Genomic DNA, 57,542 nt, shown 5'->3' with positions numbered 1-57,542 from the left:
CGTTCCGCGAGCTGGCGCAAGTCGAACAGCGTCAGCAGCAGTTGCAGACCGCACAGACGTTGGCACAGCAGCAGGACGCCCCGAGCCACGGCGCACGCACGCTGTCCGGTTAGTGCTGGTGATCTGCGCCGATACGCGCAGCGCACCGACGTCCTGCAGTCCCCGTCAGCCGAGTGGATCGGCCCTGCAATCGTCCAGCCGCTGCGCGTGGATCTGGTCGACGACCACGCGCACCGCGCGTGCGGCATTGAAAATGTTCTCGCCCAGCACCGACAGACTGGTGGCATCCAATGGCTTGCCGCTGCACACCGCCACCATGTCGCTCTGCGCGGTGATCGTGCGCAGCAGCGTGTGGAACTGATCGATCTGCGCGACGGTGACGCCGAACGTAAAGGGCTCTTGCTGCGTCCGTAGCATGGCGGTTTTGCGGGTTTTCGAAGTCGTCATGGCATCCGTCCTCGACGTGAGCGGACAAGATGTCCGCATGCCAAATTTATCCCTTTTTCAGATATTTGAAAAGGGGATATAGCTTCAGTGCGGCCTATCAACGTTGCCGCCATGCCAATCAAGTCGATCCACAAAGACCATTACGACATTCTGCTACAGCAACTGCGCGAGCTGCGCCTCTCCGCTGGGTTGACGCAGGTTGCCTTGAGCACAGCACTTGAGCGTCCACAGTCGTATGTGAGTGACGTCGAGCGAGGCAGTCGCCGGATGGATCTTCTCCAGTTACGCGACTTCTGCAACGCCTGCGGAACCTCACTGACGAAGTTCGTTAGCGATTTCGAGAAGGAACTGAAATAACGCGTCGAACCAGCGCTTGTTGGGTCACTCATGACTGTTCGGCGCGACTGTCGCGGTGAAGTGCCTCGGCTCCCCCGTGAGCGGGTCATCGAATGCCAGCGTCTGCGCGAACAGTTGCAACGGCCGTTCTGGATCATCTGGCCGCTGGTCTTCCAGATCGGGATAGAAGCGGTCATGCAGGATCGGTGCGCCCAGCGCGGCCATATGCACGCGTAACTGATGCTTGCGCCCGGTGACAGGCTCCAACCGATAGGTCCACGCGTCTGCGCCGCGCGCAACCACATCGATCACCGTCTCGCTATTCGGTTCGCCCACGCACTCGCGCATGCGAAAGAACGGCTCGCCCGGCTCAAGCCGGCTGCGATGCACATACGGAAACGTCAGCCCCGGCAGCGGCGGTGCCACCGCCAGATAGTGCTTGCGAATGCGTCGCTCGCGAAACAACGCCTGGTAGATCCCGCGCGTGCCCGGGTTGGCCGAGAACAGCACCAGCCCGGCGGTATCGCGATCGATGCGGTGCAGCGGTACAAGCGCCGGGTTGTCCAGGCGCTGCACCAACCGGGTCAACAGCGTCTGACGCACGTACGCACCGGCCGGCACCACGGGCAGGAAGTGCGGCTTGCAGGCAACGACCACGTGTGCGTCGGCGTGCACCACTGTTTCCGTTGCCGTGATGATCGGCTCATCCGCGACTTCGCGAAAATAATAGATCTCCGCGCCAAGCCGATACGGCGTGGCGACATCCAATGCCTGCTGCTGGTCATCCAGCACGCGTCCACGCGCGAAGCGATCGCGCCACGTCTCAGCCGCCACGCCAGGAAAGCCCGCACATAGCGCCTCCAACACCGTGTGCCACGGGCCGGACGGCAGCTGGAACTGGCTGGCAGGAATGCCATCGAGGGTCGGACGGGGAGCGGACATAGCGATGGCGGCAGCGCACTCAAACAATTGAATGGGATCGTACCTTGCCGCACCGACTATCACTGCAACGTGCCTGCCTCACTGATCAGGGAATGCCCAAGCGATCTCCAAGCTGCGCGTTGGTGGACAACGCATCCCCTGGCGCCTGGCTTGCTGGCCTGCATGTGGCGCGCGCTCATCCCGACGCATGCATCGACACCATGCATGCGGCGCAGGCCCGTGCCTGCGCCGCATGCCGCTACAGCAGCCCGGTTCCTACGTCTGCCAGCACTGCGGCTGGCACCTCCGACGTCGGCAGCAGCGCATACGCATACGGCGGCTTCCAGCCGATCGCCGTGTTGAGTGTGCAGGCCATGGGCACGCCGTTGACCTGCGAACCATGATCGACATACCTGCCGCCACCGATGTCCTGCACCACATCCTTGCAGCCACTGGCGCCGCCCACCAGGAAGGTGTTGTTCTCCGACAAAATCGCCGACTGGATCGCCACACCATGCGCATAGTTGAACGGATAGTCCGGATCGGCCTTGTCGCCCAGGTGCAGATTGTTGAACAGGTGGATCTGGCCATAACGCCCACGCGGGCCGCGTGATGCCACCGCGTTGAACAGCGAATCGTGGATGGTGACCTTCAACTTGCCCACATCGCCACGGTCGGTCTTGTCGGTGGAGCCAATCAGCGTGTTCTTCTCGTGGTGATCGAAAAACGTGTGCGAGATGGTCACGTAGTTGGCGCCATTCTTGACGTCCAGCGCACCATCGTGATGTTGCACATGGCGGCCATTGGCGACTTCGTTGCGATCATCCAGCCGGCGTCCATCGGTGAACACCATATGGTCGATCCATACATTGCTGGCACCGTCGATGGTCAGGCCATCGAACTCTGAATTCCAGTTGCCCAGCTTGCCGTCGGTCGGATCCCACAGCGGCTCCGGATCCCAGGGGTTTTCGATGTTGAGGTTGCGCAGGATGACATCGTTGCTCTTGACCAGCAGATAGCCTTCGATGATCCAGGCATCGGCTCCCACCCCGATCAGCGTAGTTTTGGCAGGAATTTCCAAGCGCGCGCGCTGCTTCATTTCGGCCTTGGTGGCATAGGCCACACCGCCACTGACGTCGATGACGCCTTGCACATAGATCAGGCGTCCGCCCGCACCGACCGATGCGCGCAACGCCGTCCTGAGCGCATCGGCATCGGCGACCACGAACGTATCTGCCAGCGCCGCTGCGCTGCCGCCACGCGTCCCACCATTTTGCGTTGCCCACCCGGTGCTGGCCACCTCACGCGCAGGATCGGCTGACGCCGCCATGCTTGCCACACACAGGCACGCACCACAAACGGCGCGCAGCATCCCACTTCGCGCAAGAGTCTTGCTCGATTCGATCTTCATGTTGTCCCCATGACGCATGCAAGAGATTGCCTGCCGCACGCACGTCGCAAGACGAAGACGGCAGGCATGCTGGCCATCGGCAACACCGCTGTTATTGCAGGGTGCCGCGATGGCGGGCGAAATCTAGCAAAACAGACTCAACCGCAAACGAATATTCACTTATAAATTGCGCGTGTGTTGCGTTTTGCTGCGCAGCGAACCCATCGCGGGTGATGGCATGCACACAAATCCACAATGCGCCGACGCATGTCACCCGAGCCATTGGGACAACGTTGAAGACATTGCGCAAAACGCACAGCGCCTGCATCGCAACGCGCGCTGTTGGGACGTGTACGGCGTCAAAAAAAAGACACTTCGAAGACCGTCTGCTTACAACTTGCCGACGCTGGCTTTGGCCGTGGCGTCCACAGCCGCTTCATGCAATGGGATCGCGCTTTGCCGTGCCGATTCTCTCTGCAGGATGTCTCTCTCTCCGATCGCGGAGGAAGAGGTTCGAGCCATACCCATACGATGCGTTGGCAGACAACGCTCACACCAAGATCGACTGCACCGGATTGGTCGCATCCCATACCTGCACGCGCAAGAGCGCGGCCAGACGCATAAGCGAGCTCAAGCTCTTGGTGAACAATTTTGTATTTCTTCGACCGCGCGCATCGCGCAGATCGTTGATGGACCATTGTTCGCATCGGCAGGAGCGCTCTGCTGACAAAACACGTCTCAGCAGCTATGGTCGAACTTGGAACGGGGGTTCTTGCATGGGACGCAGAAAGAAACAGAGCGGATTTGAAGCGTTGGCCGCATTGCCGTGGCCAGCCGCCTTCGTTGCAGGAATCGCCGCGTATCTCGCAGTGCGCTACGGCATCGCCTGGTGGTTCTCTCAGCACGGCGGGATGCTGTCGCAAGGCATTGCCCAACAATCGAATGGCATGTTCGCGCCCTTGGCGTGGATGCTGCTCGGCATCTGCTGGCTCGCCGCGTTGTTCTCCTACCTCGGCACACGCAGCCGGCGACGCTTTCTGGAAACACGCACAACGCTGGAGAGCCTGGCGGCCGGCGGCTGGCGCCAGTTCGAACTATTGGTTGGCGAAGCCTTTCGCCGCCAGGGCTATAGCGTCGAAGAAACCGGCCTGGGCGGCCCCGACGGCGGCATCGACCTGATCCTGCGCAAGGACGGCCGCCGCACGCTGGTGCAATGCAAGCAATGGAAGCGCCAGCAGGTCGGCGTCAGCGTCGTACGCGAAATGTTCGGCCTGCTCGCCCATCACCAGGCTCACGCGGTCAAGATCGTCTGTATCGGCAGCTACACCAAGGATGCAGAGCACTTCGCCCAAGGCAAGCCGATTGAATTGATTGGCGGCGAGCTACTGTTGGAGATGATACGAGCGGTGCAACTACACGCTGCAGCGCAACCGACGCCACATGCAGCACGCGTCGAACCTATTTTCGCTTCCACTGATTCCACTGCCTCTACAACTATCGCCACACCAAGCTGCCCGCGCTGCGGCAGCGCGCTTGTGCAGAGAAGGAACCGGCGCACCAGCGAGAACTTTCTCGGATGCAGCCAGTTTCCGACGTGCAGAGGAACTGCTTGAGTGACCCTGACACCGTTTTTCCGCTGGTGGTCTAAACGTAGGGATACCTCAGAATCTGATTCCGTTTTACTTTAGACAGATCAATACACAATAACGTCGCCCAATACGGGTTTCGATCCATCGAAGACATATTTTTTTGAGATACCATGTTTGATTTGAAGACTGTTAATCCCGGGCTATATCAGAATTGGTTGCTCATCAAAAATGCAAACCCTGAGTTTCATCTATCACCGGACCCTGCTGCGGTTCAAGAGCTCGAAGCTCTGGCTGGCGGAACTCTACCTCTAGATTATAAAAGCTTTCTTTTAGAATATGGAGATGTCTCTGGATCGGTCAAGACTGGCGTCCGATACTTTCACTGCCAGTATCCCGGAAAGGAGATCATTGATGCCGATTTTGGCATGATTTCTAGCGCAAGACACACTATAGGGGCAACGAAAGTTTTATCGAAACCGCATCAAACACTTAACAATGTCGGGCCGCGCATCCCCGCACATATGATTGCGACAAATTACGATAATTATTGTACATTTCTAATAGATTTGAGACCAGAAAGCTTCGGCAGGATTTATTATATTTCGGATCTGAAGAAAAAGACATTTGGGAGCGCGGATTATGACTGGAATAATGTCGCCCTAGTCGGCGAAAATTTTACAGAATTTATGGCTGGCGTTGGAACACTAGAGGAACTGAAAGCGAGATATCCAAAGGTTACGGTGCGCTAGCTGTCATCTCTCAGTAGGTAGTTCATCCGGGGCCGATCAGGAAGATGGGAGTTACCCTATCAACTCAGTCTCAAGAGTCCGGATGAACTTAAATAAACATGCCCGCTTGACGCCGCGAGATCGAGCCCTGTTGGCCAAGCGTATTCTCGTGGAGGGTCTGCGTCCCGAAGATGCCGCCCGGGCAAGCGGCGTGAGCGTGCGCACAGCCAGTCAATGGCTGGCGCGCTACCGCCTCCTGTGAGAGACCGGCATGCATGGCCGCTCCTCTCGCTCTCAGCACCAGGAACGGATTCAGGTTGACTTGAAAATTGCACCTGACCACGTTCTTCCGGCGTTGGAGACGTCTGGCAGAGTGTCCAGACCTTGCTTAGTGGGTGTCCCTGACATAAGTACCGATCGCATTGGGAGTGAGAGAAATCAAGCGTCCGGCAGGAAATCTGGCAACGACATAGGTGTCTGGAGCATCGCTTTTGAACGCCTCATCAAAGGTCGACGCCAAAATTCGCGCCCATCCTTCCGGGTACGTCGTGCCACTGATATGGACAACATTGATCGAAGACCAATGCACGTGTTTTTTGGTCTCGGGATCTATCACGTCGGCCTGGCCAATCAAAACACGCCGTGATTGCAGAGGGCCGGTTTTCTTCTCTTCTGCAGACTGCAGTTTGAAACTATAGGTGCCGGTTTCCGGGTAACGCAACTCGACAATGGATGCCGGTGACGTCACGTTGATTTGAAATTCTTTTTCATACCCGGCGTTGTTTGACTTCACCCCCTCAAGCAGCCGCCACTCGTGCTCTGCCATCGGACGCGCCAAAACGATAACGGCGCCTCCTTTTTCCAGCATCGGCGCGTCGACCGTCACAATCAACCGGGATGACAACTTCGGCTGCTTTGCACAGCCGCTGGTGGCCATGAGCAAGAGCACAGAGAGAGAAACAGCGCACGCAAGCCGATATATGTTCATGTCACTTCCTCAACGCTATTGCGCAACCTGGCTGATCCATGAAGCCCGCGTCTTTAGAGCGGCTAAGAAAACGTCGCGAGCAGTCGTCAGGTGGATGTGGACGACTTACTCAGAACCGTAGTGTACGCGTGGTACATGAGTGTCAGTTTCGCTCCAGCCGGACGTTGCGGCGTTGGACATCCTGCGCATGGCTGCGTCCACCGAGACGAATGCCGGAGTGACGTCCACGCGAGTCCGGATGATGGCCTTCAAGCGCACTGTTTCCAGGCAAACCTAACCGACCTCATCGAGAACACCAAGCCTGCCTCTTCCGAGCTGTTAGGCAATGGGTGAGATGAGCACCCTGGTCGGCTCGACGACTGCGATGAATCCGTTCGTCATCATCTGCCCGCGAACTCGACACGTGAAGATGCGTCTCACCATTCACTGCAGAACAACGACGCTCCTGGCCGGAACCGACCCCAAAGTGGGGACGCGTGTTTCGACCATCGCGAGGAAACTCATGACTTCCCGTCGGACCATCATGCGCCTGCGAGACAAAGGTTCATGACCTGTTCGGTCTCAGAGCAGGAGTGAACTATGCCTGCTTTGACCCATTTTCATGTTTCGAGCAATTCCACCAGCGACCGTCCAAGCCACTCCAGCCGGACAATGACAAGTGTGTCGCGTAATCGCGATGACTGTAAGCGCCCGATGTCGGTATCCATGATCACAGAACATCGCTAACCGACGATTTCTCCTTCGGGTGTGCCAACTCCTTGTCAGTCTCTTAAATTGATCACACGCGTTAGGCGCCAACAGTCCTTGCTGCGCTTGAATAGATACGAATCTATTTCGTACTCCATGCCGAAGGAGACGGTGTGATCACCCCCTACCCCAGCCTCGATGGCAAAAGGGAATCCGGCATCGCCTTTCGGCTTCGGATTTACTTCTCCAGGATCGATCTGGTCGAAAGCTTTGACGTTCCTGAAATAACGATAAGAGAAAAACTCAAAACGGGCGTTCCCTCGTATTTTAGAGATGTGCGTAAGAGGAGACGAATCGGTAATATCCTCTACCGTATAGGTTGGCACCTCGTATTCCAACGGATCATCCGTAAAGCGGCGGCGCACACTGTCATCTGCAGAGTCGGCATAGCGCTCAAGGAACGTTTCGAAATTCGTGGAAGGACAATCAACAGGAGCAGATTGCTCTTCGTGGTGCGTCGACTCGCGCTGCGACGCAACTGCCCGTGCAGGCGACGTGCATCCCGCCATAGAAATACAAAGCACTGCAGAAAAGGCGATAGATGGATTCAAGTGAGGGAGGCCCATACGCATCATTATTCTTTTAATCATGGCGGTGGCACCTGAGAGACCCATCTTGGCGGCAGCTTCAATATCGTCTCAGCTTACCCATAGCTCAAGCTGTTTGGCGATCTTCCATCCTTTCTCTGTGCGTGCAAGGAGATAGAGCATTCCCGTGCCACACCGTCCATGACAACGCTGTTCGGCATATACGAGCGAATGGGATCCATCGACAACGACTGGCACACTGAGTTGTAGATATCCGGCCGTTCCCGGGTAGGCCTTATAGAACGCGGGCCAGTTGATATCCGTCAGCACCGCGTTGACGTGATCGGTGGATGCCCCGTGGATGTAGGTACTTTCTGGCAACCGTACCTGCACTTGAGCCGCATTTGCCAGCAATAGCGCCTGTCGCGCCTGTGCTGATACGAATGCACGTACAGCAGGAGATGAAAGCAATGCTTGATCCAGATTCGAAGCGCACATCTGCTCCTCTCTACCGCCGGGGCAAGTCTGGGTAGATCGATCAAGCAGCATCACGGGTTTACGTTTTGTAACCGCATCAGCTCCTCCGTACTTTGGCAAAGACGGACCACCGGGATACGGCTGATCAGCGATCGCTGTCCAGATACGGATCAGGTCCTGCGGCGACAGACTTGCAGCTTGCTGCTGTAGCGCAGGCTGTCCGGCCAATCCCATGAGACAGGAAACCACTGGTTTTACGGCTAATGTGAGTACAACTAGTAGCGACAGCAGCAGGCTTATGCGTGCGATGCGCTCCCAATTCACTCGCCTTGGCTGACTACCGTCTTGTGAAACTCTGCTTCCTGATCCACGGTCATCGAAGGGATATTGCTCTAGGATCTTTTCGTGCTCGTACCTGCTTCGTTCGCCCCAGTGCGCATGTAACGCCGACATCAGCTCCTCATGTTTTGCAAACATGATGCGACGGCTGTCTTGCAGCGGGTTGCGGTTTTGAACTTCATAAGTGCTTGCTACTTCGCCGACCACGTTGGATGTCAACCAATAAAGTACTTCGTCCGGGTCTGAGGTGGTTCGATGCTGAAATTTCGTGCCACGTTCGACAATAACGTAGTGATAGAGGCCATCATGAAATTCCACATGGGCTGCGCCATCAGGCTGTGCAATGGTGAAGAGGTTCCTGTTACTACCGAGGACAAGGCAAATCGCTTTGAATTGCGCACGCAGTGCTACTAATGGCTCCGACTCATGTGGCGGCAACTGAGGGATCACTTGATGCCTTTCGTATGGTTTTTGATCGGAACGCCCTATGTTTTCGACGATTCAGCGTAGTTCACTAGGGCTGGTGGCAGGAAAAAAAAATTTACCGGTCGACCTCTCAGGGTTGTGAGGTTAGAACCGCTTTGAGACGCGCTCAGATTCGGCGAAAGCATAGTTCAGTTGTGCGCTGAGTACGGCCAGGCCTATGGCCTAGAGAGCACACCTGACTCTTGACCTCCCGTACATCCCCCACCCGCCATCCTCGCCCCAGCCTCAACTGGAGAACGCACGATGATGAAGTGGATGGGTACCGCGCTGGCCGCGGCGTTGCTGGTGACTGGTTGCGCCAAGGTGGAGGGCGAGAAGTTCGTCGGCCACTGGGTCAACGTGCAGACGCAGGAAGAGACGATGGACATCGCGCGTAATGGCGAGACCTTCATGGTCCGCAGCACCACGCCGAAGTTCTTCAGCCGCAAGCCCAAGACCGAGAGCTACCCGGCCGTCTACAAGGACGGGGCGCTGCAGGTCACCAACGATGGCGAGACGGTGAACTTCGCCATCGATGAGACCAATGGCCACCTCAACACCGGCGGCGAGCAGTACCAGCGCGTGCCGGCCAAGTAAGGCCGTTGCCGCCAGCGCCCGCGTGCAGACGGTGACCGTCGCACGCGGGCGTTTTGCGTTCTGGGGCTGCCGGCCGCTGTGGGAGTTGCCGGCGCCGCTCCTTGAAAATGCTTCGCCTGACACGCCGCTTGTCCCCCGGCCTCGCTCCCCCCTCCCACTCCAGGGCGCACAAGCCGTAAAGTGCGCAGGCACGCCAGGGTCATGGCGCTGCCCGACCGATCAATCCAGCAACTACGAGGGTGTCATGAGCAAGGGGATGGACCAGAAGAAGAGCCAGAAGAAAGAGCCGGCCAAGACGCTGAAAGAAAAGCGCGCGGCCAAGCAGGAAAAGAAGGGCAAGTAAGCCGCCCGGCCTGCCAGACGGCAAAACGGGGTCAGGTGGATCGCCTGACCTCGCGTTTTGAGAGAAGCGCTGTACCAGGGGCTTCAAGCACCGCCCAGGCGTAACGGGTGCGTAGCATGCTCACGGATGAAGTGATCCACCTCCGACAGCTTGGCGGGCAGCGGAGCGCACAGGTGGCTGCGGTAAATGAAGAACCGAAAGCCCGCGCGGTACAGCCGCTCGACCTTGATCCACTGCGCATGGTTGCGGGCCGGCGGCGCCTTGAAAGAGCGGCCCATCACGCACAGCGCTTTGCCGCAGCCAGGGCACGGGGCCACCTGGTCGCGCGGCGCAATCTTGAGACTTCTGCGGCACCCGAAGCAGGCGTGCGCCAGGCGTTAGGTGGCGCCGGTGACAGGCGGCTTCGCTCTCCGCGGCTGACGGGCACCGACTGCATAAAGCGTTGCGGTGCGATGGGCTTTGTCGGTGGAATTCATTGGCGGCCCCCCGTGCCGGCCGCATCGGGCTGACGCTGCACGACGTACCAGGTACTGCCGTCGCATGACGCGGTGCCGGCCCGATGCGTGGCGGGCAGTATCGCTGCGACCGCCCTAGGCAGAGCCTGCTGCCAATCCAGGTTGGGAAAGGTCGCGGGGAAGGTCGTACCGTTCGGGTTGGCAGAGTGCGCGTAGATGCCGGTATCCATCGTGTCCGGACTGAGGTCAGCCCACAGTTGCACCGCTGCACCACGATGCGCCAGACGTGTCTCCAGGTAGCACAGCACACGCACTGCAACCGCATTGACCATCTGCCGATGCTCAACAGAGGAGTGGCCGCGGCCATTCCAGTCCACATGCGTATGCCACAGATCGAACCAGCTTTCCGGATCCAAGCGGTCGACCGCAGCATGTGCTTTGGCTTCTGCCCGCGCCCAGTAGCGCTCCGTCCGTTTGCGACGACGTCGGTCCATCGGTTTTGGTCCTGTTCCTAGAATTGATTACTGCCTACAACAGCCAAGCGTTGCAGCAGGCAGTGCTGCCTTGCCGCGCAACGGTCAGACCAGATTCGTTAGCCTGCTCTGGTTGCGCGCTTAGCGTGGCATGCCGAAAAAACGCGTATCACGCCGCCAACCGCTTGATCCGTGACGGCAGATCACCCAGCGTGCGGTGCGCTTGTTCCAGCTCGTAATCGGCTTGCAGGCCCAGCCAGAAGCGCTCGGTCGTGCCCAGCGCTGCAGCCAGGCGCACGGCGGTGTCGGCGGTGATGCCGCGCTTGCCCAGCACGATCTCGTTGATACGACGCGGCGACACGCCGGTGGCGCGCGCCAGTGCGTTCTGACTGATGCTCATCGGCTCCAGGAACTCTTCAAGCAGGATTTCGCCAGGGTGGATGTTGGGTAGGACTGTCATGGACAGATGCCTCGTGCTCAGTGGCGATGATCGCCGCGATTTTAGTGCTTGGTGTCGTAGCTCTTGCCGTCGGCGGCAGTTATTCGAAAATTTCGAATAACTGCCTTCGGCTACAGCTCTTTGCCTGAGAGCACTTTTCACTGCTGTCATCGCGCCGGCTTGCGTCCATCAGAACAACGACCCCTGCACGGGCGACGCAGTGGATGGTTCTGTTGCTGGCTTGGCGGGTGCCGCCTGCTGCTGCGCACCCAACCGCCACGCCAATCCCGAAATGCGCGCGGCATGCCGGGCGAGTGCGGCGCGGATGACCGCTTCGCTGCCGGCCAGGTGCAGGGCGCGGCGGGCGCGGGTGATGCCGGTGTAGAGCAGTTCGCGGCTGAGCACGCGGGCGTCGCGGGTGGGGAGTTGCAGCCAGACGTCGTCGAATTCGCTGCCCTGGGCCTTGTGCACGGTCATGGCGAAGGCGCTCTCGTGGGCGGGCAAGGCGGCGGGGTGGAAGCCGCGCACCTGGCCGTCGCCGTCGCCTTCGAACCATGCGACCAAGGGGCCTTGGGCACGGCGGTCGGCGGCGGGGTCGGCGCGGGTTGCGGTGCCGCTGGTGTGGCTTGGGCCGGAAGACGGGGCTGCGTCGGCGCGCGTTGTCACGGTGCTTGCATCGCTGCGCTCTGAGGTGGCGCTTGTGTTGTCGCGCCCCGAGAAGGGATTCGCGTCGCTTTGCCCCGAAGAGGGACTCGCGTCGCTGCGCAAACAGATGCCGACGTCGCCGTTGAACAGGCCGTGGCGGTAGCTGTTTTCGGTGATCAGCAGCAGGCGGCCCTGGAACCAGGGCGAGGCGCCGCCGAGTCTGCGAGCGCCGGAGCCGGTGTCGGCGAGCAGTTGTTCGATGCGGGCGTTGAGGCCGCGCGCGCCTTGCGGGCCGGCGCGCACGGCGGTGAGCAGGCGCAGGCGGCTGGCCGCGCGCAGGGCGGCGGCGGGGTCTTGCGCATCGGCCAGGGCGCGCCAGTGGGCCAGCAGTGCGTCGCGGCCCAGGGTGAGCGGGTCGTCGCCGTCTTCGTGGAAGTGCACGCCGGCCAGCTCGCCGCTGCGCAGCAGGGCCAGCGCGGTGTCGGCGTCGCCGGCGCGGATGGCGTCGGCCAGCGGGGCGAGTGCGAAGTTTTCTGCTTGCCGATAGCCGCGTAGCAGGTGCACGCGGTGGCCGGACAGGCCGCTGCTGTGGGGGTGGCTGATGGGGTGGCTGATGGTCTGGATGCTGGCAGGCGTGCTGCCGAGCAGCGGTTGCAGCGCGTCGGCGTCGTGCGGTTGCAGGGCATCGCCGGGGCCGGCGGCCTGCAGGATGGCGGCGAGCACGTCGCCGGCTTCCACCGAAGGCAGCTGGTCGGCGTCGCCGAGCAGGATCAGCTGGGTGCCATCGGCGACGGCTTCGACCAGCTTGCACATCAGCGGCAGGTCGACCATGGAAGCTTCGTCGACGACGATCAGGTCGAACGGCAGCGGGTTGTCTGCGTTATGGCGGAAGTTTGGCGAATCCGGGATGACGCCGAGCAGGCGATGCAGGGTGCTGGCGCCGGTGGGGAGGAGGGATTCCCAGGGCAGTGGCGGGCCCTCACCCGCCCTTCGGGCACCCTCTCCCGCAAGCGGGAGAGGGGAAACATCAGGGCTTGCTGCTTCCGCTTGCTGGAGAGGGGAAACGTGCGGGCTTGCTGTCTCTGTCGCTTGCGGGAGAGGTGAAGCACCGAGGTTTGCTGCCTCTGTCGCTGGATGCAGAGGAGACGTGGCGGGGTTCGGCGATTGTGTCGTTGGCCTGGGCGTGGCTGCGTTGGGATGGGGCGGCAGCTGGATGCCGGCGGCGATGGCGCGGGCGACGGCGGCGCGCAGGCTTTCGGCCATGCGTTCGGCGGCACGGCCGGTGGGCGCGGCCAGGGCGATGCGTGGCGGCGCGTGGCCGGCGGCATGGGCCTGGGCGATGCGCAACAGCAACAGGCGGGCGATGGTGGTGGTCTTGCCGGTGCCGGGGCCGCCGGTGATCAGCAGCAGCGCGCGACGCAGCGCCAGCGCGGCAGCTTGGGCCTGGCGGTCGGGGGCGCTTGCTGACGCTGGCGTACGCTCTTGGTCTAAGGATGGCGCGGGCAGGCCCGATCCCTCACCCGCCCTGCGGGCACCCTCTCCCGCAAGCGGGAGAGGGGTTGGGTGCACGGGCTGAGCGGTTGCGGTCGCGTTTGGGAACAGCTGTGCGAACAACGGCGCCAGCGCGTTGGCGTCGAACGCCGGCATGGGCTGGGCGGCGATGCGCTGCAGGCCCAGGGCCAGTCGGCGTTCGTACTCGCGGTAGCGGCGCAGGTAGAGCAGGCCGTGTTCGAGGACCAGCGGGCAGTCGGCGGCGGCCGGGTCGTCGGGGTTCGGTTGGTCGACCCAGCGCGAGGCGGCCAGGGTGCGTTGCCAGTCGGTGGGGTCCGGGAATGCGGGCGATGGGCCGTCGCGCTGGTCCAGCAGCATGGCAGCGCGCGCCGGGTCCAGCCCGGCATGGCCGCTGGTGACTGCCAGCGACGCGAGCGCGGCGCCGGCCAGGACCTGTGGGTCGGTGTCTGGGGCCAGGCGTTGCAGGCTTTGGGCGAAGGCCAGGTCCAGCGTGCGCAGGGCGCCGCTCTGGCTGAGGGCGGTCAGCAGGGTTGGGTGGCTCATAAGGTAGATGCCTGACTCGCGGACGTACCCTCACTCCAACCCCCGCTGCGCGCCCCATCCCACGCCAGCGGCGCGGGCGCTCCAGGGCACGCGCGCCAGCGGCGCGCAACCAGTGCCTTATCGCCCCGGGGGGACAGGGGCTTTGGTACGTCGGCGCCGACGGGCTGCGCGCGCTCCCGGAGGGACAGGGGCTTTGGTGCGTCGGCAGCAAGAGGCTGTGTGCTAGTGAGCATTGGGCGTGCCTGTGTTGCTGGAGGTCGGCTCCAGGGCGCTGCCGGCGAACAGGGCGTCCAGTGCGTCGACCAGGGCCGGGTCGAAGCGCCAGGCGTGGATGCCGGGGGCGGGCGGGCCTGGCACGGCAGCGCTGGCGGAGCCGGGGTCGGCTGCGTTGCGGGTAGCGTCCAGGCCGCGGCAGAACAGGTAACGCACGCCGCCGAAGTCGCGGGTGTAGTCGTAGCCGCCGCCATCGGCGGCATCGCCCAGGCGGAAGCGCAGCCAGCGGTGCAGGGCCACTGTGTAGATCAGCGCCTGCAGCTCGTACTCGCTGTGCGCCATGGCGCGGGCCAGGGCGTCGGCGTCGTAGCTGGGCAGGCGGTTGGATTTGTAGTCGAGCACATACCAGCGGCCGTCGACGGTGTAGGTGAGATCAATCAGGCCGGTCATCAGGCCTTCCAGGCGGTGGCGCGCGCCGAAGGCCTGGCGGTCGCCGACCACACCAAACCGATGCAGCAACGCCAGCAGCGCATCGACGCGGGTGGGCCGCATGGCGAAGTGGAATTCCATTTCGTTGCGGCGCTGCGGCTCGGGCACGGCGGCCAAGGGGGTGCCTTCGGGCAATACCACGGTGAGGGTGTGGCCGATCAGGGCGGTGAGCACGCGCAGGCCGTCGTCGAGATCGTCCTGGGCATAGCCGCCGCGTTGCAGGGCGTCGAGGATTGCGGTGGCCTGACCCTCGGGCGCGGGTTGGCCGGGCTGCCACGCGTGCCAGGCGGCAAAGTCGCAACGCTCGAACACGTCGTGCATCACCACGCCGAAGCGGTTGCCTGCAAAACGCGGGTCGAACGGTTCGGATTCGGTGGCTGCGGCAACCGCCACCGCCTCGCTGCCGGACGGTTCGTCGCTGCCGCCACTGCCGACCACGGTGGCGCTGGCCATCGGGTCGATGGCGGCGCCGGCGTCGGCGTTGGCCAGCTGGGTGAAGCTGTAGACCCACCATTCCGGCGCGATGTGCCGCTGCGGACTGCGCGCCGGCGGCACCTGCGCTTCGAGCGGCGGCGGCAGGCGCGGCAGGTTGGCTGGCGGGATGCTGGTGTCTACCACCACCGCGCCCTCGCCTGCCGCGCCTTGCAACGCATCGAGCGCGCGCAGCATGCCCGACAAAGCAGTGCGTTCGTGCTGATGGAAGCTGCCGCTGGCGATCCATAGCGCATGCTCGGCGCGGGTCAGGCCGACGTAGAGCAGGCGTGCGTCTTCGGCACGTTGTTCCTGCTTCCAGGCGGCTTCGGCGGCGCTCCAGGTCGGGTCGTCTTTCTCACGGCTCCATTTGGACACGTTCCAATGCAGCTGACGGCCGCTATCCGGCGCATGCACCACGCAATGGCGGCCAGCGCCCTTGTCGCTGCGGCCGATGCCGATGTACGGCAGAAACACCAGCGGATATTCCAGGCCCTTGCTCTTGTGCAGGGTGACGATCTGCACGCGGCGCGCGTCCGATTCCAGCCGCAGTTGCTGGGCTTCGTCGTTGTCGTCGGCATTGGCGATGCGGCGTGCCAGCCAGTCGACCAGGCCGTGCGGGCCGAGTGCGCGCACGTCGGCTTCCTGCAGCAGTTCGGCCAGTTGCAGGTAATTGGTGAGGCGGCGCTCGCCATCGACCAGCGCGAGCAGGCGTTGCCCGTGCGTGGCGCCCAACTCGCCGATCAAGGCCAGCGGGCCGCCGCGCTGCCAGCGCTCGCGCCAGTCCAGTGCGTGCTGCTGCCAGCGGCGATGGCGTTCGCCATCGCGTTCCAGCGCGGCAATGGCGATGGCGTCTTCGCCGATCAACACCGTGGCCAGCGCGGCACGCAGGCGGCTGTCGTCGCCGGGATCCAGCAAGGCCTGCAGCAGGGCCAGCAGTTCCAATGCTTCGTCGGTGGCGAACAGGCTCTGCTTGCCGGCGGCGACCGCCGGAATACCCATCGCGCCCAGTGCTTGCTGGATGCGTGTGGCCTCGCCGTGGCTACGCACCAGCACGGCGATATCGCCGGCCTGCACCGGGTTGCCATTGATGGTGGCGGTGCCGTCGCGACCACCGGCCAGCCAGCCGCGGATGGCGGCCACGCAGGCGGCGGTGGCCAGCTCGCGCGCGCGACCGGCGCTCCAGGGTTTGGGCTTTCCCTTGCTAGGCGGCGGCGGTTCGGGCGCGCGCCACAGCGTCAGCGCCGGGGCGGTGGCGCCATCGCGCTGCAAATCGGCATCGCTGCGCTTGGTGCCGGCCTGTACCGGATGGAAGGCGATACCGTCGGTGAGGAAGGCCTCGGTGTAGCCGGCCTGCGCGTACAGCGCATCGATCGCGGCCAGCACGCCAGGGCGTGAGCGGAAATTGTGGCTCAGCGGTGGCGCCAGTTCGGCGGTGATTGCGGCGGCCAGATAGGTGCGCACATCGCCGCCGCGAAAGCCGTAGATGGCCTGCTTGGGGTCGCCGATCAAAAACAGCGCCGGCTCCAGACCGGCCGCACGTGCAAGCGGGCCTTCGCCGAACACGGTGGAAAAGATCGACCACTGACGGTCGTCGGTGTCCTGGAATTCGTCCACCAGCGCGATGGCGTATTGCGCGCGCAGGCGTTGCACCAGGGCATCGGCTTGCGGACCTTGCAGTGCGTGCGCCACGCCATCGACCAGGTCGTCGTAGGTCTGCACACGGCGCTGGCGCTTGAGTAGCGCGAGCCGTGCGATGGCATCGTCGCGCAGGGCATGCAGCAGACGGATGCGGCGGCGGGTGCGCCATTCTTCGACACGTGCCAGCGCGGTGAGATAGCCATCGATTTCGTGGCTCATCGGCGAGGCCGGTGTGCGATCGACGAACTTCTTGTTGGTGCCCGATGCCAGTTCGGCAGCGGTCAACTTGAGCAGCTTGGGATGCGGCGCGTGCTCGTGCGTTGGCGCGGCGGCGAAGCTGTCGAACCAGTGCCACAGCGCGGTGAGCCACTCCGGTTTGTAACTGACCTTGCTCAAGATGCCGCCATCGATGGCGGACATGATGGATTCGAAAAAGGCCGTGCCATGCGCGTGGAATGCGCTTGCCAGCGCGTGGCGTGCATCGTGCACGGCCTGCAGCAATGCGGCGGCATCGTCGCTGCTGGCTTCGGATGCTGCCGGCAGGATCGCCGCGTGCCGCACCAACGTGCGCAGATCGGTGGCCAGCGCAGGCGGGCCACCCGACCACAGCGCGATCAAGTCTTCGGCCATCACCGCATCGGCCGCACGTTGGCGCCACAGATCGGCGGCCACTTCGCTCAGCAGTTCGCGGTCGTTGGCGAGCAGTTGCGGCGCGGCGAAGGCCTGGCCGCTTTCCAGCGCATGTTCGCGCAGCACGCGCGCGCAGAAGCCGTGGATGGTGAACACGGCGGCGAGGTCGATTTCTTCCACCGCCTGCTGCAACCGGCGGCGCAAGGCGGCCGGGGTTTCATCGCCGTGGGCCAGATGCGCGGTGAGGATGGCGCGGGTGAGCAGGACGTCGGGCGCTTCCTGTAGGAGCGGCCTTGGCCGCGACGGGACGTCGGCGAGGTCGGTCGCGGCCGACGCCGCTCCTATAGACGCTGATGGAGCGTTGGATGCCTGCGTTGCAGGTGGTTTGGTCGCGGCCAGGTCCGCTCCTACGACGGCGTCGGGGACGAGGGAGGCGGCCAGCACCAGACGCTCGCGGATGCGACGGCGCAATTCCTGCGTGGCCGCTTCGGTAAAGGTCACCGCCAGGATCTGGCCGATGCGCAAGCCGCGTTCGACCACCAGCCGGGTGAACAACGTGGCCAGGGTGAAGGTCTTGCCGGTACCGGCGCTGGCTTCGATCAGGCGCACGCCGTGCAGCGGCAACTGCAGATACGGGTCGCTCACAGGCGCGCTCATTCGGCGTCGTCCTGGGCGCCGTGCCAGTGCCGCCAACTGTCGATCAGACGCTCAGGATCGAGCGTGGTGTCGGTGTTGCCGCGTTCGAGCAAGTCGTACACGCGATGGCTGGTGGTGGCGAAGTCGGCAAAGCGCTGCGCATCGGCAAACGGGTCGCGGCCGCGATTGACCAAGCGTAATTCCGGGCTGTGCGACTCGCTCCAACCGAAGCTGGCCTGCCATTGCCCGGCGGCGTCCTTGATGGCCTTGTCCAGATCGTCGCTGCGTGCGGCCTGGTGGTATTTCCAGCTGCTGTACGGCGCAAACGCCAGCGGAATTTGCAGACCGTGGCGATACAGCTGCAATAGCTCGCCCAAGGCGTGTTGCGCCTGCGTCTGCGAGAGCGGCTGCGCATCGATGGGATACGGGCCCAGGCCGTCGTCCTGCTTGAAGAAGCGCACATACGGCACGCGCTCGCCGGCGGCGCGCAGCAGCAACCATTCCAGGCCGTGGCGAATCGCGCTGCGGCCACTGAGTGCGCCGACCTGCACGCGCCCCACGCCATCGGCATACCAGCCGGGCACGCGGCCGTGGACGTCGATATCGCCGATCTGCACCTGCAAGCGGCGCGACTGCGCCGGCGCATCGCCACGCCATTGCCGAAAGGCGTCGGCATACGGGCGCAGCTGCGCCACACGCTCGTCGAGTTGGCGGCGGCCGAGCGGACCCGATGGCAGCAAGGCGCGTGCGCGCAGCCGCTCGTACAACCCGTCCACTTCACCCGCCAACGCCGCCTCGAACACCTGCTGCTGCAACCCGTATTGATCCAGCCCGCGCGTGGGCGCGAGCAGCGGTTCCAGATCGCTGTCTTCGCTGGCCGGATCGGGCAAGCGCATGCCCAAGCGATGGCGCAAAAACTGCCCGGCCGGGTCGCCGAACAAGCGGCGTAGATCGTCGATGGACACGCTGGCGGGCAAGGCGATGTGATCGGCCGGCAGCGCACCGGCCACCCACGGCGCCAGCGGCTGGCGCTGGCCGGTGAGGCTATCCACGGCCGGGCGCCATTGCCGGCGATAACTGAAACGCCGCGGGTCTGCGCCGTCATCGCCCAGCGCACCGAATGCGGCGGCGGCAAACGGCTGCAACGGGTGATGCACCACCAGCGTGTCGATCGCCGTTGGGTCGGCGTGGTACTGCGCCGCGCTCGCCAACAATTCGCTGACCAGCACCGACGGCTCGCGCACGCTGCCATCGCGCGCATCGGCGCCGAGATAGCTCAGATAGAACACGTCCTGCGCAGAAGCGAACAATTGCAAAAATAAAAAGCGGTCGTCCTCGCGGGTGGAACGGTCGCCATGCCGGCGACGCTCGGTGCCCAATTCTGCGGTGAGCCGATTGAGCCCGGCGGCCGGGTCGCGGCGCGGGAAATCGCCATCGTTCATGCCGAGCAAACAGATCGCGCGGAACGGCAGCAAGCGCATCGGCACCATGCGGCCGAAACTGATGCCGCCGGTCAGCAGCGGCGCACGCGTGTCCGACTCGCCCAGTATCGCTTCAAAATGCGCACGCACCACCTCGGCCGGCACCTTGCCGGCGTAGTGCGCGCGCTGCGCATCGCGGGCAAATTGATCGATCAGGCTGCGCAACCGATCCAGCGCGCGCTGCGCGCGCGGGGCCGATGGCGCGGTGGGAATCAACGCGTCCAGCAGCTCGAGCAAACGCTCGCGCCAGTCGACAGGCGGCATCGGCTCGGCCAGTAGGGACTGATGGCGTTCGAGCACGCGCAGCAACCGCATCAGCGTGTCGAGTGCGGTCAGTGCACTACCTTCCAGCTGCGGCCATGGCGCCACGCCATCGATGTCGTCGTCGGCGCCGCTGGCATGGCCGAGCAGCAGCCGGTCCAGCGCAAAACGCCAGGTGTAAGCGTCATCGCCGGGCGCCTGATGCTGACGCCGATGCAGCGCATCCAGCCCCCAGCGCGCGCCGGCCGCGTGCAGCCAGGTGCGCAGGCGTTCCAGCCCGGCGTCGTCCAGCCCGGCGGCCTCGGCGATCGGTGCGCTGGCCAGCAAGTCGAGAATTTCATGCAGCCCAAAGCGTGCGATCGGCAGTTTGAGCAAGGTCAAAAACACCTCGGCCAACGGCTCGCTCGCCAACGGGCTGGCGTCGGCCAAGGCGTACGGCAATGCATCGTCGCTGCCATGGCTGCCGAACACCGCCTCCAGATACGGCACATACGGGTCGATGTTGGGCGACAGCACCGCAATCTCGCGCGGCTGCAAGGGCGGGTCGAAGCGCGGGTCGTCGAGTAAGGCGCGTAACTGGTCGTGCAGCACCTGCAACTCGCGCAAGCGCGTGTGGCAGGCATGCACCTGCAGGCTGGGGTCGTGCAGATTCACCGCCGGCAATGCCGCAGGCACGGCGGGTGCACGACGATGGAACAGATCGCTCTGCATCCGCCGCAGCAGGCTGTCGCCCACGCCGTCATCGGCAAGTGCGCGACGGCCGGTGTCGAGCGGGTCGGCGTAGGCGGCGATCTCGGCCAGCGGATGCACCACCTCGTAATCGCCCACCAGCGCCATGAAATCGCGCCCGGCCGCGCCCCACGCCTGCAGCAACGGGTTTTCCTGCACTTGATCGACGAATAGCTGCACTGCGCCGTCTTCGCGGCGGCGCTGCCATAGCGTCTGCAGATCGCCCCAATAGCCTTGCGTGGGCGTGGGCAGATAGAAATGCAGCGTGCCCACGCGCGCTTGCGTGGCCAGCACGCGCAGCACGTCGGGCGAGATATTGAGGATGGCGAAGGCGAACAGGCGCGTTGGCAAGCCCTGCGGCAACGGCCCATCGGCGCGCGCGTAACGGTCCAGATACTGGCCGATGCGACGCGCGCGGTATTGCCGCCCGCTGGCGATGCTGCGCCACAGCCGTGCCTGCGGGTCGTCCGGATCGGCGCCACCTTCCCAGCGCAGCAGCCAGTCGCGTCGCCATGCCTGGTACTTCTCGAACACGTTGCCCAACTCGCCGGCCAACGCCCATGGCTTGAGCGCATCGCCATCGGCCAGATAGCCGGCCAGCGGCGCCAATGCGGCATCGCTGCCCAGATCCGATTGCAACGTCGCGTACAGGCGCCACTGCGTGGTCGCCATGTCCAGGTCATCGTCGGCCGGGCCGAGATTGCGCTCCAGCGCGCGCGCCACGAATTCGCCCGGGGTGAGAAATTCCAGATTGGCCGCCACGCCATGCTCGGCGGCCAGCGTGGACTGCAGCCAACGCCGCATCGCCACCTGCGGGATCAGCACCACCTCCGGCTGCAATATCGGCTGCCCGGGCACTGACCGACGCAGCTCCTGCGCAAGCAAGGCAGCCAGGGTATCCAGCGCATTGGAAGGATAGAGACGAAAATCGGGCGCGGAGGTGGCGTGCATGCGTGCGGCATTGTGCCGGATGCCGAGGGAATGCGCTGTCGACCTGCCCGATGCGCGCCAGTCGATGTGCGTGCACATGCTGCGCAGAGGCGTGGTGTCCGCAACATGGCAACTGCGCTCAGGCGAGCACGGCCAGTGGCAGGGATCGGTGTCGCCATCGCTTGCTGCCGTGCAGCCTACGCAGCGTCATGCGAGCCATGCTGCGCGCGACCTGTCGCCTGCCCTGTGCATGTAAGCCAACCGCAACCGACACGCACCTCGGTACGCCCTAACTGCCACTCCTGCACGCGCCACAAACGCGATGGGCCGAGCAGTGCCCGGCCCATCGCATTGCCTTTACTGCGGCGCGCGTGGCGCGATCAGTATTTCTTTTCCAGATTGATCATCCAGGTCTGGTCGTTGCCGCTGTCGCCGTCGGTGATGCCGCGGTATTCCAGCCGCGTGGACAAGCCTTGTTCGGTCAGCAACGCCGCGCCGATGCCCACCATCAAGCGGTTGCGATCGAACGCGCTTTGCCCGGTGCGATAGAACGGCCCGCCAGACAGATCGGCATAGCTCAGGGTGGCATCGCCACGGCCCTGGAAGTCGCGCTGATATTCCACCCGCAGCTGCGGGGTCAGGCGGCCCCAGCTCACTTCGCGGCGCCATTCCAGACGCAGGCCCAGGTTACCGGTGGTGGTGGCCACATCCATGTCGGCATAGCGCAACGCGAACGGTGCCACGCCGTCTTCGCTATAGCCGTCCAGCGTGGCGCGCGACACATCCAGCCGCGCATACGGGGTGATCTGCAGGCTGTCGCGCTGCAGGTCCGCACCGGTCGATAGCGACGCGATCCACTGCTTGCCATCGCGGTTGCCTTCGGCCAGCGAGCCATCATCGGTCACATAGCGGCGCAGGTCGTACGACAACAACTGGTAACCGACCAGGGTGTCGAAGAAGAACGCCTTGCCCGGATGGAAGCTGGCATACACGGCCATGGTGTACGCGTTGCCCTTGCTATGGCTGCCGTTGTTGCCCACGTCGCTGTCGTCGCGGCCCCAACCCAGGCCTGCACCGATCGCCAGCGACTGCGCCACCCGGTAATCCGCACCCACGCTCAAGCCGTCGGTCTGGAAGTCCACACCGTTGCTGCTGGCTTGCCGGTTCAAGCTGCCCGAGCGGATCGCACCGCCGATCCACAGACCCAGATCGCCCTGTCCCTGCGCCTGCGCGGTGCCGCTGGACGCCACTGCCGGCGCATCGCGGAAGTCGTTATCGGCATCCTGCGTGTCCGGGCTGCACGGCTGCGCACTGACACCGCGCTCGGCCTGGCGGCAATGCGAGGTGGGCTGGAAGCTCACCGCATTGCTGAAGCTGCCGCCGCCGCGATGGGTGGCCTCCAGACGGCGCTGGAAGTTGTCGATCTGCGCGCGCGCAAATCGCCGTGTGGACTCGGACTGCGCATCGATCAACCCACGCACTTCCGCATCCTGGCTCGGGTCGCGGCGCGGTGCGATGTTGAACACCACGCTGGCCGGCGCCGAGGTGGCGAACGCGTTGGACAAGGTGAACTGCACCGTCGCCTGGCCGACAAATGCCGGGTTGGGCGTAAAGGTCAGCGTAAAGGTAGGCACTTCGGCCATCGCGGTCGCAGCCGGCGACAGGCCGGAAGCGCGTGCCGCCGATGCGGTGGCGGCACCACCGACACGGGTGATGGTGGCGGTACCGGCCGAGGCCGGCAGCACCGAGACCACCGCGGCGGCCACGAACGGCCCGCCGGTGGCGTTGCGGGTGATATCCACCTGCTGCGCTTCGCCGGGCACCGCCTCTGCGGTCACCGACACCGCAACCGGCCGCGCGTTGACCGTGATGGTCAGCGTGGTCGCCGCCGAGGTGCCGCCACTGCCGGTGGCGGTGTAGCTCACCACGTCGGTGCCGATGAAGCCGGCGGTCGGGGTATAGACCAGCTGCAAGCCATCGACCACGGCAGTGCCGTTGGTGGGTGCGGTGGTGATGGCGATCGCGGTGATGGTGCCGGTGTCGTTGCCGGTCACCGCCACCGTCACTGCCGTGCCATCCATGGTCGCGGCGGCGTCTGCAACCGCTACCGGGGCGGCGCTGCCCACGCTGAAGCTATAGGCCTGCGCAGCGCTGGCGGCACTGGCATCGGTCACGGTGATGGTGAAGTTGCTGACGCCTTCGCCGCTGGGCGTGCCCGACAGCGTGCCATTGGCAGCCAGGGTCAAACCAGCTGGCAAAGTGCCGCTGGTCACCGCAAAGCTGTAAGGCGCCACGCCACCGGACACGGTCAACGTCTGGCTATACGCGGTGCCGGTGACTGCCGGCGGCAGCGTGTTCTGCCCGATCACCAACGTGGCTGCGCCGATGGTCAACACATAAGCACGCGAGGCCTGCGCCGCAGGACTGGGCGTGCTGTCGGACGCGGTGAGCGTGAAGTTGAAGTTGCCCGACACCGTCGGCGTGCCGCTTAGACCGCCGGTCGCCGTATCCAGCACGATGCCCGCCGGCAACGCGCCAGCGCTCAGCGCATAGCTGTACGGCGCAGTGCCGCCGGTGGCCGGGCTGATCGCTGCCGTATACGCCTGCCCTGCCGTGCCTGCCGGCAAGGTGGATGCGGGCAGCACCAGGGTCGGGCCGGCCACCGTCAACGCATACGCCCGCGTCCCGGTGAAGCTGTTGGCATCGCTCGCCTCAACCGTGAAGTTGAAGGTGCCTTCCACCGTCGGCGTGCCCGACAGCGTGCCGTTGCCGGCCAGGGTCAGGCCACCCGGCAACACGCCAGCAGCGATCGTGTAGCTGTAAGGCGCAGTGCCGCCGCTGGCGCTCAACGCCTGGCTGTATGCCGTACCGCGGGTTGCAGCGGGCAGCGTGGTGGGCGCCAGCACGATCGTGGGCGCGGCGATGGTCAGCGTGTAGCTCTGGGTGGCAGTGGACGGCGTACCGGTCGTGCTGTCGGTGGCGGTCAGGGAGAAGTTGTAGGTACCAGGTGCCGTGGGCGTGCCGCTGAGCGCAGCGGTCCCGCTGTTGAGCGTGATACCCGCCGGCAGCGCACCGGCACTGAGCGTGTAGGTATACGGCGCGATGCCGCCGCTCGCCGGCGTGATGGCCGCCGTGTAGGCCTGACCGGCGGTGCCGGCGGCCAGCGAGGTCGCCGGAAGCGTGACGGTGGCACCGGCAACAACCAGGGTGTAGGCGCGGTTTCCGGTTGTCGGGGCGCCGCTGTCGGTCGCCCTTACCGTGAAGTTGAAGCTGCCGGAGGCGGTGGGAGTGCCGGACAGCACGCCGGCAGCGCTCAGGGTCAGCCCGGGTGGCAACGCACCGGCAGTGATCACGAAGGTATAAGGCGCGGTACCGCCGCTGGCCGACACCGTCTGGCTGTAGGCGCTGCCTGCCGTCGCTGCCGGCAGCGACGCCGGTGCGACGGTGACCACCGCATCGTCGTTGACGATGGTGCCGGTGCCGGTGGCGCGCGCGATGGACGCGTTGCTGGCGCTGGACAGGCCCATGGTGAAGGTGTCATTGGGTTCGACAGTGTTGTCGCCGCTGACGGTGACGATCACGCTCTGCGCAGTGACGCCCGGCGCGAAGGTCAGCGTGCCCGAGCGGGAGACATAGTCGTTGCCGGCAATGGCGGTGCCGTCGGCGGTGGAGTAGTTGACCGACACGGTCTGGCCGCTGGCCGCGCTCAGGCTCACGGTAAAGGTGAGCAGGGTGGACCCGCTATTGCCTTCGTTCACGCTGACATCGTTGATCGACAGCGCAGGCAGCGTATCGTCGTTGACGATGCTGCCCTGACCCTGCGCGTCGCTGACGGCGGCGCCAGCGACGTTGCTGACGTTGACGAAGAAGGTTTCGTTGGGCTCGCTGAGCGTGTCGCCGTTGACCAGCACGGTGAAGGTATAGGTGCTGCTGCCGGCGGGAATCGTCTGCCCGGTCAGGCTGGAAGCGGAGTAGTCCACGCCTGCGGTAGCGGTGCCGTCGGCGGTGGCGATGTCGAAGCTGACCCCGCCGGCGCCGGCCGGCTGGCTCAGCGACACGGTGAAGGTGGCATTGGTGGTGCCGGCATTGCCCTCGTTCACGGAGACGTCGTTGATCGACAGCAACGGCTGGTCGTCATTGAGGATGGTGCCGGAGACGCTGTTGGGCGAGCCCACGCTGTAGCCGCTGCCTGCGCTCAGGCTGATGTCGACGGTCTCGTCGGGTTCGACGGTGCTGTCGGCGGTCGGGTTGATGGTGATGGTGCCGGTGGTCTGGCCGGCGCCGATCACCAGCGGCGAACTCACGGCCGCGTAGTCGGTGCCCGAGGTCGCGCTGCCGACTACGCTGTAAGCGACAGACACTGCGCTCACCGGCACCTGGTCGAGCGTGACGGTGTAGACCAGATTGGTGGCGCCGTCCTCGGCCACACTGACCGGCGACAAGGTGATCGACGCGGTGGGCAGATCGTCGTTGAGGATGGTTGCGGTGGCGCTGGACGGGCTGCCGACGCCATAGCCGGTGCCGCTGGCTACGCTGACCACGACCGTCTCGTCTGCCTCCACCGAGGTATCGGAGACCGGAGTGACGGCGAAGCTGGCCGAGGCGGTGTTGGCGGGCACCACGACGCTGCTCACCGAGCCGGTGTAATCGACGCCGTTGGTGGCGGTGCCGCTACGGTTGAGGTTTACCGTGGTGGCCGTACCGCTGGTCTGGCTCAGCGTCACCGTATAGGTGAACGATGAACCGCTGTCTTCGTTGCGACTGGCCGGGCTCACCGCGATGCTGGCGGTGCGCGACGGATTGATGGTGATGTTGAAGACGACCTGGTTGTTGTCTTCGTCAAGCAGGTAAAACGAGTCCGACGTGGCGCCGTCCCCGTTGTTGAAATAGGTCACCTGTTCGGTGCTGTCGGGATTTTGACCGGGAGCGCTGTAACTGCCATGCGCAGGAGGTATACCGGGATCTAACATGCCGATGTTGGAAGGGCCGTCGCAGTCGCCAACTTCAAAGGACACCGAGCCGCCGGAGTTGATGGTGGCGCTTTTCGGACTCGGGCAGTAGGCAGCCATGGCAACGTGAGACGTCGCCAACAACAACAGCGCCAACATCCAACGCAATAGCGGGCGCACGCCACCCAAGGCAGCGAAAGTCGTGGACATAAGTTTTCCCCAAAAAAGCACGCCACCCCGGCGTCGGCATCGGTCCTGGTGCCTCAGATCAGCGCAACGCGATGCTTTTCAGGGCATACAGTTGGACTGCGGCGCTATTTAAACAGGAACTGACTGCCAGTTAAAGGATGAAAAATTAATACTTCATTCCAGTTTTGAAGGCTGATGGCTTGTAGTGCGCAACCTCGACAGGTATCTGTACCGCAGTCCCGACATCCGTTCGGCGGCGTACCTACGCGGGGAGATCTGCATGAGCGAGTTTTTTGTCGGTCAGATCATGATGACCGGTTTCGTTTTCGCACCCAAATATTTTGCGCAATGCAACGGCCAGCTATTACCGGTCAATCAGAACCAGGCGCTGTTCAGCCTGCTTGGCAGCCGCTTCGGCGGCAATGGCAGCAGCACGTTCGCGTTGCCGGATATGCGCGGACGTACGCCGATGGGTTACGGGCCGTCGGCCGATCCGAGTTGGCAGCCCCCTGCAATGCCGATGGCGCAGGCTGCCGGTGCGGAGACGGTGACGCTGGTGGCGGACAACCTTCCCGCGCACAGCCACCTGATGGATTGCAGCAGCGCCAACGGCGACAACCGCGTCCCGACCGGGCGCCTGTTCGCGAACAACAACATCACCACCGGAACCGCGCACGCGTTGTATGCCGCGCCTGGCGCGATGGTGCCGCTGTCCCAAGGCACGGTCGCCAACAGCGGCGGCAACCAGGCGCATCCGAATATGCAGCCGTACACCGCGATCAATTTCTGCATCGCGCTGAACGGCATCTTCCCCTCGCGCAGCTAGGCGCACGCATATCCGGGCGCTTGGCGCGCAGTGCGCGCGTGGCGTCTCATCGACCAGGAAGGACCTCATGAGCACTCCATTCATCGGCGAAATCCGCATGTTCGGCTTTGGCCGCACTCCCCAGAATTGGCAGGCCTGCGACGGCTCGCTGCTGCAGATCTCCGACTACGAAACGTTGTACATGCTGCTCGGTACCGCCTACGGCGGCAATGGCACGACCACATTCGCGGTGCCGGATCTGCGCGGCCGCGTGCCGATCCACCAGGGCCAAGGCCCCGGGCTGAGCAACTATGTGCTCGCCCAGCGCTCCGGCACCGAGACGGTGACGTTGATCGACCTACAGATGCCGGCGCACACGCATACCGCCCAGGCCACCACCAGCGCGGCGACCGCTACCGCACCCGCGGGGCTGTTGCCGGCGGCGGTCAGCGGCAGCACGTTCTATGTCAGCGACGTCAACGGCGCGACCACGCTGGCGATGTCCGCGCAGAGCACCTCGTTCTCTGGCGGCAGCCAGCCGCACGACAACCTCATGCCGACGCTGACGGTGCAGTACTGCATCGCCACCACCGGCATCTTTCCGCAGCAGCCCTGATATCCCTCGCGCCGCGCCGATCAGGCCGCAGCCCGCATCCGCTTCATCGGAGGAATCTGTTCATGACCGAACCCTATATCGGTGAAATCCAGCTGTTCGGCTTCGATTTCAATCCTGTTGGCTGGGCGTTCTGCAATGGCGCCACCCTGCCGATCACGCAGAACACCACGCTGTACTCGCTGCTCGGCGTGGCCTATGGCGGCAACGGCAGCAGCACCTTCCAGTTGCCGAACTTTTCCTCACGCGCTGGCTGCCAGCAGGGCGCTGGGCCGGGGCTGACCCCGAAAACGCTGGGCAGCAACTTCGGCTCCGCCTCGGAAAGCCTGCTGAGCACGCAGATCCCCATGCACCAGCACGGCGCCAACGCGTTTTCGCAGCCGGACCTGACCAAGAAGACGGGCACGCCAGCCAGTGGTGTTGCCCTGTCGTCGCTGAGCGTCAACACCGAGCGCCCGTTTTTTGCAGTCGCGCCGGACAAGCAATTCTTCCCTAGCATGCTGTTGCCCACCGGCAACGGCCTGCCCCACGAGAACCGGCAGCCCTATCTGGCAGTGAACTTCTGCATCGCACTGCAGGGCGATTACCCGGTATTCGATTGAGGCCATGGCCCAGCGGCTCTCCAGCACGGCGGCGACGGCAGCGTTCGGCCACGGCCACGCGGTCGGGTCTGGTACGCAGGCCGTCGTCTTACGTTCGGAACGCGATACCGACCTGCCATGGTTGCAGGAGCTGTATGCCAGCACCCGTCGCGAAGAGCTGGCGCAGGTGCCTTGGCCGGACACGACCAAGCGTGCGTTTCTGGACCAGCAATTCGACCTGCAGCGCGCGCATTACCGGCAGCATTTTGCCGATGCCGACTTTCTGATCGTTGAGGCCAACGATGCGCGTATCGGCAGGCTCTATCTGCATTGCACTGCGCCCCAGCACACCTTGATCGACATCAGCCTGCTGCCGGACTGGCGTGGCCGCGGCATCGGCTCGCACCTGCTTGCGCATGCGCAGGCACGCGCCCGCGAGGCCGAGTGCCCGCTGTCATTGCATGTGCTGCACGCCAATCCTGCCGCGCAGCGCCTGTATGTCCGCCATGGATTCGTTGCAGGCAGCAGCAACCAGACCCATCTGCAGATGCAGTGGCATCCGCACGATCACCTGGTCAGTTGAGCGCGCTCAATTAAAGATGGCCTGATACAGAAACCCATCGCGCTCGCGTGCCACCGGCACCAGAAAGATGCCGATCTCGCCTAGCCGCGCATGGCGCATCTGATAGGTCTGCTGCGGAAACAGAAACGCCGAGCCATTGCGGAACAACAGCGAGAACGGCGCGCGTTGCGCGTTGCGTGCGTCCTGCAGCGGCCGCGCCTCCACCAACACAAACGGCACCTCGCCCTCGTTCAATGACGCAGCGAAGGTTTCATTGACACTCCCGGCGAAGTGTTCAAGCGTCAGCAACTCCATGGATGATTCCTTGGCGACGATGGAGATGGATCCTCGCGTCTTTTGCGCTGGCACCACAAGACGGCGATGCCAACAACGCGACGCACTCGACAGATCGGAAGGACCGGCAGGAACCCTCAGACGAAACACCTGACCGCGAGAAACGTCACGACGGTGCAGGTATCGCCAGCTGTGCCGAGCGATACCCGCTAATCACCCTACTGCTGCGTACGTTGAACAGCAATGACACGCAGTGCTTCAGTCCCTGCGTTACGGGACACGCTGTTACGCAGATGGCGACATGCTCAGCCACATCGCTTGCCGCATGAATGCGACAATACTGCACGCAGCGGTTCGGTTATGTTCAGCCGTGTGACGGCTACTCTATTGCGTTGGAATTCTGTTAAAGGCTTCGATGACGGCGTCCGCCTCTCCTGTCGTGCAGTTGTCCGGTGTCCGCATCGATCGCGGCGGGCGGACGATTTTGCGCGACGTTTCGCTCGATGTGCCGCGCGGCAGCATTACCGCTGTGCTCGGCCCTTCCGGTAGCGGCAAGTCCACGATGCTGGCGGCGTTGACCGGCGAACTGCGCCCGGTCGCCGGTACGGTGACCTTGTTCGGTAGCCCGATCCCGCATGGCAGCCGAGCGTTGCTGGAAATGCGCCGTAATGTCGGCGTATTGCTGCAAGGCAACGGCTTGCTCACCGACCTGAGCGTGGCCGATAACGTCGCACTGCCGCTGCGCACGCATACGCGCCTGCCGGCGCCGGTGCTGCAGCGGCTGGTACAGATGAAGCTCCACGCCGTGGGCCTGCTTGCTGCCGCCGATGCCTGGCCACGTGAGTTGTCCGGCGGCATGGCGCGACGTGTGGCGCTGGCGCGCGCGCTGGCGCTGGACCCGCCATTGATGATCTACGACGAGCCGCTGACCGGGCTGGACCCGATCGCCTCGGGCGTGATCATGAGCCTGATCCAGCGCCTCAACGACAGCCTGGGTCTGACCAGCATCATCGTCAGCCACCACGTGCACGAGACGCTGCCGATCTGCGACCAGGCGGTGGTCATCGCCAATGGCGGCATCGTGTTCGCCGGCACGCCGGCGCAATTGCAGGACAGCACCGATCCGTTGGTGCAGCAGTTCCTGCACGGCCAGCCGGATGGTCCGATCGCCTTCGATGCCGCACCGCGCCGCGACCGGAGTGCTGCCTGATGGCCATGGTTGAATCGATCCGCGCTTTCGGCCGCGCCGGCTTGTTTTCGCTGACCGTGCTGCGCGGCTCGCTGCCGACGCGCGATTTCATCGCCGAGCTGGTGCGCGAGATCTACAAGGTCGGCGCGCGCTCATTGCCGATTATCGCCGTGGGCGGCGCCTTCGTCGGCCTGGTGCTGACGCTGCAGGGCTACCGCACGCTGACCACCTACGGTGCGTCGGACGCGCTGTCCACGCTGCTGGGGCTGTCGCTGTACCGCGAGCTGGCACCGGTGCTGACTGCGTTGTTGTTCATCGGCCGCGCCGGCAGCTCGATCGCCGCCGAACTCGGCCTGATGCGCGCCACCGACCAGATCAAGGCGCTCGAACTGATGGCCATCGACCCGGTGGCCAAGGCAGTGGCGCCGCGGTTCTGGGCAGCGGTGCTGACGGTGCCGCTGCTGACTGGCGTGTTCTGCTCGCTGGCCATTACCGGCGGCTACTTCGAAGCCGTACACGTGTTGGGCATCGACAACGGCACATTCTGGTCGGGGCTAAGCAACAGCGTCGATTTCTGGGACGACTTCGGCGTGGCGATGCTCAAGTCGGCGATCTTCGGCGGCACGGCTGCGCTGGTGGCTGCCTATGTGGGCTTCCATGCCGAGCCGACCATCGAAGGCACCTCGATCGCCACCACCCGCGCGGTGGTCAACGCCTCGCTGCTGGTGCTGATGTTCAACTTCGTCCTTTCTGCAATGTTGTTTAGGTGAGATAGCCCATGGCCATGCGTGGACCACGACTCGAATTCGCCGTTGGCGCCTTTTTACTGCTGACCCTGGCCTCGCTGCTGGTGTTGGCGGTGGCCTCGACCAATCAGCGCTGGGGCTTCGGTTCCAGCCAGTACACCTTGATCGCGCGCTTCAGCCAGATCGGCCAGCTGCGCGCGCAGGCGCCGGTGAAGATCGGCGGCGTGACCATCGGCAAGGTATCCGAGATCAACCTGGATCCGACCAAGTTCGATTCGGTGGTGACGCTGTCGCTGGACACCAAATACAAGGATCTGCCCGCCGACACCTCGGCCGGCATCTTCACCAGCGGCTTGCTGGGCGAGAGCTATATCGGTCTGCAGCCGGGCGGCGACCCGGAAACGCTCAAGCCGGGCGAAGAGATCGGCTTCACCCAGCCGGCAGTGGATCTGCTGCAGCTGGTCGGCAAGTACATGTTCAGTGGTGGCGGTAGTGGTGGCAGCAATGCCCCGGCCGCCACCGATGGTCAGGCGCCGGCGCCTGCCCAGCCCGCTTCTCCCTCTACGGAACCTCACCACCAATGAAAACCACCCTGCTCTCCGCCATCCTGGCCTCGACCCTGCTGGTGTGCGCACCGGCCACCGTGCTGGCCCAGCCCGCCGCCGCCAGCGCGCCTGCGCAAGGCGCGGCCACCAAGACCGTCATCGACAGCAGCACCCGCATCCTGACCACGCTGGACCAGCGCCGCGCCGAGTTCCGCGGCAATCCGGCCGCCCTGCGCCAGTACATCAATGGCGAATTGAACAAGGCCTTTGACCGCGACTACTCGGCCCGTCTGGTGCTGGGCGTGCACGGACGTGGCGCCTCGGACGCGGACATCAAGCTGTTTGCCGACGCGCTGGCCGAGAACCTGATGCAGCGTTACGGCACCGCGCTGCTGAACTTCGAAGGCAAGCCGACCTTCCGCGCCAAGTCCGAGAGCGCGCTGCCGGGCAACCGCGGCGTCAAGGTCTCCACCGACCTGCTGCGCGCCGGCAACGACCCGACCCCGGTCGACTACCTGATGCGCAACAGCGGTGGCCAGTGGAAGATCTTCGACGTGATGATCGAAGGCATTTCCTACGTGCAGACGTTCAAGACCCAGTTCGACGGCCCGTTGCGCGAGAAGGGCATCGCCAAGGTCGCAGCGGAACTGCGCAGCGGCAACCTGCAGGTTGGCGCGGCACCGGCCAATGGCAAGTAACAGCACCGTGCAACGCAACGGCGACACGCTGGCATTGGCCGGCGTGCTCGACCGTGCGGCGGTCACTGCGGCCTGGCCGCAGGCGATCGCCCAGTTGGATGGCGTGCGCACGCTGGACCTGACAGGTGTACAACGCCTGGACAGTGCCGGCGTTGCGATGCTGGCCGAACTGGCCGCGCGGTTGCGCGGTAACGGCACTGCGGCGGTGGTGGGTGAGACGTCCGGTCTGGACGAATTGCGCGCCGCCTATCGCTTGTCCCCCACTCTCGATTTTCAGGCCTGAGCGCCACGCCATGACCCAGTTACGCACCCTCCCCTTGCTGGCCTGCCTGTTGCTGGGCGCCTGCGCCAGCCACGCGCCGAAGTCGGCACCGCCGTCGGCCAATGCCGATACCGCACCCAGCACAGCAACACCGGTGCGTGACGATGCCGGGGTGACCGCGCAACCGGCCGCTGCGGGTTTCGCCGCACCCGATGCACTGCCTGCCGGCGTGGCCGCCGCGCCTGCCGAGCAGTCCGCTGCCGGCAGCGATGCCGGTGCTGCAACTGCAGGTGCACCCACCTCGGCCGAAGACGACTTCGATGCCTTGTACGGTGCAACGACCCCGCAGGCCGGTGCCAATGGCGCGCCTGCGCAGCCAGGCGCCCCCGCCTACGACCCGTGGGAGCGCTACAACCGCGGCATGCATCGCTTCAATCTGGCGGTGGACCGTGGCGTGGCGCGTCCGCTGGCGACGGCATACACCAAGGTGGTGCCACAACCGGCGCGACTGGGCGTGACCAACTTCTTCGACAACCTCGGCACGCCGCTGACCATGGTCAACCAGTTGCTGCAGGGCCACCCGGTCTTTGCGGTGCAGTCGCTGGGCCGCTTCGTGATGAACTCCACGTTGGGCGTGGCCGGTCTGTTCGACCCGGCCTCCGCCGCCGGCATTCCGCGCCGCAGCGAAGACTTCGGTCAGACCCTGGGTGCCTGGGGCTGGCGTAACTCGCGTTACTTCGAGCTGCCGCTGTTTGGCCCACGCACCGTGCGCGACACCGTTGGCCTGGGTGGCGATATTCCGCTGTCGTGGGTGCGCCAGGTCGACGATGGCGGTGCGCGCTTTGCACTGCAGGGCTTGCAGCTGGTGGATACGCGTTCGCAGCTGATGTCGCTGGATTCGCTGCGCGACCAGGCTCCCGACGAATACGCGCTGACCCGCGATGCCTGGATGCAGCGCCGCAACTATCAGATCGTGCGCGACCTGCGCAGCCGACGTACCGAAGACGGCGAACTGCCGGACTATCTGCGCGAAGACAAGGACAGCACCGTGCCGGTGGACGCGATGCCGATTCCGCAGTGGATTCGTTGATCGGTTGCGCTGTGGTGTGACCTGCATGCGAAAGCCCGGGAGCGATCCCGGGCTTTTTGCTTTGTGAAGATCATGCAGATGATGACGTGCGCCAGTATCCAGCACGTCCGCCTTGATCCCTGCGTGTTTTTAGCGCGGCCAACACCACCCGGCAAGTAGTCGTCAGTCGTGCGCTCGGCACCGGAGCGCACAGGTGGTGTATGCCGGTGCCGGGCAGCGGCTGCGCACCGGCGGTGAGCGCAAAAGATGACTGGCCGCCGTTAGATCTGAAACCCATTGAGATTGCCCGTCCGCAGCAGACCCGGATGACGTTGTACTCAGCCCTCGGCAGTGGCGCCTTCGAAGGTGCGCGGCAGTGCCTGATAACCGGAACCAAGCACTGTTCTAATCTCGCTGGTCTGCGCTTTGCGGATGAACTGGATGAGGCTCGTTCCGGCACAACGGATCGAGAAGCAGGCGCGGTCGATGACATAGAACTTGAAATCGTCCTGGTCGCGGCGCCAGCACAGATACTCACCGTTGATGCTGCTGCCGTAGAAACGAAGCGCGTCGAAGAAGTGGGCGATGTCACGGCTTTCGTCGTCATAGGGTTCAAGGCAATCGAGATCGCCGATCGCGATGCCGTCTTCCAGGTATTGGTCGACCAGCGAATGAACTTGATCGTGGAGTTCGACACCTCGGACGAGCAGACCGTCATTGCCGAACATGCTGAAGGGCATCTCGATGACGAAAAGGCCGTTGGTCGTGCCGTAGCCGAATGTGCGTGCAAACAGCGCGTAGGAAGGCGGCAGCGGGCCGATCTGCGCTTGGAGGTCTGAGATCTCGTCGGCAGATGCCGTGCGCGTGATGGTCGCACGATCAAAAAGCTGAGTGAGGTCGTCGGTCATCCAGAGTTCCTTCGAAAAGACGCCAGGCAAGTCGCTCGTTATCAGCCGGCGCGGCAAGTGCTCGCCCCCAACGCCGCGTCTACTGCTGGTGCGCTGTCGTTGCGAGACGTAGGTGATTCGTTAGCGTCGCGCGGATCTGCATCATTTCGCCTGCCTCGCCGCGGCCGCGCTTGATTCGCGTGCCTGGTTTGGCAGGACGTGCTCGATGCAGGCGGTTACTGTCATCTTCAATCGCAAGAAAATCGACGCATCATCTGCGCGTGGTCACATCCGTTTGCGGAGGCTTGGGATTTTGAACGATAGCCAGGAAGCCAACAGGCAAAACGCAAAGCCGACCACAAGCACAACCGCAATCATTGGCCACTTTTCCATCCATTCGATACGGTAAAAGCACGTTGCCGGCTCGCCATTGATGAGCGCGCCATCAGGACATGGATTGGCCAGGCGGCTGTGGTACCACAGCGCCAGACCGGTGACGCAGGCAAGCACGCTGATCAAGATCAGCATCAGAACACCGGCTCGAACGCGTGTCTTGCCTGGCATTGAAGGACGGCTGCCTGCTTTATGCAGCCGCAGCCAATGCGGCATCCACGGCTGCGCGCAGGCGCGCATCGTCTGCCGGCACATCGGGAGCGAAGCGCTCGATGACGGTGCCGTCGCGGCCGATCAGGAATTTTTCGAAGTTCCACAGCACGCCCGGTGCGGGGTTTGCGGCAATGCCATAGCCGGCGAGTTTCTCGCGCATCGGGCCATCGCCGGTGGCGCTCGGGCGCGCGCTGGTCAGGGCCTGATACAACGGATGGGTGTCTGCACCGGTGACGGCGATCTTGGAGAACATCGGGAAGGTGACGTCGTAGGTGAGTTGGCAGAACTGGGCGATCTCCGCCTCGCTGCCGGGTTCCTGGCCGTTGAAGTCGTTGGCTGGGAACGCCAGCACTTCCAGGCCCGCCGCATGCTTGTCGCGGTACAGCGCCTCCAGGCCTTCGTATTGCGGGGTGAGGCCGCACTTGGAGGCGACGTTGACCACCAGCAGCACCTTGCCGCGGTAGTCGGCCAGGGTGGCCGGTGCACCATCGATGCGTGTCACCGCAATGGCGTGGATGCTCGAAGTCATGGGTGCGTCCTGATTGGCGGGAAGCACCAGAGCATAAACCGCCGGGCGCGCGCGAGCGATGTCGCCCGCGCGCGCATCAGCCGGTCAATCGATACACAGCGCCGCCTGGCCCTTGCCACCCACTACAGCCTGACGGCAGCCGAAGCGATCGCTGTCGCGCTGGCAGGTGCCGGTGGTGGCGGTACCGGCCGGCACGATGCTGGTGGCCAGGCAATCGCCGCTGCAATCGGCCTTGTCGGTGCAGGTCTTGCCGGCATCGGCATACGGCACGATGCAACGCGGAATCTGCATGCGGCCCACCGGGCGCAGCTGCCCGCCTTTTGCGGTGCAGGCGGCTGCGTCGGCGTTTGCGGTTTGCGATGCGGGCGTGCTCGCGGATGCGGCCTCTGCGCGAGACGCAGGTGAGTTGCTGCAGGCAGCCAGCAGCAGCGCGGACAGTGCCGCGTAGATCCAACGGGTCGACATGCCAATTCTCTTTGAAAGGTCAGGTACGCAGGATCGCGATGCCGATGTCTGCGTGGTGTGCTTGGCACAGGACGCAGAAAGATGATGCCTCGACCCTGCTGTTGTAGGAGCGCACCCGGACGCGATGAGGCGTTACCGGTAATGCCTTGTCGCGCCCGGGTGCGCTCCTACCTACGGTGTGCTGTCTCTTGGGCAGGGGCGCTGCTGCATCGCCGTTTGCGGTCGAACTACTTCTGCGCTGCGCAGGCCGCATTTGAGGGTGCGCGGCTGGCGGTGTAGGAGCGGACCTGGCCGCGATGAGGCGTTACCGGTAATGCCCTGTCGCGCCCGGGTGCGCTCCTACCTATGGTGTGCTGTCTCTTGGGCAGGGGCGCTGCTGCATCGCCGTTTGCGATCGAACTACTTCTGCGCTGCGCGGGCCGCATTCGATCGTGCGCGTCCTGCGGCTGGTGGTGTAGGAGCGGACCTGGCCGCGATGAGGCGTTACCGGTAATGCCTTGTCGCGCCCGGGTGCGCTCCTACGTTTGCTGTCTGTTGGCTGGCGTCTGCGGGTGGATCACTCTTGCTCGTCGCCGATTTCGTCGTCATTGCCGTTGTCGTTGCCGCTGTCGGCATCATCCAGCAGCGCTTGGGATTGGTCGCCGGACAAGGTTTCCACACCGCGCAGGCGGCGTTCGATGGTGCGGGTCTTGCGGCTGGCTTCGCCGAGGCTCTTGCCGACGGTGCTGATCTGCCGCTCGGCCTTCTCCAGAATGCCGGCGAACTTGCCGAACTCGCTCTTCACTGCGCCCAGCACCTGCCAGACCTCGCTGGAGCGTTTTTCGATGGCCAGCGTGCGGAAGCCCATTTGCAGGCTGTTGAGCAGGGCGGTGAACGTGGTCGGGCCAGCCAGTACCACGCGATGTTCGCGCTGCAGCAGATCGACCAGGCCGGCGCGGCGGATGACTTCGGCGTACAGGCCCTCGGTGGGCAGAAACATCACCGCAAAATCCGTCGTGTGGGGCGGGCTGACGTACTTGTCGCTGATGGATTTGGCCTGCACGCGGATGGCGCGCTCCAGCTGCGCGGTCGACTGCTTGATCGCGTCCAGGTCGCCCTTTTCCTGCGCGTCGATCAGGCGTTCGTAGTCCTCGCGCGGGAACTTGGCGTCGACCGGCAGCCACACCACCGTGTCGTCGCCGCGCCCGGGCAGGCGGATCGCAAAATCCACCGCTTCGGCGCTCTCGGGTTTGACCCGCACGCCGCGCGCGTACTGCTCCATCGTCAGCGTCTGCTCGAGGATGTTCTCCAGCTGCACTTCGCCCCAACCACCACGGTCCTTGACGTTGCTGAGCACGCGCTTGAGATCGCCCACGCCGGTGGCCAGTTGCTGCATTTCGCCCAGGCCGCGCTGCACCTGTTCCAGGCGCTCGGAGACGAGCTTGAAGGACGCATCCAGACGCGTGTTGAGCGTGGTCTGCAGTTTTTCGTCGACGGTGGCGCGCATCAGCTCCAGCTTGCTGGCGTTGTCACTTTGCAGGCTGGCCAGTTGCTGTTCCAGCGTGGCGCGCATCTCGCCGATGCGCAGCTCGTTGCGCTGGGTGAGTTCGCTCAGGCGCTGGCTCAGCGCTTCGGTGAAGCGTTGCTGCGACTCGCCGGCTTCGGCGCGGCCCTTGCGCGCATCCTCGGCCAGCGCTTCGCGCAACGCGGCCATGTGCGTGTCGGTGCGTGCGATCAGGTCGGTCAGTTGCTGGCCGAACACGTGGATGCGGGTTTCCTGCTGCTGGCCGAAGCCTTCGAGCTGGGTGCGCAGTTCGGTGAGCCGCAGGGTCAGCAATTCGCCGGTGCGTTGCTGGGCCAGGCCGCTTTCTTCGCGCGCCTTGCGGGCATCTTCGCCAAGGGCATCGCGCAGCAAGTCCAGACGTTGATCGGTGCGGGTGGACAGTTCGGTGAGATTGCGCGCGAAGGTTTCCAGACGCGCATCCTGCTGCCGCGCCAGGCCTTCGAGTTGCTCGCGCAGTTCGCCGCGACCGTCGCGTTGTTCGGCGCGCAGCGCCAGCTCCAGACCGCTGGTGGAAGGACGCCGCAGCAGGGCGAGCAGCTGCAGCACGAGGACTACGACGAGCAGTCCGAGAAGGATCAGGGATTCGGATGACATGCGCGCAGTGTAACGGGGCCGGTCGCAACAGCTGCCTCAGCGGCTTGGCGACTGGATGCATCGGTGCGGGGGCATGGCGCGGTGCCCGGTGGGTTGGCGCAGGTTCGCACTCGGCGGGCGGCGGTAGCTGCGACGCGGGCGTCGAGCTCATGCAGGGGTTTGCCTGGATCACTGCGCGAAAAAGTGATGACACGCTAAGGTGAGCAGCCTGCCAAATCTGCGACAGACCATGCTCGAACTCTACGGAAAGCCGACCTCCATCAATGTGCGCAAGGTGCTGTGGCTGTGCGAGGAGTTGACGCTGGACTACACGCTGCATGGGTATGGCAGCGGATTTGCCTCGGTGGACACGTCGGCGTTTCGCGCGCTCAATCCCAATGCGTTGGTGCCGGTGATGCGCGATGGCACGGTGGTGCTGTGGGAATCGAACACCATCTGCCGGTATCTGGCCGCGCGCAGCCACCGCGACGATCTGCTGCCGAGTGCGCCCGCTGCACGTGCACTGGTCGAGCAATGGATGGATTGGCAGGCCACCGAGCTCAACAACGCCTGGCGTTACGCGTTCATGGCGACGGTGCGTGGCAGTGCGACGCATACCGATGTGCAGGCCATTGCAGCCAGCGTGCGCGAGTGGAATCGGCATATGACCATCCTCGACGCACAGCTGCAGCGCGGCGGTCCGTTCGTACTCGGGGCAAACTTCACCCTGGCCGATATCGTGCTGGGCTTATCGACGCAGCGCTGGTTTGCCAGCCCGATCGATCGGCCGGAGTTGCCTGCGGTGGAGGCGTATTACGCGCAGCTCGGACTGCGCGCCGGGTTTCGGCGGCATGGGTGTCATGGGGTGGCTTAGCGGTGCCGTTGTGGCGGCCTATGGGTCATCTGTCTGCGTAGCTTCCGGACACGCAGCCGCATCGCCTCAACCCAAATCGCATCACCACCGATAGCTTTGCTGCAGCGCGTTGGGCGACACTCGGCGATTCTTTTGGTTCCTTCGAGGTCCGCATGTCGTCTTGGCTCCGGCGCAAATCCATCGATCAGGTCACCGTGCACGAGGCCGGCCGGCAACTGGTGCGCAGCCTGAGTTGGCCGCATCTGATTGCGCTGGGGATCGGGGCGATCGTCGGCACCGGCATCTACACGCTGATCGGCGTGGGCGCGGACAAGGCCGGCCCGGCCGTGCTGCTGTCCTTCGTTGCCGCCGGCATCGTGTGCGCCTGCGCGGCGCTGGCGTATGCGGAAATGGCCACGATGATGCCGGCCGCCGGCAGTGCCTATACCTACAGCTACACCGCCTTGGGCGAGAGCATCGCCTGGGTGGTGGGCTGGAGCCTGGTGCTGGAATATTCGCTGGTGGTCAGTACCGTGGCGGTGGGCTGGTCGGGCTATTTCGTCGGGTTCCTGCAGTGGGTGGGAGTCGACCTGCCACATGCATTGATTGCCGGGCCGCACGCGGGCGGTATCGTGAACCTGCCGGCGGTGGTGATCACCTTTTTGGTGGCCGGCATGTTGATGGCCGGCACCAAGGAGAGCGCCACGCTCAATGCGGTGCTGGTGGTGCTGAAGATCATTGCGCTGGCTGTGTTCGTGGCGATCGCCTTGCCGGCCTTCAACAGCGCCAACCTGCAGCCGTTCATGCCGTATGGCTTCTCCAAGGCGATGGGGCCGGACGGTGTGGAGCGCGGGGTGATGGCGGCAGCAGCGATCATCTTCTTTGCGTTCTATGGGTTCGATGCGATTTCCACCGCCGCCGAAGAGACCAAGAACCCGGGGCGCGATCTGTCGATCGGTATCGTCGGTTCGATGATCGGCTGCACGCTGATCTACGTGCTGGTGGCGCTGTCGGCAGTGGGCGCGTTGAGCTTCACCGTGTTCAGTAAGAGCCCGGAGCCGTTGGCGTTGATCATGCGCGAGCTGGGCCACGGCAAGGCGGCGTTGGTGATCGGTGCGGTGGCGATCATCGCGCTGCCGACGGTGCTGCTGGCGTTCCTGTACGGGCAGAGCCGGATCTTCTTTGTGATGTCGCGCGACGGGCTGTTGCCGCGCGGCTTGTCCAAGGTCAACGCCCGCACCGGCACGCCGGTAGCGATCACCTTGTTCACCGCGGTGCTGGTGGCGGCGTTGGCGGGTGTGGCGCGGCTGGACGAAATCGCCGCGTTGGCCAATGCCGGCACGTTGGCCGCGTTTACTGCCGTGGCGGCATGTTTGCTGGTGTTGCGCGTGCGCGAACCCACCCGTGCGCGGGCGTTCCGCACGCCGCTGGCCTGGGTGGTGGGACCGGTAGCGATCCTGGGCTGCCTGTATCTGTTCTGGAGCCTGCCGAGCAAGACGCAGCTGTGGTTCTTGCTGTGGAATGTGTTGGGCGTGGTGGTCTATCTGGCGTATGGGCGGCGGAATAGTCGCTTGGCGAAGGTTGGGTAGTTCCATCTCCCATCGGGAGAAGGTGGCCCGAAGGGCCGGATGAGGGGCGCCCCAGATATCTTTCAGTGCCATGCATGACGAACGCGTCACCACGCGCCTTCAAGGTTGAATCGTCGATGGGAAAGTCTTGGCGGTAGCAGTCCTGTGCTGCACGACTGCTTGCGGATGCGCGCTGACCACTCCCTTCTCCCATCGGGAGAAGGTGGCCCGAAGGGCCGGATGAGGGGACGGGCGAAACCTGGTGTTATCCAATTTGATCAGGGGCTTCGCTCCGTACCCGCGCCCCGGCCCGCGCTAGCAGCGCGGGCGCTCCCAGGCACGCGCGCCAGTGGCGCGCAAGCCGTGCCTTATCACCCCGCAGGAGAGGGGCTTTAGCGCATGCTCCGACAACGTCAGGGCTTTCCCTCGCACTCCCCGCAACCAGGGGAGAAGCTTTGGCTCAAGGCGCGGCTGCAGGCGTGGCGCAGAACGAGGTTGGGAGTGCATCCGCTTGCGTGCCCCAGCCTTGCGTGGGCGCCTGCTTGGTGAGCGCAAACGACAAGGTGCCGCCTTGCTGCAATTGCGCCCAATCCAGGAAGACCTTGGTCTGCGGCGTGCCGTTCAAGCGCACGCCCTGCACGTACTGCAGCGCGCGGCCATCGGCGCCGGGGGCATCGATGCGCAGGCGTTTGCCGTTGCCCAGGTCCAGCGTGGCGCGCTTGAAGCGCGGCGCATGCAACAGGAACTCGCCGCTGCCCGGCACCGCCGGATACAGCCCCAAGGCGCTGAACAAATACCAGGCCGACATGGTGCCGAGGTCGTCGTTGCCGGTGACGCCGTTGGGCGCGTTGGTGAACAACTGCTGCGCGGCACGCACCACGGTGGCGGTCTTCCACGGCTGGCCGATCAGCGTGTACATCCACGGCGCGTGCAGGTCGGGCTCGTTGTTGGGGTTGTAGCGGTACTGGTTGTAATAGCTGTACGGGCCGACCACCCAATGCGTGCGCGCACCGTTGAGCGGGTCCTTGAGCAGGTCGTCATAGGCGAAGAAGGTGTCCAGGCGTTTGCCTGCCTGGTCGCTGCCATGCATGGCCTGCAGCATGCCGGGGATGTCCTGCTGCACCAGCCATTGGTATTGCCAGGCAGTGCCTTCGTGGAAGCCATGTTGCGAGCGTGGGCTGTACTGGTCGTTGGATGGCGCGTACCAGCTGCCATCTTCCAGGCGTGGACGCGGGAAGCCGGCAAAGCTGGTGTCCGCATCGCGCACCGTGGCGTCCCAGACGTGATGCCAGTTGCCGCCGCGCGCACGCAGCTGGGTGCTGTCGTCGGCATGGCCCAGGGCTTGGGCCATCTGTGCGAGCGCGCAATCGGCCAGGGCGTATTCCAGCGTGGCCGAGCCGCCGTGGTGCGGGTCCACGTCCATGCCCTTGGACGGAAACGCGCGGTCGTATTGCACGAAGCCATTGGCGAGATAACTTGCGTTGCCCGAGCGCCCCGAATGCCGCGAGTTGATCGGCGGTTGGCCGAAGGCGTTCTGCCGTAGCGCGGCGTAGGCCTCGGCCTCGTTGCCCTGCAGCGCGCCGAAGCGCCACAGGTCGACCAGGAACGGCGTCACCGGATCGCCGGTCATGATGTTGGTGTCGTAGTTGGCGTAGCCCCAGCGCGGCAGCCAGCCGCCTTGCTGATGGATCGCCAGCAGCGAGCGGCCGATGTCGCGCGCGCGCTGCGGGCGCAGCAAGGCGAGCAACTGGTTCTGCGAGCGATAGGTGTCCCACAGCGAAAAGTACTCGTAGTAGGTCCAGCCCTCGGCACGATGGATCGCATCGTCATAGCCGCGGTAGCGGCCATCGGCATCGCTGCCGGTGAGCGGCTGCAACAAGGCGTGGTAGAGCGCGGTATAGGCCACGCTGCGGTCGTCCTTGCTGGCGCCGTCCAGCTGCAGGCTGGCCAGTTCGGTGCGCCAGACCTGCTGCGCGCGCTGACGCATCCGCTCCAGGCTCAGCAGCGTGCCGCCCTGCATGCCTTCGGCGCGCAGGTTGCTGCGTGCGCCGTCGGCATCCACATGCGAGATGGCGCTGACCACGGTCACCGCGCGCGCGTCCTTGCCCTTGCCCAGCGGAAAGCTGAGCCAGGCGCCATTGGGTTTGAGTTCGCCGCCCATGCCGTGACGCGCGCCGGGCACGCCGCCGTCTTCGCCCCACACCCCGTGCGCGGTGAACGGGCGATCGAATTCCAGCCGGAACCAGGTGGTGTATTCGTGGCCGCCACAGAAACTCTGCGTGACCAGTTTGCCTTCCACCACACGGTCGCCCACCAGCTGCACCTGGCTGCCGATCACCACGTGGCGGTCGTTGGCCTGGGCCACGTTGATCAGCAGGTGGCCGGTGTCGGCGCCGGGCGCGAAGGTGTAGCGCTCGGCAGCGGCGCGGGTGAGCGCAGTGGCTTCGGCGTCGATGCCGCCGTAGTCGGTGAGCCGCACCTTGTAATAACCGGCCTGGCCCACTTCGCCGGCATGCGTGTAGCGCGCTGCATAGCGTTTCTGGTCGAAGGTCTTGGCGTCGGCGGTGTCGAAATCGCCACCCGGGCCGATGCTGCCGGTCACCGGCAGGATCGACACCTGCCCGCCCTGCTCCCAGCAACCGGCGCCGGACAAAAACGAATGCCCGAAGCCACGAATAGTGGGGTCGTCGTAGCGCCAGCCGGCGTAGTGCGCGCCGATCGGGCTGACCTGGATCAGGCCGAACGGAGCGGACGCGCCGGGATACGTATTGCCGTCGTCCTTGCTGCCGATGAAGGTGTTGACCTGCGCCGGGTCCTGCGCGGCCAGCGGCGGCGCAACCGCTATGCCGAGCAGGCAAAGGGCAGCGGCGCGGCGCCACCAGGAACAGGACACGGACGCTGCGGGGGTGGCACAGGACACGACAGACAACATGCGGGAATCACCTCGGGGGAGAGGGCGACGCGAACGTCGCAGGTGGGAAGTGTGCCTGCCGCGCCAGGGCGCTGGCAGGCACACGCAACCGCGTTCTAGAAATCGAACACGTATTCTGCCGCGATCTCGCGGCCGATCGGGCTGAACAGGCGACTGTTGTAGAACTCGTAATCGAGTTTGTACGGGTCCTTGTGGTTGTAGCCGGTGCTGTTGAAGACGTTGTTGACGTAGAGATTGAGCTTCATCGCCGGGGTGATGCGGTAGCCGAGATTGACGTTCCAGGTGATGGCCGGGCCTACGCGGCCGTAGTACTTGCGCGTGCTCTGGCCGAAGGTGGGGCTGGCAGGATCGGTATCGGTGCAGCCGGCACGGTCGTCAGGCACGCCGCCATCGGCAAACGGCACGCAGCCGCCCGGGTTGTCCAGCCGGTCCAGGCCCCAGTGCGAACGCACGCCGGGCACCGCGCCGACGCGGTCGCCGTAGACGGTGGCGTTCCAGTTGCCATACAGCCAGTTCACGCTGCCGCGCAGCTTGCTGCGGATGTCGCGATCGCGGCGCTCGGGATTGGGATCGGTGCGGTAGGTCTGCTCGCGCATCGAACGCAGGTTGGTGTAGTCGAGCCCGAGCTGGAAATCGCCGATGCCGGTCTTGAGCTGGTAGCGCGCCGACAGGTCGATACCGCTGACATCGCGCTGGGCCAGGTTGATCGGGCCGCGCTCGATCGCGGTGATGGCGCCGCTGCCATCGCGCTGCACGCGCGCAAGGATCGAGGCGCAGTAATCGGCGCCGCCCGGGTTGGACCAGGCCTGGCCCGGGGTGATGGTCAGCCCGGTGCGGCAGCCGGCTTCGTCGCGCAGGATGGTGGTTTCGTCGATGTCGCGGATTTCCTTCTCCAGGTGGATGCGCCAGTAGTCGGCGGTGAAGGAAAAATTCTCGAACGCGTCCCACACAAACCCCACCGTCCACGAGTCGCCCAGCTCCGATTCCAGGTCCGGGGTGCCGCGGCGGTTGATCGCAAACGGATAGGTCACCGCGGTGTTGTCGCCGGTGCAGTTGTTGATCTGGTAGGCGCCGCTGGCGATGCAGCGGTACTGGTCCAGCGTGCGCACCTGCGCCGAGCTGGGCTGGCCGAGCAGGTAATGCATGTCCGGGGCGCGGAAGCTGGTGGCGTAACTGCCGCGCAGCAGCAGGCTGTCGAGCGGCCGCCACTGCAGGCCGGCGCTCCAGGTGGATTCTTTCTGGGTGCCGATGTCCAGCAGGTTGGCGTCGTCGTTGAAGGCTTTGTAGTCGCCGTAGCGGTCATAGCGGCCGGCCAGGGTGGCGATGAGCGTGGTGGTCAGCGGCACGCTGAACTCCAGGCCGCCCGAATAACGGGTGCGTTCGCCACCGCCGCGGTCCACGTTCTGCACCTCGTAATCGACATTGGCGCGCGGGTCAGGGTTGAGTCGGTAGCCCTGCTGCGCGGCTTCGGCCACTGCGGCGAATTCGATCGGCCCGGCCCAGCCGTCGAACAGCGTGCCGCTCAGGCTCAGCGCGCCCTGGTTGACCCAGGAGGCGGCGCGGTTGACCGAGTGCGCACCGATCTGCGCGTACTGGCCGGGCGTAAGCGGGTTCCACCAGCGCGCGCGGTCCAGCGCGTAGGCCGGCAGCCCGTCCACGGTGCCCTGTTGCGGACCCAGGAAGTACGCGTTGGCGCGTTGCCAGTTCACCGTGGAGATGCGTTCCTGCACGCGGTAGTACGAGCGCCCCAGCGAGGCCTCCCAGTCGAAGCGGCCGTCGGCCAGGGTGCCGCGGAAACCGGCACTGATGTCCCAGGAGCGCTCGCGGTTGCGGTTGCGCAGGCCGGCCTGGCTGCCGACCTCATTGGCGGTGAATTGCCGCACGCCGATCAGCTGCTGGCCGCTGGTCACATCGTAGAACGCCGGGAAATCCAGCCCTGCCGGCAGCTGCACCGCCGGTGGCGAGGTGCCCCACTGCGCTTCGGAGTCGAACACCGCCAGGTTGGTCCAGGCCTGCATGCCGTTGCCGAACTCCCAGGTGCCGTACAGATACCCGGACAGGTCCTTGCTGCCGCTGCGCAGGAGCCAGTTGCCGTAGTCGGCGGTCAGCCCGCACAGCTGGCCGGTGTTGCTGGTCACGCCGCTATTGCGGTTGTAGAGCAGGCGGTCGGCCAGGTAGTACTCGCCGCCGAACTGGTCGCAGGCGCCCGGCGGCGGGGCCTGGCGGGTGCCGGTGGCGTTGTCGATCAACGCAATGCCGCTGCTGGGGCGAAAGCCGACCCGGCGCTGCTCGGTGGTCCAGGCGCTGTAGGGTGCGTCGCTGGCGTCGTCCATCTGCGGGCGGTCGCGGCCGAACAACGGGTCGCGGCTGGTGTATTGCAGCGCGTAGGTCACGCTCCAGTTGTCGCCGGTGCGCCCGCCGGCCCAGGACACGTCGGCGGTATCGCGGCCGCCTTCGGTGGCGGTGCCGCCGCGCATGCGGAACTGGTCGCCGCTGTAGTTCTGCTTGAGGATCACGTTGACCACACCGGCAATCGCGTCCGAGCCATAGATGGCCGAGGCGCCACCGGTGAGCACTTCCACCCGGTCCACTGCCGCGGCGGGGATGTTGCTGTAGTTGGAAACGTTGCTCTGGCCGTTGTAGGGCAACGGGTAGTCGGCCACCCGGCGGCCGTTGACCAGCAGCAGGCTACGGTTGGGGCCGAGGTTGCGCAGGTTGAGCGGGCTGGCGTTGGGCGTGTGCGAGCCCCAGCTGACGTCCGCCTCCACCGTGCCGATGGCCTGGTTGAGCGTGCCGAGCATGTCGTAGACGGTGGTGAAGCCCTGGGCGCGGATCTCTTCGGAGCCGATGATCTGCACCGGCGCCGGGCCTTCGGCCTGCACGCGCTTGATGCGCGAGCCGGTGACAGTGACGGCGTCGAGTTGCTGCGGGTCGGCGGCCTGCTGGGCCAGCGCGGACAGCGGCGACAGCGATGCGAGCAGCAGCGCCTGGGACAACACGGTGGGGCGGCAATAGCGGGAAGCGGTCATTCAAGCGTCTCGTCGAAGGTGATGGTGCGACGGAAAGACAACGTCTCTTCAAACACTTGCGGGGGATTGGCGTGATTGGATCGATCTAAATTCGGGTCGCTCTGTGTCGCGTGTTGGCAAAGATTAAGCAATCCAAAACATCCGCTGCACACCGCGCCGCAGCAAAGCCGGCGGGCTCTAGCGGACCCGCTGTTGCGTAATTCCTTGCAGATCAATTGCTTGACGCGTTCAGCGATTGCTGACGGAAATTGCCAGCTGCGCTAACGGATGAGGTCGTCTTGGGCAGGGACTAGCCGGCGGTTTGACCGCTGCAGGTGCCCTTCTCCCGTGTGCGGGAGAAGGTGCCCCGAAGGGGCGGATGAGGGCACCGGCGAAACACCATGCTTCAGGCCGGAATCCGTCCTGAAAGCCTCCACCGCCGGCCGTCAAGGCAGCAGCGACAGCACACCAGCAACGACGCGGGCGAAGACTCGACAGTGTGGCGGCGTCCACAAAAAAGCCCGGTCATCTGACCGGGCTTGGCCACACGTTGGCGACGTCGGGAGGGGCCGGCGCTGCGGTGTTGCGGTGACGTCAGATCCAGCGCATGCCTTCGAACGGGTTCCAGCTGGTGCTGCCTTTGGCCTTGTCCAGGTAATAGGCGTAGTTGGCGATCATGCCGGTCAACAACGACATCGGCAGCCACAGTACATTCTGGAACGCGGCCGGCAGGAACGAGGCCACGATGCCCAGCACGAGGCTGATGCCAATCAGGCTCAACGCCTTGCGCCACAGGCCGATGATGAAGAAATAGATGCAGCCGAAGAAGAAGGCATAGAAATTCATGCCGATCTTGACCTTGTCACCGAAGCTCAGCGTCTTCAGCGCCTCCTTGTAGGTCGGCTCCTTGGGGCTGCCGTGACGGTCGAAGAAGTCGAAGCGAAACTGCCACTTGGGGCTGAGTTGGGTGCGATCGAAGGTATCCATTCCAATCCATGTAGTTGAAAACGGTTACATGATAGGCGATCGCGTATTCAGGAGCACGTCTTTCGGGGCAGATTCTGCAACGTTGCAGGGCGCCAGCCACGCGCAACCGGCCTTGCCCGGCCACCGGAACGTCCCGCGCGGCCAGCCGCTAACGCTGCTGGCCGATCCCGGACCCGCGCCGCGCGCGCCGGATGGCGTAAAGCGAATGGTCGGCCCGGTCGACCACCGCGGTCAGCGCTTCGCCTTCCTGGCGCAAGGCCGTGCCCAGCGTGAACAGGATCGGCGCATCGTCGCTGGCCGCCGTGTAGGTGCGCACCAGCTCTTGCAGCTGCTGCTCGCTGGCCTGGTGCAGCAGCACCAGAAATTCATCGCCGCCCAGCCGGACCAGGTGGTCCTGCCGGCGCAACGGGGCATTGAGAAACCAGGCCATCTGCACCAGCACTTCATCGCCGCGCTGGTGGCCGTAGGTGTCGTTGACCAGTTTGAACTTGTCCAGGTCCACCACCACGCAGCCCCAGCGCACGCTGGCATCGCGCCTGTCCAGGTCGTCCAGGAAGCGGCGATTGAAGCAGTTGGTCAGCGGGTCGGTGAACGACCATTCCAGCAGCTGTTTTTCCTGCTGATGCTGGTTGGTGACGTCCTGGGCGTGGGCCAGGACGATGGTGGCGTCAGACTCAACGTCGAGCACGTTGTGGTATTTCCAGTGGCGCAGGCTGCCATCGCCGGCTACCAGCTCGATCACGCCGGAATCCTGGCCGTCGAGCACCATGCGCGACAGGTAGCCGCGCACGCCGTCATGCCGCTCCGGGCGGATCAGCTCGAACAGCGAGCGGCCCTCCATCTCTCCCACGCTGCGGCCCAGCGAGCGCGCTGCCGCCGGGTTCACGCTGACCAGGTGGCCATCCATGTCGTGGGTGCAGATCAGCCCCAGGCTGTACTGGAACATCTTGCGGAACTTGCGCTCGCTGGCGGCCAGCGCGTCCACCGCGCGATGGCGGTCAGTGACGTCCTGGATTGCGCCGATCAGGCGCATGCGGCCGTCGACATGTTCCACCGCGCCGGTGCTGTGCACCCACAGGCGGCGGCCGGTGCTGCTGATCAATGGCAGCTCCAGATCCCAGGGCGTGCCGTCGCGCACGCACAGTTCCACCGCCTCGGTGATCACCGCGCGCGCTTCCAGCGGGTAGAAGGTGATGGCTTCGGCCAGCGTGGGCTGATAGCCCGGCGGCAAGTCGTGCAGCCGGCAGGTTTCGTCCGACCAGGTCAGCGTATTGGTGCCGACATCCACTTCCCAGCCGCCGACGCCGGCCACCCGCCCGGTACGCTCCAGAAACGCTTCGCTCTCGCGCAGACGCTGCTGCAGTTGGGCGTTGATGTCGGCGCGCTCGAGCATCACCCGGCGCTGCTCCAGGCCTTCGGCGGCCACCTTGGCCAGCTGTTGCAGAGCTGCCAGCTGGGCCGGCTGCAGGTGACGCGGGCGCTGGTCGATCACGCACACCGTGCCCATGCGCAGGCCATCGGGCAGCACGATGGGGGCGCCGGCGTAATAACGAATGCCGGGTGTATCGGTGACCAGGGCGTTGCTGGAGAAGCGTGGGTCGGCCGGGGCGTTGGGCACCTCCATCACCGCATCGCCCTGTATGGCGTGGGCGCAGAACGCCAGCTCGCGCGGGGTCTCGGACACGCCCGGCAAGCCGATGTTGGCCTTCCACCATTGCCGATGCTCGTCCACCAGCGACACCAGCGCGATGGGCGTGCCGGCGATGGCCTGTGCGGCGGCGGCCAGGGCATCGAAGAACGGTTCGGATTCGGTATCGATCACCTGCAACAACGCCAGCCGCGCCAGACGCCGCGCTTCGCTGGTGGTGGATGACACAACGGTATCGCGCTGATTCAACGGCAAGCTCGCTCGTGCCCGTGCAATCCGCCCAGTCTAGCGGACTGTGCATGAGTGCCAATCAGCGCTTTCGTGCACCGGAACACAGGATGCGCTGCGGCCGCTGTGCAGGGGGGGGCGTCCGCTTGGCCTGGTTCACGTGATCCCTCATTCGCGGCGGTCGGCGGCAGAGCGCTGCATCAGCGCGCCGCCCACCTGCAGCGCTGCCGCCAGGTTGCGTGCGGTGACGCGGACATTGCGGGCAGCGTCGGCCAACGCCTGCTCCAACGTGCAGGCGCCAGGCACCACCGAAAACAGCGCAGCGATGCCCTCCGCGTGCAGCTGTTCAGCGCCGTTGCCCAGCGATCCGGCAATGGCGATGACCGGGATACCGTGCCGCTGCGCCAGGCGTGCCACACCCACGGGCGTCTTGCCGCGCAGGCTCTGGCTGTCGATACGGCCTTCGCCGGTGATCACCAGATCCGCCTGTGCGATCAGCGCGTCCAGCCCCAGCGCCTGAGCGACGACCTCCACGCCCGGACGCAACCGCGCGCCCAGGAACGCCACCAACCCGGCGCCCAGCCCGCCGGCCGCGCCGCCGCCAGGCAGCGCGTGCAGGCGCACGCCCAGATCGCGCTGCACCACATCGGCGTAGTGCCGCAGGTTGGCGTCGAGCTGGCGCACCATCGCCGGGGTGGCGCTCTTTTGCGGGCCGAACACTGCCGAAGCACCGGTCGGGCCGATCAGCGGGTTGTCGACATCGCAGGCCACCTCGACGTGGCACTGCTGCAGCCGCGGGTCCAGGCCAGCGGTGTCGATGCGCGCCAACGCCACCAGTGCCCCACCGCCGGGGCCGATCGGCGCACCGTGCGCGTCCAGCAGCCGCGCGCCCAGCGCCAGTGCCATGCCGGCGCCGCCATCGGTGCTGGCGCTGCCGCCGATGCCGATGATGAAACGCCGCGCGCCGGCATCCAGCGCTGCCAGGATCAACGCACCCACTCCGGCGGTGCTGGCATGCAACGGCGCGCGCTGTGCTGGCGGTATCAGGGCCAGCCCGCTGGCGGCGGCCATTTCGATCACCGCGGTGGCGCCGTCGCCGGTCAGACCGAAGAAGGCCTGCACCGGCGTGCCGAGCGGGCCGCTGACCGTGCATGCGATCACCCGTCCGCCAGTGGCAGCGACCAACGCATCCACGGTGCCTTCGCCACCATCGGCCATGGGCACGGTGGTGTAGTGCCACTGCGGGAATACCTCGGCAAACCCCGCTTCGATCTGCGTCGCCACCGCGCGCGCGGACAGGCTCTCCTTGTACGCATCCGGGGCGATGACGACTCTCACCAGCGACGCGCCTGCGGACGCGCCTGCGATAGGGGACAAGGCGCTGCCGCGCCGATGCGCTGCGGCAATGCCACCTGCAAGGTGCGGTACATCGCCCTACGTCGCCTTGGCCTGCTTGGCCGCGTAGTCCTGCGCCTGTTGCATCACCCGCAGCAGGTTGCCGCCCCAGATGCCGGCGATCTGCGCTTCGGTATAGCCCTTGCGCTGCAGCCAGGCGGTGATGCGCGGGAGCTTGGAAACATCTTCCAGCCCGACCACACCACCGCCGCCATCCCAATCCATGCCGATACCCACGTGGTCCGGCCCGACCACGGCCAGCACGTGTTCCAGATGGGCGAAGAAATCCTCTTCGGTGGCACGCTTGATCGGGTAACGCGCATCCAGATCCTTGAGTGCGGCGCTCAGGGCGGTGCCGTCGGCGATCTTGACGTGTTCCCAGCCGCCGTACTGATCGGTCAGCGCCTTTTCGGCGGCCTTGCGCTCGGCACTGGCGCCGCTGTCGACCAGATAGCCACCGTAGGAGTTCACCTGGATCACGCCGCCGTGTTCGGCCAGCACCTTCAAGCGTGCATCGTCGATGTTGCGCGGATGGTCGTACACCGCACGCGCGCCACTGTGCGAGAGCACGATCGGTACCGGCGATAGCGCAATCAACTGATCGAACACCGCATCGGAGGCGTGCGATTGATCGATCACGATGCCCAGCGCTTGCGCCTGTTGCACCAGTTGCTTGCCGGCCGGACTCAAGCCCTTCCACTCCGGACCCTTGGGGTCGGTAGCCGAGTCGGCGAACTCGTTGTTGAGAAAGTGCACCGTGCTCATCAGGCGCAGCCCCTGCGCGTAATAGAAGCGCAGCAGGGTGGGGTCGGCGACCAGCGGGCTGGCGTTTTCCATGCTGATGTACACCACCCGCTTGCCGTCGGCCTTGATGCGCGCCGCATCGGCGGGCGTGCTCGCAAACGCAAACCGCTGCGGCTGTGCGGCCAGCAGTTGATGGATCTTCATCAGCCGCTGCAGCCCGGCATCGCGGTCATCGAGATGCGCGGCGGCGCTGCGATTGCCCTGGCCGGTGTAGACCGCCCAGAACCCGCCATCGAGCGCGCCGTCGACCATGCGCGGGTAATCCACTTGCGACAGGCGATTGCCGGCATGCGCCTGCAACATATCGAAGTCGGGCCGCTCCAGATTGGCCGGCGTATCCAGATGCGAATCCAGGGTGACCAGACGCTTTTGCAGCGCGGTGGCGCGCGCCAACTCGGCCTTGGAAAACTCCAGCGCATGCGCCGAGCCAGCCAGGCTCAGCAACACGGCCACACATCGCAGTTGCAGATTCATGCGCGCTCGCAGGCAGGTGGGGTCATCCGATCATAGCCGCAGCGCGGCCGCGCGCTGGCTGCGCGTTGTGCACGCAAATGGCCCGGTCATGGCGCGCACAAGTTCAACCAGCGCCACACCACGAGCGCCGAACGCGTTGCAGTTCTAAAAAATACACTGCCAAAGCAATTGCGCGGCGGTCGGCGCTGCGCACACTTGCGCGGCCGTCGCTGGCGGCATCCCCCACTCCCGATACCCGCAGATCGCCGTGCTTTCAGCGCGCGACGTGCGGGTGTGCGCAACACCTTCCCTTCTTGGCGAGATCCCTCTATGTCCATCGCATCGCGTGCGCTGCCCCGGCGCTTGCTCACCCTTGGTTTGATCGCCACCGGCCTTGGCGCGGCCTCCACCGCGAGTGCGGCCTGCACCGCCGGCACCTGGACGGCGCGCGTCAATGAAATCGGCATGCCGCCAGTGCGCTACGAAACCGCGCATTTCGCCTTCCGCTGGAATGGTAACGGCGTCTCCGATGCGGATGTGCGTGCGGCCGGCGCGCATCTGGAAATGGTCTGGGACACTTTCATCAATCGTCTGCAATTTCCCGAGCCGTTTTGCAATGTCGCCACCAAGTACAAGGCCAACCTGCATCTAGACCCGAGTTTTGGCCTGAGCGGCGGTGCCACCAGCAGCGGCGGCATGGGCATGTGGATGGCGCCGGGCGGCCTGCGCGACCATTGGGGTCTGGCGCACGAACTTACACATGCGCTGCAATACCAGGCTGGCGGCTTGCAGGAGTCCGAATACACCGGCTGGATCTGGGAATCGCACGCCAACTGGATGACTCATCAGCTGCCGGAATTCCACAGCAGCGACGTGCATTGCTCCAGCATGCTGGTGAACTACCCGCACGTGTATCTGGGCTCCACGCGCGACCGTTATTGCAACTGGCAGTTCATGGAGTATCTGAAGAACCGCTACGGCTACGCCATCATCAACGACATGTGGAGCAAGGCGCCGCGCATCGACAACCCGGCGCGTCGCACCGCCGATCCGTTTTCGGTCATCAGGACCAACATGGGCTGGACGCAGGCACAACTGAACGATGTGTTCGGCGACTGGGCCATGCGCAACGTCAACTGGGATTACACCAATCCCGACGGCAGCGACCAGGGCGTGCTGTATCGCGCGCGCTACGGCAGCAATCTGTCGTTCGACCCGCAGCGCACCCAGGACTGGGACAACCGCGACCGCGCCTTGCGCATGACCGTGCTCGACCCGGTGGCCGGCCAGGCCAACCGCTATCGCGTGCCGTTCGAATGGGCACCGCAGCGCTGGGGCTACAACCTGGTGCAGCTGATCCCCGCCAGCGGCGCCACCACGATCCAGGTCGCCTTCGAGGGCCAGGTGCAGAGCGCGGCAGCGGTCACCAGCCTGCCCGGCCTGCTCAACGATCCGTCCAGCATTCCCACCCCGGACTCGGATTGGCGCTGGGGCGTGGTAGCCATCGACAGTGCCGGCAAGGCGCGTTACAGCACGCTGCAGCGCGGCGCCAAGGCCAGCGTCAGCATGCCGCTGAAGAGCGGCGACCGCGCGGTGTATCTGATGGTGATGGGCGCGCCCAGCACCATGCAGCAGATCAAGTGGGACCAGTCGTACTACGCGATCTACCGCTACCCGTGGAGCGTGACGCTGACCAATGCCGCGCCAGCCGGCAGTCAGCCCAATGCGCCCACGCCCACCCCGGTGGGACGTCGTCACGCCAACGGCGGCGGCTGGGTCGCCAACACCGCCAATGTCGCCTCCACCGCCTACGTGGGGCCACGCGCACGCGTGCTGGCCGGCAATGTGCTGGGCAATGCACGCATCGATGACCGCGCCACGGTGATGGGGGGCACGGTGCAGGGCAATGCGGTGCTCGGCGGGCTCACCGTGTGGCATCCGGGCGCCACCATCGGTGCCACTGCGCAGGCGCATACCGTGTTCATGGGCCCGGGTGCGTTCGGCGCCATCAACGTCGGCGGCACCGCACAGCTGCGTGGCGATGTCGAAGAACAAGGCGCCTCGCCCACCCAGGGCGTGTTCTACGGGTTTGTCGATCCGGCCACGATGACCAACCCGGAGTTTGGTGCAGACCTGCGCCAGGCGGTGCCGGAAATCACCGCGCGGCCAGCCGGCTGGTGATCTTGCGCAGCTGCAGCAAGTAGCTGCGCATCAGCGCAAGAAGACTCTACACACAGGCCAGGGACGGCCATCGGTGGACGCACGCAACGCTCACGCCGCTTGCGCGCGTCACTGGCAAGTGTGGTTTGTTCGGCCTGTGCACGTCGCGTTTGGTTTGTCTGTTTTGACCACGTCACGTACCACAGCTGCAAGGTGTTGAAAGCAGTGCGTGGTCCTGTGTGACGAGTGGGTTTGAGAGCGATCGCATGCAGGCGTGTGCTTGCCTGCAGCGCTATGGCCGCAGGCACACCAGCACTGCACATCGACGCTGCCGTGCACGCTGCACGTCCAACGCAGGCTCAATCGTCGAGTTCGGCCAGCCGTGCGCGCAGGCTTTCCACATCGATGTGCTCGCGCACATGCGGCCATTGCCGCGCCCACACCGAGCGGAACACGATCCACGCGCCGAACACGCCCAGACAGGTGGAGCCCAGCGCCAGCAGCAACGGGTGCAGCGGCGAGCCGGTGCCGGTCTGGAACAGATACATGAACGCCCCGGAAAACAGCAGCCACACGCCGAATACCGGCCAGTTGCTGGCCAGCAGGCTGGCATTGGGCCGCTCGATCTCGCGCAGCAACCGGCGCAAGGCCTTGCGTTCGTCTTCGTCGCTGGACGTCATCGGCTGGCGCTCCCTAGTGAATGTCTGCGTTGAAGTCCCGGCTGCAGTGCGCTGCCATCACCCATTGCCATCGTGCACAGACCTGCATCCGCTGCGCGATGACGATGACCGTACCGCCTCACCTGCACCACATGGAACAGCGCACGCCACGCGCTGCGGCGGCAGATGCGAGCACCCACCTTGCACCGCTTACCTGCAGTGCAACGCAACCACACAGCGGCGCCGTCATCGGGCCGCCACGACTGCAATGCCGCCGCCGGTGCCAAACCACGCAGCGGGCGCTACGCATCGCCCGCTGCCTCATCACCACCGCTGTCACATCACGCGGCAGAACACCGCTTTGAGATAGCGCGATTCCTGCACGTGCGCCATGAACGGATGGTCCGGACCGGCACCGGCCACTTTCAGAATCTGGATGGTGCGGCCGGAGAAATACGAGGCGCGGCGCAGCATGTCCAGAAACTCCTGCTCGGCCACCAGGCCGGTGCACGAGAAGGTGGCGAACAGGCCACCGGGCTTGACCACGCCCAGCGCTAATTTGTTCATGTCCAGGTACTTCTTCAGCGCCGGGATCACCTGCTCGCGGTCGCGGGTCATCTTGGCCGGGTCCAGGATCACCACATCGAACTGATCGCCGCGATTGGCCGCATCGCGCAACCACGGAAAGATATCGGCCTGCACAAATTTCGGACGCACGTTGTTGAGCTTGGCGTTGCCCTTGGCAATGGCGATGACGTCTTCGTCGATATCCACGCCCAGCACCTCGGCCGCACCGCGCGCGGCCGCATACACCGCAAAGCCACCAGTGTTGCAGCACAGATCCAGCACGGTCTTGCCTTCCACCTGCTCGCTCAGCCACTGGCGGTTGTCGCGCTGATCGGCAAAGAAACCGGTCTTGTGCGCGCCGGCCGGGTCGGCACGGAACTTGATGCCGTGCTCGGTGATCACGGACGCTTCGGTGGTGGTGTTGCTGTGGAAGTCGAAGCTTTCCTGCTTTTGCACGTGTTCGTCGGCAAAGCTGTGGAAGCGGCAACCCGGGAACTGCTCGCGCAGCGCCTCGTAGATCCACTCACGATGGCGGAACATGCCGGCGGCGAAGAACTCCACCACCACCAGGTCGCTGTAGCGGTCCACCACCAGGCCGGACAGGCCGTCGCCTTCGCTATGCACCACGCGCCAGGCATCGGAGACACCGTCGAGCTTGAGCCAGTCGCGGCGCAGGCTTACCGCCGCGGCGATCTTGCGCGAAAACCAGCCCGCATCCACCGGCACCGACTGGTCGGTTTCCAGGATGCGCACGGCGATGCGCGAGTGGCCGTTGTAGAAGCCGCGGCCGATCCATTCCCCATCCACGCCGACCACATCGACGATGGTGCCGGGTTTGGGCTTGGCGATGGGCTTTTCGACCAGCTTCTGGAAGATCCACGGGTGGCTGGAACGCCACGCATTCTTGAGTCGGACGACGGGGACAGGAGTATTCATTCGCCTATTGTATCCGGCTGGATTGACGTGCCCGTCCCCGGCACGCAGAATCGGCCCCAGAAGGGGAGTAGCTCCCAACGTTGTCGCCGTCATTACGAGTCCTGCTCCGGCAGACGCTCCGGTGCAACGGCAACCGGTCTGGCCGGTTGCGAGCGAGACCTTCGCCGCGCAGGCGAAGGTCCGTCACCCGGAATCCACGATTTCCGTGTCACAAGGCCTCAGCCCAACCGGCTGTCCAGGTCGTTTCACTTTTCGGGATTCTTTTATGCAAACCATTGGCAATGTCTGGTTATGGGGCGGTTTCGGGGCGGTGGTGATCGCCGCGCTGCTGATCGATCTGGTGCTGATGCGCCATGGCGGCGCCCACAAGGTCACCTTCAAGGAAGCCACCTGGTGGAGCATCGGCTGGGTGCTGCTGGCGCTGGCCTTCAATGCCGGGCTGTGGTGGTACCTGCAGGGCACCATGGGCGATGCGCGGGCCGATCAGATCGGGCTGCAGTTTCTGACCGGCTACCTGGTCGAAAAATCGCTGGCGGTCGACAACATCTTCGTGTTCCTGATGGTCATGACCTACTTCGGCGTGCCCGAAGAACAGCGCCAGCGCGTGCTGATCATCGGGGTACTGGGCGCCATCGTGCTGCGCGCGATCATGATCTTCGCCGGCTCGATGCTGCTGGCCAAGTTCCATTGGCTGCTGTACGTGTTCGGTGCGTTTCTGCTGCTGACCGGCATCAAGATGTGGTTTTCCGCCGGCAAGGAGCCGGATCTGGAGACCAACCCGGTATTGCGCTGGATGC

46 protein-coding genes, 1 other RNA gene and 1 pseudogene (2 of these 48 cut by a window edge) are annotated in these 57,542 nt (G+C 64.8%); 20 read left to right on the top strand and 28 right to left on the bottom strand.

Features of this window, described 5'->3' with window-relative positions:
* A protein-coding gene (locus tag RQH86_RS18365) for an XVIPCD domain-containing protein (RefSeq protein WP_311239220.1) crosses the window boundary here: on the top strand, positions 1 to 113 show its 3' portion. It extends 1,204 nt beyond the left edge of the window; only the last 113 of its 1,317 coding nucleotides appear in the window; its start codon lies off the left edge, out of view; its stop codon occupies positions 111 to 113.
* A gap of 52 nt (positions 114 to 165) precedes the next feature.
* On the opposite strand, the gene RQH86_RS18360 is transcribed toward RQH86_RS18365, so the two are convergent.
* Positions 166 to 447 carry a hypothetical protein gene (locus RQH86_RS18360; protein WP_311239219.1) on the bottom strand — a complete coding sequence of 94 codons (282 nt, stop codon included), beginning with the start codon at positions 445 to 447 and terminating at the stop codon, positions 166 to 168.
* 111 nt (positions 448 to 558) lie between these two features.
* On the opposite strand from RQH86_RS18360, the gene RQH86_RS18355 reads away from it, so the two are divergent.
* Positions 559 to 804 (top strand): helix-turn-helix transcriptional regulator, encoded by a 246-nt coding sequence (locus RQH86_RS18355; protein ID WP_115552350.1) that lies wholly within the window; start codon positions 559 to 561, stop codon positions 802 to 804.
* 24 nt (positions 805 to 828) lie between these two features.
* Here the strand turns inward: RQH86_RS18355 and RQH86_RS18350 are convergent, their stop codons facing one another.
* Together RQH86_RS18350 and RQH86_RS18345 are read right to left on the bottom strand one after the other, a co-directional pair.
* A complete protein-coding gene (locus tag RQH86_RS18350; protein WP_311239218.1) occupies positions 829 to 1,725 on the bottom strand; it encodes a pseudouridine synthase in 897 nt (298 codons plus the stop codon).
* Between the two features lie 238 nt (positions 1,726 to 1,963).
* A complete protein-coding gene (locus RQH86_RS18345; RefSeq protein ID WP_311239217.1) occupies positions 1,964 to 3,034 on the bottom strand; it encodes a pectate lyase in 1,071 nt (356 codons plus the stop codon).
* A gap of 836 nt (positions 3,035 to 3,870) precedes the next feature.
* Between RQH86_RS18345 and RQH86_RS18340 the strand changes: the two genes are divergently transcribed.
* The 3 genes and pseudogenes from RQH86_RS18340 to RQH86_RS18330 form a co-directional block, all read left to right on the top strand.
* Positions 3,871 to 4,707 (top strand): restriction endonuclease, encoded by an 837-nt coding sequence (locus tag RQH86_RS18340; RefSeq protein WP_311239242.1) that lies wholly within the window; start codon positions 3,871 to 3,873, stop codon positions 4,705 to 4,707.
* A 146-nt stretch (positions 4,708 to 4,853) separates the two neighbouring features.
* Positions 4,854 to 5,432 (top strand): SMI1/KNR4 family protein, encoded by a 579-nt coding sequence (locus tag RQH86_RS18335; RefSeq protein ID WP_311239216.1) that lies wholly within the window; start codon positions 4,854 to 4,856, stop codon positions 5,430 to 5,432.
* Positions 5,433 to 5,514: 82 nt separating this feature from the next.
* A pseudogene (locus RQH86_RS18330) lies at positions 5,515 to 5,664 on the top strand (leucine zipper domain-containing protein); the annotation flags it as partial.
* A gap of 135 nt (positions 5,665 to 5,799) precedes the next feature.
* Here RQH86_RS18330 and RQH86_RS18325 read toward each other — a convergent pair.
* The 4 genes from RQH86_RS18325 to RQH86_RS18310 form a co-directional block, all read right to left on the bottom strand.
* Positions 5,800 to 6,348, bottom strand: coding sequence for a hypothetical protein (locus tag RQH86_RS18325; protein WP_311239241.1), 549 nt, complete (start codon positions 6,346 to 6,348; stop codon positions 5,800 to 5,802).
* Between the two features lie 111 nt (positions 6,349 to 6,459).
* Positions 6,460 to 6,536: non-coding RNA, sX9 sRNA (locus RQH86_RS18320), on the bottom strand.
* A 624-nt stretch (positions 6,537 to 7,160) separates the two neighbouring features.
* A complete protein-coding gene (locus tag RQH86_RS18315; protein WP_311239215.1) occupies positions 7,161 to 7,718 on the bottom strand; it encodes a hypothetical protein in 558 nt (185 codons plus the stop codon).
* A gap of 66 nt (positions 7,719 to 7,784) precedes the next feature.
* Positions 7,785 to 8,939, bottom strand: coding sequence for an Imm63 family immunity protein (locus tag RQH86_RS18310; protein ID WP_311239214.1), 1,155 nt, complete (start codon positions 8,937 to 8,939; stop codon positions 7,785 to 7,787).
* 279 nt (positions 8,940 to 9,218) lie between these two features.
* Between RQH86_RS18310 and RQH86_RS18305 the strand changes: the two genes are divergently transcribed.
* Positions 9,219 to 9,551, top strand: coding sequence for a hypothetical protein (locus RQH86_RS18305; RefSeq protein WP_055852432.1), 333 nt, complete (start codon positions 9,219 to 9,221; stop codon positions 9,549 to 9,551).
* A 426-nt stretch (positions 9,552 to 9,977) separates the two neighbouring features.
* Here the strand turns inward: RQH86_RS18305 and RQH86_RS18300 are convergent, their stop codons facing one another.
* From RQH86_RS18300 to RQH86_RS18270, 7 genes are all read right to left on the bottom strand, one after another.
* Positions 9,978 to 10,172 carry a hypothetical protein gene (locus tag RQH86_RS18300; protein ID WP_311239213.1) on the bottom strand — a complete coding sequence of 65 codons (195 nt, stop codon included), beginning with the start codon at positions 10,170 to 10,172 and terminating at the stop codon, positions 9,978 to 9,980.
* 194 nt (positions 10,173 to 10,366) lie between these two features.
* A complete protein-coding gene (locus tag RQH86_RS18295) occupies positions 10,367 to 10,843 on the bottom strand; it encodes a hypothetical protein (protein WP_311239212.1) in 477 nt (158 codons plus the stop codon).
* A 148-nt stretch (positions 10,844 to 10,991) separates the two neighbouring features.
* Positions 10,992 to 11,282 carry a HigA family addiction module antitoxin gene (locus RQH86_RS18290; protein ID WP_311239211.1) on the bottom strand — a complete coding sequence of 97 codons (291 nt, stop codon included), beginning with the start codon at positions 11,280 to 11,282 and terminating at the stop codon, positions 10,992 to 10,994.
* Positions 11,283 to 11,450: 168 nt separating this feature from the next.
* Positions 11,451 to 13,961 carry an AAA family ATPase gene (locus tag RQH86_RS18285; protein WP_311239210.1) on the bottom strand — a complete coding sequence of 837 codons (2,511 nt, stop codon included), beginning with the start codon at positions 13,959 to 13,961 and terminating at the stop codon, positions 11,451 to 11,453.
* A 222-nt stretch (positions 13,962 to 14,183) separates the two neighbouring features.
* Positions 14,184 to 18,062 (bottom strand): exodeoxyribonuclease V subunit beta, encoded by a 3,879-nt coding sequence (gene recB, locus RQH86_RS18280; protein ID WP_311239209.1) that lies wholly within the window; start codon positions 18,060 to 18,062, stop codon positions 14,184 to 14,186.
* Positions 18,059 to 21,463 (bottom strand): exodeoxyribonuclease V subunit gamma, encoded by a 3,405-nt coding sequence (gene recC, locus RQH86_RS18275; protein WP_311239208.1) that lies wholly within the window; start codon positions 21,461 to 21,463, stop codon positions 18,059 to 18,061. The genes recB and recC overlap by 4 nt, the downstream gene beginning before the upstream one ends.
* Positions 21,464 to 21,822: 359 nt before the next feature.
* A complete protein-coding gene (locus tag RQH86_RS18270; RefSeq protein ID WP_311260626.1) occupies positions 21,823 to 26,601 on the bottom strand; it encodes a putative Ig domain-containing protein in 4,779 nt (1,592 codons plus the stop codon).
* A gap of 259 nt (positions 26,602 to 26,860) precedes the next feature.
* On the opposite strand from RQH86_RS18270, the gene RQH86_RS18265 reads away from it, so the two are divergent.
* From RQH86_RS18265 to RQH86_RS18250, 4 genes are all read left to right on the top strand, one after another.
* A complete protein-coding gene (locus tag RQH86_RS18265; protein ID WP_115552507.1) occupies positions 26,861 to 27,406 on the top strand; it encodes a tail fiber protein in 546 nt (181 codons plus the stop codon).
* A 67-nt stretch (positions 27,407 to 27,473) separates the two neighbouring features.
* The gene (locus RQH86_RS18260; RefSeq protein ID WP_311239206.1) at positions 27,474 to 28,001 is read left to right on the top strand and encodes a tail fiber protein; all 528 of its coding nucleotides are present in this window, start codon (positions 27,474 to 27,476) and stop codon (positions 27,999 to 28,001) included.
* A 62-nt stretch (positions 28,002 to 28,063) separates the two neighbouring features.
* The gene (locus RQH86_RS18255) at positions 28,064 to 28,600 is read left to right on the top strand and encodes a tail fiber protein (RefSeq protein WP_311239205.1); all 537 of its coding nucleotides are present in this window, start codon (positions 28,064 to 28,066) and stop codon (positions 28,598 to 28,600) included.
* A gap of 4 nt (positions 28,601 to 28,604) precedes the next feature.
* Positions 28,605 to 29,162, top strand: a complete 558-nt coding sequence (locus RQH86_RS18250) for a GNAT family N-acetyltransferase (RefSeq protein WP_311239204.1) — start codon at positions 28,605 to 28,607, stop codon at positions 29,160 to 29,162.
* Between the two features lie 6 nt (positions 29,163 to 29,168).
* On the opposite strand, the gene RQH86_RS18245 is transcribed toward RQH86_RS18250, so the two are convergent.
* On the bottom strand, positions 29,169 to 29,456 hold the full coding sequence (locus RQH86_RS18245; protein WP_311239203.1) for a hypothetical protein: 288 nt from the start codon (positions 29,454 to 29,456) through the stop codon (positions 29,169 to 29,171).
* A 394-nt stretch (positions 29,457 to 29,850) separates the two neighbouring features.
* Between RQH86_RS18245 and RQH86_RS18240 the strand changes: the two genes are divergently transcribed.
* From RQH86_RS18240 to RQH86_RS18215, 6 genes are read left to right on the top strand one after another with little or no spacing between them, the layout of a single operon-like run.
* Entirely contained in the window at positions 29,851 to 30,645 is a 795-nt protein-coding gene (locus RQH86_RS18240; RefSeq protein WP_055852468.1) for an ATP-binding cassette domain-containing protein, read from the top strand.
* Entirely contained in the window at positions 30,645 to 31,394 is a 750-nt protein-coding gene (locus RQH86_RS18235) for an MlaE family lipid ABC transporter permease subunit (RefSeq protein WP_055852470.1), read from the top strand. The genes RQH86_RS18240 and RQH86_RS18235 overlap by 1 nt, the downstream gene beginning before the upstream one ends.
* Before the next feature lie 8 nt (positions 31,395 to 31,402).
* Positions 31,403 to 31,954, top strand: coding sequence for an outer membrane lipid asymmetry maintenance protein MlaD (gene mlaD, locus RQH86_RS18230; RefSeq protein WP_115526514.1), 552 nt, complete (start codon positions 31,403 to 31,405; stop codon positions 31,952 to 31,954).
* Positions 31,951 to 32,613, top strand: coding sequence for an ABC transporter substrate-binding protein (locus tag RQH86_RS18225; protein ID WP_115552364.1), 663 nt, complete (start codon positions 31,951 to 31,953; stop codon positions 32,611 to 32,613). The genes mlaD and RQH86_RS18225 overlap by 4 nt, the downstream gene beginning before the upstream one ends.
* The gene (locus tag RQH86_RS18220; RefSeq protein ID WP_311239202.1) at positions 32,603 to 32,896 is read left to right on the top strand and encodes an STAS domain-containing protein; all 294 of its coding nucleotides are present in this window, start codon (positions 32,603 to 32,605) and stop codon (positions 32,894 to 32,896) included. Before RQH86_RS18225 ends, RQH86_RS18220 begins: the two co-directional genes overlap by 11 nt.
* A 10-nt stretch (positions 32,897 to 32,906) precedes the next feature.
* Positions 32,907 to 33,965, top strand: coding sequence for a VacJ family lipoprotein (locus RQH86_RS18215; protein WP_311239201.1), 1,059 nt, complete (start codon positions 32,907 to 32,909; stop codon positions 33,963 to 33,965).
* Between the two features lie 317 nt (positions 33,966 to 34,282).
* On the opposite strand, the gene RQH86_RS18210 is transcribed toward RQH86_RS18215, so the two are convergent.
* From RQH86_RS18210 to rmuC, 5 genes are all read right to left on the bottom strand, one after another.
* Positions 34,283 to 34,852, bottom strand: coding sequence for a hypothetical protein (locus tag RQH86_RS18210; RefSeq protein ID WP_115560752.1), 570 nt, complete (start codon positions 34,850 to 34,852; stop codon positions 34,283 to 34,285).
* Between the two features lie 264 nt (positions 34,853 to 35,116).
* Positions 35,117 to 35,359: a hypothetical protein gene (locus RQH86_RS18205; protein ID WP_104615525.1), complete on the bottom strand. Its 243-nt coding sequence runs from the start codon at positions 35,357 to 35,359 to the stop codon at positions 35,117 to 35,119.
* Positions 35,360 to 35,414: 55 nt separating this feature from the next.
* Positions 35,415 to 35,966 (bottom strand): glutathione peroxidase, encoded by a 552-nt coding sequence (locus tag RQH86_RS18200; RefSeq protein ID WP_311239200.1) that lies wholly within the window; start codon positions 35,964 to 35,966, stop codon positions 35,415 to 35,417.
* An 84-nt stretch (positions 35,967 to 36,050) separates the two neighbouring features.
* On the bottom strand, positions 36,051 to 36,431 hold the full coding sequence (locus RQH86_RS18195; RefSeq protein ID WP_055852496.1) for a hypothetical protein: 381 nt from the start codon (positions 36,429 to 36,431) through the stop codon (positions 36,051 to 36,053).
* Between the two features lie 556 nt (positions 36,432 to 36,987).
* The gene (rmuC, locus tag RQH86_RS18190; protein ID WP_311239240.1) at positions 36,988 to 38,520 is read right to left on the bottom strand and encodes a DNA recombination protein RmuC; all 1,533 of its coding nucleotides are present in this window, start codon (positions 38,518 to 38,520) and stop codon (positions 36,988 to 36,990) included.
* Positions 38,521 to 38,797: 277 nt separating this feature from the next.
* Here rmuC and RQH86_RS18185 point away from each other — a divergent pair, with 277 nt between their 5' ends.
* A complete protein-coding gene (locus RQH86_RS18185) occupies positions 38,798 to 39,421 on the top strand; it encodes a glutathione S-transferase (RefSeq protein ID WP_311239199.1) in 624 nt (207 codons plus the stop codon).
* A 152-nt stretch (positions 39,422 to 39,573) separates the two neighbouring features.
* Entirely contained in the window at positions 39,574 to 40,989 is a 1,416-nt protein-coding gene (locus tag RQH86_RS18180; RefSeq protein ID WP_115552372.1) for an amino acid permease, read from the top strand.
* Between the two features lie 439 nt (positions 40,990 to 41,428).
* On the opposite strand, the gene RQH86_RS18175 is transcribed toward RQH86_RS18180, so the two are convergent.
* From RQH86_RS18175 to RQH86_RS18150, 6 genes are all read right to left on the bottom strand, one after another.
* A complete protein-coding gene (locus RQH86_RS18175; RefSeq protein ID WP_311260625.1) occupies positions 41,429 to 43,900 on the bottom strand; it encodes a GH92 family glycosyl hydrolase in 2,472 nt (823 codons plus the stop codon).
* Between the two features lie 95 nt (positions 43,901 to 43,995).
* Positions 43,996 to 46,929 (bottom strand): TonB-dependent receptor, encoded by a 2,934-nt coding sequence (locus RQH86_RS18170; protein ID WP_311260624.1) that lies wholly within the window; start codon positions 46,927 to 46,929, stop codon positions 43,996 to 43,998.
* A 573-nt stretch (positions 46,930 to 47,502) separates the two neighbouring features.
* Positions 47,503 to 47,895 carry a DUF2628 domain-containing protein gene (locus tag RQH86_RS18165; protein WP_115526525.1) on the bottom strand — a complete coding sequence of 131 codons (393 nt, stop codon included), beginning with the start codon at positions 47,893 to 47,895 and terminating at the stop codon, positions 47,503 to 47,505.
* Positions 47,896 to 48,043: 148 nt separating this feature from the next.
* Positions 48,044 to 49,792 carry a diguanylate cyclase gene (locus tag RQH86_RS18160; RefSeq protein ID WP_311240098.1) on the bottom strand — a complete coding sequence of 583 codons (1,749 nt, stop codon included), beginning with the start codon at positions 49,790 to 49,792 and terminating at the stop codon, positions 48,044 to 48,046.
* Between the two features lie 147 nt (positions 49,793 to 49,939).
* A complete protein-coding gene (locus RQH86_RS18155; protein WP_311240099.1) occupies positions 49,940 to 51,109 on the bottom strand; it encodes a glycerate kinase in 1,170 nt (389 codons plus the stop codon).
* Positions 51,110 to 51,205: 96 nt separating this feature from the next.
* Positions 51,206 to 52,444, bottom strand: coding sequence for a dipeptidase (locus RQH86_RS18150; protein WP_311240086.1), 1,239 nt, complete (start codon positions 52,442 to 52,444; stop codon positions 51,206 to 51,208).
* A 309-nt stretch (positions 52,445 to 52,753) separates the two neighbouring features.
* Here RQH86_RS18150 and RQH86_RS18145 point away from each other — a divergent pair, with 309 nt between their 5' ends.
* Positions 52,754 to 54,604, top strand: a complete 1,851-nt coding sequence (locus tag RQH86_RS18145) for an Svx/AvrXca family virulence/avirulence protein (protein WP_311240087.1) — start codon at positions 52,754 to 52,756, stop codon at positions 54,602 to 54,604.
* A gap of 338 nt (positions 54,605 to 54,942) precedes the next feature.
* Here the strand turns inward: RQH86_RS18145 and RQH86_RS18140 are convergent, their stop codons facing one another.
* The gene (locus tag RQH86_RS18140) at positions 54,943 to 55,263 is read right to left on the bottom strand and encodes a hypothetical protein (RefSeq protein WP_115514768.1); all 321 of its coding nucleotides are present in this window, start codon (positions 55,261 to 55,263) and stop codon (positions 54,943 to 54,945) included.
* A 315-nt stretch (positions 55,264 to 55,578) separates the two neighbouring features.
* Positions 55,579 to 56,745, bottom strand: a complete 1,167-nt coding sequence (locus RQH86_RS18135) for a class I SAM-dependent rRNA methyltransferase (protein WP_055852526.1) — start codon at positions 56,743 to 56,745, stop codon at positions 55,579 to 55,581.
* A 265-nt stretch (positions 56,746 to 57,010) separates the two neighbouring features.
* Here RQH86_RS18135 and RQH86_RS18130 point away from each other — a divergent pair, with 265 nt between their 5' ends.
* Positions 57,011 to 57,542 carry the 5' portion of a TerC family protein gene (locus RQH86_RS18130; protein ID WP_055852529.1) on the top strand. The gene runs 425 nt beyond the window's last position, so 532 of the gene's 957 nt are visible here — the first part of the coding sequence; the start codon lies at positions 57,011 to 57,013; the stop codon falls past the right edge of the window.

This window comes from Xanthomonas sp. WCS2018Noco2-27, assembly GCF_031843525.1.
GTDB lineage: Bacteria > Pseudomonadota > Gammaproteobacteria > Xanthomonadales > Xanthomonadaceae > Xanthomonas.
This window is presented reverse-complemented; position numbering and strand designations above follow the sequence as displayed.

Excerpts from the sequence above, each read along its gene's own strand:
- RQH86_RS18300 (WP_311239213.1), bottom strand. The coding sequence starts at position 10,172 with ATGGGCCGCTCTTTCAAGGCGCCGCCGGCCCGCAACCATGCGCAGTGG.
- RQH86_RS18355 (WP_115552350.1), top strand. The coding sequence starts at position 559 with ATGCCAATCAAGTCGATCCACAAAGACCATTACGACATTCTGCTACAG.
- RQH86_RS18270 (WP_311260626.1), bottom strand. The coding sequence starts at position 26,601 with ATGTCCACGACTTTCGCTGCCTTGGGTGGCGTGCGCCCGCTATTGCGT.
- RQH86_RS18215 (WP_311239201.1), top strand. The coding sequence starts at position 32,907 with ATGACCCAGTTACGCACCCTCCCCTTGCTGGCCTGCCTGTTGCTGGGC.
- RQH86_RS18150 (WP_311240086.1), bottom strand. The coding sequence starts at position 52,444 with ATGAATCTGCAACTGCGATGTGTGGCCGTGTTGCTGAGCCTGGCTGGC.
- RQH86_RS18290 (WP_311239211.1), bottom strand. The coding sequence starts at position 11,282 with ATGACAGTCCTACCCAACATCCACCCTGGCGAAATCCTGCTTGAAGAG.
- RQH86_RS18265 (WP_115552507.1), top strand. The coding sequence starts at position 26,861 with ATGAGCGAGTTTTTTGTCGGTCAGATCATGATGACCGGTTTCGTTTTC.
- RQH86_RS18210 (WP_115560752.1), bottom strand. The coding sequence starts at position 34,852 with ATGACCGACGACCTCACTCAGCTTTTTGATCGTGCGACCATCACGCGC.
- RQH86_RS18170 (WP_311260624.1), bottom strand. The coding sequence starts at position 46,929 with ATGACCGCTTCCCGCTATTGCCGCCCCACCGTGTTGTCCCAGGCGCTG.
- RQH86_RS18175 (WP_311260625.1), bottom strand. The coding sequence starts at position 43,900 with ATGTTGTCTGTCGTGTCCTGTGCCACCCCCGCAGCGTCCGTGTCCTGT.
- RQH86_RS18240 (WP_055852468.1), top strand. The coding sequence starts at position 29,851 with ATGACGGCGTCCGCCTCTCCTGTCGTGCAGTTGTCCGGTGTCCGCATC.
- RQH86_RS18250 (WP_311239204.1), top strand. The coding sequence starts at position 28,605 with ATGGCCCAGCGGCTCTCCAGCACGGCGGCGACGGCAGCGTTCGGCCAC.
- RQH86_RS18345 (WP_311239217.1), bottom strand. The coding sequence starts at position 3,034 with ATGGCGGCGTCAGCCGATCCTGCGCGTGAGGTGGCCAGCACCGGGTGG.
- RQH86_RS18340 (WP_311239242.1), top strand. The coding sequence starts at position 3,871 with ATGGGACGCAGAAAGAAACAGAGCGGATTTGAAGCGTTGGCCGCATTG.
- RQH86_RS18350 (WP_311239218.1), bottom strand. The coding sequence starts at position 1,725 with ATGTCCGCTCCCCGTCCGACCCTCGATGGCATTCCTGCCAGCCAGTTC.
- RQH86_RS18140 (WP_115514768.1), bottom strand. The coding sequence starts at position 55,263 with ATGACGTCCAGCGACGAAGACGAACGCAAGGCCTTGCGCCGGTTGCTG.
- RQH86_RS18360 (WP_311239219.1), bottom strand. The coding sequence starts at position 447 with ATGACGACTTCGAAAACCCGCAAAACCGCCATGCTACGGACGCAGCAA.
- RQH86_RS18315 (WP_311239215.1), bottom strand. The coding sequence starts at position 7,718 with ATGCGTATGGGCCTCCCTCACTTGAATCCATCTATCGCCTTTTCTGCA.
- RQH86_RS18295 (WP_311239212.1), bottom strand. The coding sequence starts at position 10,843 with ATGGACCGACGTCGTCGCAAACGGACGGAGCGCTACTGGGCGCGGGCA.
- RQH86_RS18165 (WP_115526525.1), bottom strand. The coding sequence starts at position 47,895 with ATGGATACCTTCGATCGCACCCAACTCAGCCCCAAGTGGCAGTTTCGC.
- RQH86_RS18185 (WP_311239199.1), top strand. The coding sequence starts at position 38,798 with ATGCTCGAACTCTACGGAAAGCCGACCTCCATCAATGTGCGCAAGGTG.
- RQH86_RS18180 (WP_115552372.1), top strand. The coding sequence starts at position 39,574 with ATGTCGTCTTGGCTCCGGCGCAAATCCATCGATCAGGTCACCGTGCAC.
- RQH86_RS18205 (WP_104615525.1), bottom strand. The coding sequence starts at position 35,359 with ATGCTGATCTTGATCAGCGTGCTTGCCTGCGTCACCGGTCTGGCGCTG.
- RQH86_RS18145 (WP_311240087.1), top strand. The coding sequence starts at position 52,754 with ATGTCCATCGCATCGCGTGCGCTGCCCCGGCGCTTGCTCACCCTTGGT.
- RQH86_RS18200 (WP_311239200.1), bottom strand. The coding sequence starts at position 35,966 with ATGACTTCGAGCATCCACGCCATTGCGGTGACACGCATCGATGGTGCA.
- RQH86_RS18335 (WP_311239216.1), top strand. The coding sequence starts at position 4,854 with ATGTTTGATTTGAAGACTGTTAATCCCGGGCTATATCAGAATTGGTTG.
- RQH86_RS18225 (WP_115552364.1), top strand. The coding sequence starts at position 31,951 with ATGAAAACCACCCTGCTCTCCGCCATCCTGGCCTCGACCCTGCTGGTG.
- RQH86_RS18135 (WP_055852526.1), bottom strand. The coding sequence starts at position 56,745 with ATGAATACTCCTGTCCCCGTCGTCCGACTCAAGAATGCGTGGCGTTCC.
- RQH86_RS18325 (WP_311239241.1), bottom strand. The coding sequence starts at position 6,348 with ATGGCCACCAGCGGCTGTGCAAAGCAGCCGAAGTTGTCATCCCGGTTG.
- RQH86_RS18195 (WP_055852496.1), bottom strand. The coding sequence starts at position 36,431 with ATGTCGACCCGTTGGATCTACGCGGCACTGTCCGCGCTGCTGCTGGCT.
- RQH86_RS18220 (WP_311239202.1), top strand. The coding sequence starts at position 32,603 with ATGGCAAGTAACAGCACCGTGCAACGCAACGGCGACACGCTGGCATTG.
- recC (WP_311239208.1), bottom strand. The coding sequence starts at position 21,463 with ATGCACGCCACCTCCGCGCCCGATTTTCGTCTCTATCCTTCCAATGCG.
- RQH86_RS18305 (WP_055852432.1), top strand. The coding sequence starts at position 9,219 with ATGATGAAGTGGATGGGTACCGCGCTGGCCGCGGCGTTGCTGGTGACT.
- RQH86_RS18235 (WP_055852470.1), top strand. The coding sequence starts at position 30,645 with ATGGCCATGGTTGAATCGATCCGCGCTTTCGGCCGCGCCGGCTTGTTT.
- RQH86_RS18255 (WP_311239205.1), top strand. The coding sequence starts at position 28,064 with ATGACCGAACCCTATATCGGTGAAATCCAGCTGTTCGGCTTCGATTTC.
- mlaD (WP_115526514.1), top strand. The coding sequence starts at position 31,403 with ATGGCCATGCGTGGACCACGACTCGAATTCGCCGTTGGCGCCTTTTTA.
- RQH86_RS18245 (WP_311239203.1), bottom strand. The coding sequence starts at position 29,456 with ATGGAGTTGCTGACGCTTGAACACTTCGCCGGGAGTGTCAATGAAACC.
- recB (WP_311239209.1), bottom strand. The coding sequence starts at position 18,062 with ATGAGCGCGCCTGTGAGCGACCCGTATCTGCAGTTGCCGCTGCACGGC.
- RQH86_RS18285 (WP_311239210.1), bottom strand. The coding sequence starts at position 13,961 with ATGAGCCACCCAACCCTGCTGACCGCCCTCAGCCAGAGCGGCGCCCTG.
- RQH86_RS18260 (WP_311239206.1), top strand. The coding sequence starts at position 27,474 with ATGAGCACTCCATTCATCGGCGAAATCCGCATGTTCGGCTTTGGCCGC.